General features: G+C 65.4%; 58 protein-coding genes and 3 pseudogenes (1 of these 61 cut by a window edge). 33 read left to right on the top strand and 28 right to left on the bottom strand.

All coding sequences use genetic code 11. The annotated features are described in order from the left end of the window. Nucleotides 1–1212 carry the 5' portion of a S9 family peptidase gene (locus tag F813_RS0111955; RefSeq protein ID WP_017926752.1) on the bottom strand. The gene continues 921 nt to the left of window position 1, outside the view, so only the first 1212 of its 2133 coding nucleotides appear in the window; the start codon lies at nt 1210–1212; its stop codon lies off the left edge, out of view. Between the two features lie 88 nt (nt 1213–1300). After that, nucleotides 1301–1708, bottom strand: a complete 408-nt coding sequence (locus F813_RS0111950) for a rhodanese-like domain-containing protein (protein WP_012983023.1) — start codon at nt 1706–1708, stop codon at nt 1301–1303. A 237-nt stretch (nt 1709–1945) separates the two neighbouring features. Here F813_RS0111950 and F813_RS0111945 point away from each other — a divergent pair, with 237 nt between their 5' ends. From F813_RS0111945 to F813_RS0111930, 4 genes are all read left to right on the top strand, one after another. Next, nucleotides 1946–2359 (top strand): GreA/GreB family elongation factor, encoded by a 414-nt coding sequence (locus F813_RS0111945; protein ID WP_017926751.1) that lies wholly within the window; start codon nt 1946–1948, stop codon nt 2357–2359. A 159-nt stretch (nt 2360–2518) separates the two neighbouring features. Next, complete coding sequence (locus F813_RS0111940) at nt 2519–2797, top strand: hypothetical protein (RefSeq protein WP_017926750.1); 279 nt, start codon at nt 2519–2521, stop codon at nt 2795–2797. Between the two features lie 74 nt (nt 2798–2871). Beyond that, nucleotides 2872–3174, top strand: a complete 303-nt coding sequence (locus F813_RS0111935) for a DUF3817 domain-containing protein (protein WP_012983026.1) — start codon at nt 2872–2874, stop codon at nt 3172–3174. Nucleotides 3175–3458: 284 nt separating this feature from the next. Continuing rightward, the gene (locus F813_RS0111930) at nt 3459–3806 is read left to right on the top strand and encodes an antibiotic biosynthesis monooxygenase (RefSeq protein ID WP_012983027.1); all 348 of its coding nucleotides are present in this window, start codon (nt 3459–3461) and stop codon (nt 3804–3806) included. Nucleotides 3807–3830: 24 nt separating this feature from the next. Here F813_RS0111930 and F813_RS0111925 read toward each other — a convergent pair whose 3' ends face one another. Continuing rightward, nucleotides 3831–5291 (bottom strand): plastocyanin/azurin family copper-binding protein, encoded by a 1461-nt coding sequence (locus tag F813_RS0111925; protein ID WP_026148275.1) that lies wholly within the window; start codon nt 5289–5291, stop codon nt 3831–3833. A gap of 240 nt (nt 5292–5531) precedes the next feature. Here F813_RS0111925 and mscL point away from each other — a divergent pair, with 240 nt between their 5' ends. Further along, a complete protein-coding gene (mscL, locus tag F813_RS0111920) occupies nt 5532–5933 on the top strand; it encodes a large-conductance mechanosensitive channel protein MscL (protein ID WP_017926748.1) in 402 nt (133 codons plus the stop codon). 31 nt (nt 5934–5964) lie between these two features. On the opposite strand, the gene F813_RS0111915 is transcribed toward mscL, so the two are convergent. After that, nucleotides 5965–7281 carry a rhodanese-like domain-containing protein gene (locus F813_RS0111915; protein ID WP_017926747.1) on the bottom strand — a complete coding sequence of 439 codons (1317 nt, stop codon included), beginning with the start codon at nt 7279–7281 and terminating at the stop codon, nt 5965–5967. Between the two features lie 116 nt (nt 7282–7397). Here F813_RS0111915 and F813_RS0111910 point away from each other — a divergent pair, with 116 nt between their 5' ends. Beyond that, nucleotides 7398–7748 (top strand): hypothetical protein, encoded by a 351-nt coding sequence (locus tag F813_RS0111910; protein ID WP_017926746.1) that lies wholly within the window; start codon nt 7398–7400, stop codon nt 7746–7748. 32 nt (nt 7749–7780) lie between these two features. On the opposite strand, the gene F813_RS0111905 is transcribed toward F813_RS0111910, so the two are convergent. After that, complete coding sequence (locus F813_RS0111905; protein WP_012983032.1) at nt 7781–8353, bottom strand: NUDIX hydrolase; 573 nt, start codon at nt 8351–8353, stop codon at nt 7781–7783. A gap of 1 nt (nt 8354) precedes the next feature. Beyond that, entirely contained in the window at nt 8355–8969 is a 615-nt protein-coding gene (locus F813_RS0111900; RefSeq protein ID WP_012983033.1) for a microcompartments protein, read from the bottom strand. A 293-nt stretch (nt 8970–9262) separates the two neighbouring features. On the opposite strand from F813_RS0111900, the gene F813_RS0111895 reads away from it, so the two are divergent. Then, entirely contained in the window at nt 9263–9892 is a 630-nt protein-coding gene (locus tag F813_RS0111895; RefSeq protein ID WP_017926745.1) for an alternative oxidase, read from the top strand. A 36-nt stretch (nt 9893–9928) separates the two neighbouring features. On the opposite strand, the pseudogene F813_RS0111890 reads toward F813_RS0111895, so the two are convergent. Both F813_RS0111890 and F813_RS0111885 read right to left on the bottom strand, forming a co-directional pair. Beyond that, nucleotides 9929–10189 (bottom strand): annotated as a pseudogene (locus tag F813_RS0111890) (DsrE family protein); the annotation flags it as partial. 3 nt (nt 10190–10192) lie between these two features. Further along, nucleotides 10193–10375 (bottom strand): annotated as a pseudogene (locus tag F813_RS0111885) (TetR/AcrR family transcriptional regulator); the annotation flags it as partial. A gap of 236 nt (nt 10376–10611) precedes the next feature. On the opposite strand from F813_RS0111885, the gene F813_RS0111880 reads away from it, so the two are divergent. The 8 genes and pseudogenes from F813_RS0111880 to F813_RS0111850 all read left to right on the top strand — a co-directional run bounded on the left by F813_RS0111880 (nt 10612) and on the right by F813_RS0111850 (nt 19738). Beyond that, the gene (locus tag F813_RS0111880; protein WP_026148274.1) at nt 10612–12021 is read left to right on the top strand and encodes a GGDEF domain-containing protein; all 1410 of its coding nucleotides are present in this window, start codon (nt 10612–10614) and stop codon (nt 12019–12021) included. A gap of 327 nt (nt 12022–12348) precedes the next feature. Next, nucleotides 12349–12984 (top strand): TMEM165/GDT1 family protein, encoded by a 636-nt coding sequence (locus F813_RS0111875; protein WP_017926742.1) that lies wholly within the window; start codon nt 12349–12351, stop codon nt 12982–12984. A gap of 157 nt (nt 12985–13141) precedes the next feature. Then, nucleotides 13142–13375, top strand: coding sequence for a hypothetical protein (locus F813_RS14460; RefSeq protein WP_196793828.1), 234 nt, complete (start codon nt 13142–13144; stop codon nt 13373–13375). Then, nucleotides 13354–13452, top strand: a pseudogene (locus tag F813_RS14555) (rhodanese-like domain-containing protein); the annotation flags it as partial. The gene F813_RS14460 and the pseudogene F813_RS14555, both read left to right, overlap by 22 nt. Before the next feature lie 53 nt (nt 13453–13505). Next, entirely contained in the window at nt 13506–15527 is a 2022-nt protein-coding gene (locus tag F813_RS0111865; RefSeq protein ID WP_017926740.1) for a site-specific recombinase, read from the top strand. Nucleotides 15528–15534: 7 nt separating this feature from the next. Beyond that, nucleotides 15535–16551 carry an alpha/beta fold hydrolase gene (locus tag F813_RS0111860; protein ID WP_017926739.1) on the top strand — a complete coding sequence of 339 codons (1017 nt, stop codon included), beginning with the start codon at nt 15535–15537 and terminating at the stop codon, nt 16549–16551. Between the two features lie 122 nt (nt 16552–16673). Continuing rightward, nucleotides 16674–19283, top strand: coding sequence for an EAL domain-containing protein (locus F813_RS0111855; protein WP_017926738.1), 2610 nt, complete (start codon nt 16674–16676; stop codon nt 19281–19283). Between the two features lie 77 nt (nt 19284–19360). Then, complete coding sequence (locus tag F813_RS0111850) at nt 19361–19738, top strand: YajD family HNH nuclease (protein ID WP_012983042.1); 378 nt, start codon at nt 19361–19363, stop codon at nt 19736–19738. Between the two features lie 76 nt (nt 19739–19814). Here F813_RS0111850 and F813_RS0111845 read toward each other — a convergent pair whose 3' ends face one another. Continuing rightward, a complete protein-coding gene (locus F813_RS0111845) occupies nt 19815–20396 on the bottom strand; it encodes a GNAT family N-acetyltransferase (RefSeq protein WP_017926737.1) in 582 nt (193 codons plus the stop codon). A gap of 212 nt (nt 20397–20608) precedes the next feature. On the opposite strand from F813_RS0111845, the gene F813_RS0111840 reads away from it, so the two are divergent. Beyond that, a complete protein-coding gene (locus F813_RS0111840) occupies nt 20609–21055 on the top strand; it encodes a host attachment protein (protein WP_017926736.1) in 447 nt (148 codons plus the stop codon). 42 nt (nt 21056–21097) lie between these two features. Here F813_RS0111840 and F813_RS0111835 read toward each other — a convergent pair whose 3' ends face one another. The 3 genes from F813_RS0111835 to F813_RS0111825 form a co-directional block, all read right to left on the bottom strand. Then, complete coding sequence (locus tag F813_RS0111835) at nt 21098–21805, bottom strand: 2-keto-4-pentenoate hydratase (protein ID WP_026148273.1); 708 nt, start codon at nt 21803–21805, stop codon at nt 21098–21100. Nucleotides 21806–22020: 215 nt separating this feature from the next. Continuing rightward, on the bottom strand, nt 22021–22671 hold the full coding sequence (locus F813_RS0111830; RefSeq protein WP_026148272.1) for a histidine phosphatase family protein: 651 nt from the start codon (nt 22669–22671) through the stop codon (nt 22021–22023). A gap of 91 nt (nt 22672–22762) precedes the next feature. Continuing rightward, the gene (locus tag F813_RS0111825) at nt 22763–23356 is read right to left on the bottom strand and encodes a histidine phosphatase family protein (RefSeq protein ID WP_012983047.1); all 594 of its coding nucleotides are present in this window, start codon (nt 23354–23356) and stop codon (nt 22763–22765) included. 143 nt (nt 23357–23499) lie between these two features. On the opposite strand from F813_RS0111825, the gene F813_RS0111820 reads away from it, so the two are divergent. Further along, nucleotides 23500–24345: a proteasome-type protease gene (locus tag F813_RS0111820; RefSeq protein ID WP_012983048.1), complete on the top strand. Its 846-nt coding sequence runs from the start codon at nt 23500–23502 to the stop codon at nt 24343–24345. A gap of 100 nt (nt 24346–24445) precedes the next feature. Here F813_RS0111820 and F813_RS0111815 read toward each other — a convergent pair whose 3' ends face one another. Beyond that, entirely contained in the window at nt 24446–25393 is a 948-nt protein-coding gene (locus F813_RS0111815; protein WP_012983049.1) for an alpha-E domain-containing protein, read from the bottom strand. Between the two features lies 1 nt (nt 25394). Beyond that, complete coding sequence (locus tag F813_RS0111810; protein ID WP_017926733.1) at nt 25395–26843, bottom strand: circularly permuted type 2 ATP-grasp protein; 1449 nt, start codon at nt 26841–26843, stop codon at nt 25395–25397. A 122-nt stretch (nt 26844–26965) separates the two neighbouring features. On the opposite strand from F813_RS0111810, the gene F813_RS0111805 reads away from it, so the two are divergent. Then, nucleotides 26966–27244 (top strand): hypothetical protein, encoded by a 279-nt coding sequence (locus F813_RS0111805; RefSeq protein ID WP_017926732.1) that lies wholly within the window; start codon nt 26966–26968, stop codon nt 27242–27244. Nucleotides 27245–27272: 28 nt separating this feature from the next. Here F813_RS0111805 and F813_RS0111800 read toward each other — a convergent pair whose 3' ends face one another. The 6 genes from F813_RS0111800 to msrP form a co-directional block, all read right to left on the bottom strand. Next, on the bottom strand, nt 27273–27818 hold the full coding sequence (locus F813_RS0111800) for a phosphatidylglycerophosphatase A (RefSeq protein ID WP_026148271.1): 546 nt from the start codon (nt 27816–27818) through the stop codon (nt 27273–27275). Between the two features lie 33 nt (nt 27819–27851). Beyond that, a complete protein-coding gene (thiL, locus tag F813_RS0111795) occupies nt 27852–28829 on the bottom strand; it encodes a thiamine-phosphate kinase (protein WP_017926730.1) in 978 nt (325 codons plus the stop codon). A gap of 22 nt (nt 28830–28851) precedes the next feature. Then, on the bottom strand, nt 28852–29415 hold the full coding sequence (gene nusB / locus F813_RS0111790) for a transcription antitermination factor NusB (RefSeq protein WP_081601315.1): 564 nt from the start codon (nt 29413–29415) through the stop codon (nt 28852–28854). A 251-nt stretch (nt 29416–29666) separates the two neighbouring features. Next, the gene (gene ribE, locus F813_RS0111785; protein ID WP_017926728.1) at nt 29667–30152 is read right to left on the bottom strand and encodes a 6,7-dimethyl-8-ribityllumazine synthase; all 486 of its coding nucleotides are present in this window, start codon (nt 30150–30152) and stop codon (nt 29667–29669) included. Between the two features lie 105 nt (nt 30153–30257). Then, on the bottom strand, nt 30258–30851 hold the full coding sequence (locus F813_RS0111780; protein ID WP_017926727.1) for a sulfite oxidase heme-binding subunit YedZ: 594 nt from the start codon (nt 30849–30851) through the stop codon (nt 30258–30260). Between the two features lie 64 nt (nt 30852–30915). Continuing rightward, nucleotides 30916–31890 (bottom strand): protein-methionine-sulfoxide reductase catalytic subunit MsrP, encoded by a 975-nt coding sequence (gene msrP, locus F813_RS0111775; protein ID WP_017926726.1) that lies wholly within the window; start codon nt 31888–31890, stop codon nt 30916–30918. A 278-nt stretch (nt 31891–32168) separates the two neighbouring features. Here msrP and F813_RS0111770 point away from each other — a divergent pair, with 278 nt between their 5' ends. After that, nucleotides 32169–32369 carry a PA3496 family putative envelope integrity protein gene (locus tag F813_RS0111770; protein WP_017926725.1) on the top strand — a complete coding sequence of 67 codons (201 nt, stop codon included), beginning with the start codon at nt 32169–32171 and terminating at the stop codon, nt 32367–32369. 155 nt (nt 32370–32524) lie between these two features. Here the strand turns inward: F813_RS0111770 and F813_RS0111765 are convergent, their stop codons facing one another. The 3 genes from F813_RS0111765 to F813_RS0111755 all read right to left on the bottom strand — a co-directional run bounded on the left by F813_RS0111765 (nt 32525) and on the right by F813_RS0111755 (nt 37037). After that, a complete protein-coding gene (locus tag F813_RS0111765) occupies nt 32525–33667 on the bottom strand; it encodes a lipocalin-like domain-containing protein (RefSeq protein ID WP_017926724.1) in 1143 nt (380 codons plus the stop codon). A 119-nt stretch (nt 33668–33786) separates the two neighbouring features. Then, on the bottom strand, nt 33787–36327 hold the full coding sequence (locus F813_RS0111760; protein ID WP_017926723.1) for an FtsX-like permease family protein: 2541 nt from the start codon (nt 36325–36327) through the stop codon (nt 33787–33789). After that, nucleotides 36324–37037 (bottom strand): ABC transporter ATP-binding protein, encoded by a 714-nt coding sequence (locus F813_RS0111755; protein ID WP_017926722.1) that lies wholly within the window; start codon nt 37035–37037, stop codon nt 36324–36326. Before F813_RS0111755 ends, F813_RS0111760 begins: the two co-directional genes overlap by 4 nt. Before the next feature lie 455 nt (nt 37038–37492). Here F813_RS0111755 and mgtE (F813_RS0111750) point away from each other — a divergent pair, with 455 nt between their 5' ends. From mgtE (F813_RS0111750) to F813_RS0111705, 12 genes are all read left to right on the top strand, one after another. After that, on the top strand, nt 37493–38851 hold the full coding sequence (mgtE, locus tag F813_RS0111750) for a magnesium transporter (protein WP_017926721.1): 1359 nt from the start codon (nt 37493–37495) through the stop codon (nt 38849–38851). Between the two features lie 10 nt (nt 38852–38861). Next, complete coding sequence (gene mgtE / locus F813_RS0111745; protein WP_017926720.1) at nt 38862–40220, top strand: magnesium transporter; 1359 nt, start codon at nt 38862–38864, stop codon at nt 40218–40220. A gap of 341 nt (nt 40221–40561) precedes the next feature. Beyond that, nucleotides 40562–40810 (top strand): type II toxin-antitoxin system Phd/YefM family antitoxin, encoded by a 249-nt coding sequence (locus tag F813_RS0111740; RefSeq protein WP_017926719.1) that lies wholly within the window; start codon nt 40562–40564, stop codon nt 40808–40810. Beyond that, nucleotides 40803–41225 carry a putative toxin-antitoxin system toxin component, PIN family gene (locus F813_RS0111735; protein WP_017926718.1) on the top strand — a complete coding sequence of 141 codons (423 nt, stop codon included), beginning with the start codon at nt 40803–40805 and terminating at the stop codon, nt 41223–41225. The genes F813_RS0111740 and F813_RS0111735 overlap by 8 nt, the downstream gene beginning before the upstream one ends. A 385-nt stretch (nt 41226–41610) precedes the next feature. Beyond that, the gene (locus F813_RS0111730; protein ID WP_017926717.1) at nt 41611–42078 is read left to right on the top strand and encodes a pilin; all 468 of its coding nucleotides are present in this window, start codon (nt 41611–41613) and stop codon (nt 42076–42078) included. A gap of 623 nt (nt 42079–42701) precedes the next feature. Next, on the top strand, nt 42702–43835 hold the full coding sequence (locus tag F813_RS0111725; RefSeq protein ID WP_012983070.1) for a transposase: 1134 nt from the start codon (nt 42702–42704) through the stop codon (nt 43833–43835). A gap of 670 nt (nt 43836–44505) precedes the next feature. Next, complete coding sequence (locus tag F813_RS0111720; RefSeq protein WP_012983071.1) at nt 44506–44784, top strand: BrnT family toxin; 279 nt, start codon at nt 44506–44508, stop codon at nt 44782–44784. Continuing rightward, nucleotides 44759–45064: a BrnA antitoxin family protein gene (locus F813_RS14180; protein ID WP_012983072.1), complete on the top strand. Its 306-nt coding sequence runs from the start codon at nt 44759–44761 to the stop codon at nt 45062–45064. The genes F813_RS0111720 and F813_RS14180 overlap by 26 nt, the downstream gene beginning before the upstream one ends. A 150-nt stretch (nt 45065–45214) precedes the next feature. After that, nucleotides 45215–45451 (top strand): transposase, encoded by a 237-nt coding sequence (locus F813_RS14315; RefSeq protein ID WP_155995132.1) that lies wholly within the window; start codon nt 45215–45217, stop codon nt 45449–45451. 78 nt (nt 45452–45529) lie between these two features. Further along, on the top strand, nt 45530–45772 hold the full coding sequence (locus F813_RS0111715; RefSeq protein WP_012983068.1) for a type II toxin-antitoxin system Phd/YefM family antitoxin: 243 nt from the start codon (nt 45530–45532) through the stop codon (nt 45770–45772). Beyond that, nucleotides 45772–46194 carry a type II toxin-antitoxin system VapC family toxin gene (locus F813_RS0111710; RefSeq protein WP_017926716.1) on the top strand — a complete coding sequence of 141 codons (423 nt, stop codon included), beginning with the start codon at nt 45772–45774 and terminating at the stop codon, nt 46192–46194. The genes F813_RS0111715 and F813_RS0111710 overlap by 1 nt, the downstream gene beginning before the upstream one ends. Before the next feature lie 752 nt (nt 46195–46946). After that, the gene (locus F813_RS0111705; protein ID WP_012983075.1) at nt 46947–47789 is read left to right on the top strand and encodes an ion transporter; all 843 of its coding nucleotides are present in this window, start codon (nt 46947–46949) and stop codon (nt 47787–47789) included. 325 nt (nt 47790–48114) lie between these two features. Here F813_RS0111705 and F813_RS0111700 read toward each other — a convergent pair whose 3' ends face one another. Next, nucleotides 48115–49803, bottom strand: coding sequence for a 2-isopropylmalate synthase (locus tag F813_RS0111700; protein ID WP_017926715.1), 1689 nt, complete (start codon nt 49801–49803; stop codon nt 48115–48117). Between the two features lie 162 nt (nt 49804–49965). Here F813_RS0111700 and F813_RS0111695 point away from each other — a divergent pair, with 162 nt between their 5' ends. Next, nucleotides 49966–50457, top strand: a complete 492-nt coding sequence (locus F813_RS0111695; RefSeq protein WP_017926714.1) for an Lrp/AsnC family transcriptional regulator — start codon at nt 49966–49968, stop codon at nt 50455–50457. Between the two features lie 46 nt (nt 50458–50503). Here F813_RS0111695 and znuB read toward each other — a convergent pair whose 3' ends face one another. Then, nucleotides 50504–51325, bottom strand: coding sequence for a zinc ABC transporter permease subunit ZnuB (znuB, locus tag F813_RS0111690; protein WP_017926713.1), 822 nt, complete (start codon nt 51323–51325; stop codon nt 50504–50506). After that, nucleotides 51322–52152 (bottom strand): zinc ABC transporter ATP-binding protein ZnuC, encoded by an 831-nt coding sequence (gene znuC / locus F813_RS0111685; protein WP_017926712.1) that lies wholly within the window; start codon nt 52150–52152, stop codon nt 51322–51324. The genes znuB and znuC overlap by 4 nt, the downstream gene beginning before the upstream one ends. Nucleotides 52153–52229: 77 nt before the next feature. Between znuC and znuA the strand changes: the two genes are divergently transcribed. Next, a complete protein-coding gene (gene znuA, locus F813_RS0111680; RefSeq protein WP_017926711.1) occupies nt 52230–53291 on the top strand; it encodes a zinc ABC transporter substrate-binding protein ZnuA in 1062 nt (353 codons plus the stop codon). A 60-nt stretch (nt 53292–53351) separates the two neighbouring features. Here znuA and F813_RS0111675 read toward each other — a convergent pair whose 3' ends face one another. After that, entirely contained in the window at nt 53352–55733 is a 2382-nt protein-coding gene (locus F813_RS0111675) for a PAS domain S-box protein (RefSeq protein ID WP_017926710.1), read from the bottom strand. A 169-nt stretch (nt 55734–55902) separates the two neighbouring features. Beyond that, the coding region (locus F813_RS0111670; protein ID WP_017926709.1) for an ISL3 family transposase at nt 55903–56257 on the bottom strand (355 nt) is incomplete at its 5' end.

Genomic DNA, 56257 nt, shown 5'->3' with positions numbered 1-56257 from the left:
GTACAGTCGTTCGATCTCGCGCGTCTCGACGTTCGCGAGATACACGCTGCCCGGGTCGGTGTCCCGGATGACCCCGACCGTCCACAGGGACTCGTCGCGGGTGCGCGAGGTGATCTCCAGCTCACCCTCGCCCAGCTCGTCGCGCAGCCAGTCCAGGTGCGACTCGAAGTCCTCGTCATGCGCGTAGATGCGCTGGCGATCCCCGGTGTACACCGTGGCCAGCAGGCGATGGTCCTGATCCGAGAACTTCGCGCCGCCAAGGTCGACTTCGCCTTCCGGATCGCGATGCACCCGCTCTTCCTCGCCAGTGGCCGGGTCGAACAGGACCAATTCGATCAGGTCACGCTCGTCCCCCGCGTTGGTGCGCATATAGAGCCGCTCGCCGTCGGGATGGAAATTCGCGATGGAGCAGGTCTCGCCGAACGCGCAGGTATAGATCGACTCGAATTCGTCCTGCGACTGCACGCGCAGGATCTCGGTGCCCGCGTCGTCCGTCGTGCGCACGGCCTTGCGCAGCTCGCCTTCGTGGAAGCCCCAGCCCTCGATCTCGGCAGTGTTCTTCGCCACGCGGGTCTTCTCGCCGGTCTCCAGCGCTACGCGATAGACATCGTGCAGGCGCGGGTCGCGTTCGTTCAGCCCGACGAAGATGTACTCCGGGGTCGAGCGCGGGACATGCTGCACCCGCGCCTGCACGCCATCACCCCCGGCGAGGTGGCGCGACTCGGGAATCCCGTCCTGCCCGACGGCGTCCTCCAGCGCGATCACGCGCAGCTCAAGATTCTCGTCGCCATCGCGATCGCGCACGAAGATCAGGTGCCGTCCGTCGCGGGACCAGAAAAAGCCCATGATCGAACGCGGCTCCTCGGTCAGCGGACGGGCCGACTCCAGGGGATCGCCCCGCTTCATCAGATGCAGGTTCATGGCGCCCTCGTGGGCGCTCACCAGTGCCACGTAGTCGCCATCCGGCGAGATACGCCCGGCGGCATGCTGCGGATCGCGGAAGAACTGCTCCAGCTCAAGCAGCGGCGGCGCTTCGCCCTGTGCCCAGGGGCCTTCGCTACCGTCCACGAATTCGGCCTCGACCTCGGTCTCGGCAGCGCCGATGGTCGGCACGGCGAACAACGCCAACGACACGCTCAGCGCGATGGCCGCGGGCGACCTGCGCCGCTTCGTGATCCCGTGATTCGCCAAACGCTCACCCGTGGACTGCATACCTTGTCTCCCGTTACGTGCTGCACCAGCGACAGCCACGCCTCCCCGCGGGTTCCCGACAAGGCCGGGAATACCAGCCAGCAAATGGCTAGTCCTTCCAGCCGCGGAAGCCCTCGCGTACCGACAGGCAACGGGCGTAGCCCAGCTCCCGCAACAGCTCGGCGGCGCGCAGGCTGCGACGACCGCTGTTGCACAGGCACAGCAGGATCTGGTCCTGCGTCACGTGGTAGCGATTGATCAGCGAGAGGAAGTGCTGAAAGTCGCGATCATCCGGCTCGTCCGCGTCCAGCAGCTCCTGCTCCTCCTCCGAGATCGCCCGTCCCAGCAGCTGCTTCAGCCGGAACAGCGGCACCGACACCGCGCCTTCCACCTCCCCCTCCAGCTCCAGCTCGAAGGGCTGGCGGATATCCAGCAGCACGGCCAGGCCGATATCCACCAGTTCGCGCGCGGCGTTGACGCTGATTTCCAGCTGCGGGTCGTTCGTCTCGTTCGCCATGAAGGCTCCTTTGCAATTGCGGGATCGGAAAGATCGGGATTAGGCACACTAGAAATGCCACGATTCACACGGATTTGCCTTTTTTTGGGTGCCTGGGTAGCATCCTAATTTCTTTAATTCTAACAGACAGTTATCAATCGATGGAGCATACGACGATGGGAACCCTCACCTAGGCCGGGCGCCGAATTCCGCGCCCGGCCCATGCCTTCTTCTAACACCTCAACAGGAGATGCGACCGTGGCGCGCAAGAGCTCGTCTTACCTACGTCAAGCCTACGATTCCCAAGTCAACCGCTGGGTCCGCCAGGACTACTGGGGCGCGATTGGTACACCAGTCGACCTTGCCTCGCTACTCGAGAAGATCGAGAGCGAGCCCCCCCATTCGGACACTACTCCCCGATGCGGACAAGTTATCCAGACAGGCTGCTGCGTCCGCCTGCTGGACTTGCAAACCGAGGAGACCTATCTGGTCGAGCTTTGCGAGCCGGAGCACGCCCAGCCCGAGCGCGGGAAGATATCGATCTTGTCCCCTCTGGGCTCGCGTCTGCTGGGGCTGCGCAAGAACTCGCTGGCCGAGATCACGCTGCTCCGTAGCCGACTGCGATTCCTGGTAATCGAAATACTGGCACCGGGGCACGATCCAGACCAATGATCCACACAGGCCTGCCGGAGGTTCACGCCCCGGCAGGCACATCATCCGGCCGGAATACCGTATCCGTGTGCTGCCTCTTCATCTTCGTCAGAGGCTATGGGCACAATCATTCTGTTGCGGTGCCGCCACCATTTCTCGCACCCAACTCCAGGAGAATGCATGAGGCTCTGGTCGAAGTGGAAAAAAGGCGGTGCGTTGCTGGCCGACGTGCTCAAGCGCAACGGGATCGACCCTACGGCGGCCGCGGCCCAGGAGGTGTTCAGCCAGATCCTGAACGAGGCGGAGGCGGCGGCCGATACACGCCTGAAGGATGAGCAGGCCGACGGGAACCTCTCGCCCGACGAGCGCAACACGCGCTGGGAGGCGCTGTTCTTCGAAGAGATTCGCGCCCGGGCCAAGGACTACGCCCAATCTGCGCGCAACCAGCGCAAGGATTAAGCCCGGCCATTTCGTGGCCCCCGTCGCACTTCGTGCTACCCTCCGCCGCGTTTCCCGTTCCACCGGTCCCGTCCATGAAATTTTTCCGCCTGATCAGCGTTCTCGAGGGTTTGTCGCTCGTCACCCTGCTGTTTATCGCAATGCCGCTGCGCACGTATGCGGATATGCCGCTGGCCGTCACCTATGCCGGCTGGGTGCACGGCATCCTGTTCATCCTCTACGGTGCGACTTCGCTGGTCGCCAGCCACCTGAACGGCTGGTCGGTGTGGAAATGGCTGCTGGTTCTGTTCCTCGGCGTGGTCCCGTTCGGCTTCCTCTACGTGGACCGCATGATCCGCCGCGAGACCACCCCCGCCGGCGAGGCCGAGACGGCCTGACCCCACCCATCGTCAGCCGGGGCCCGACAACGGGCACGGCGGGCGCCAAGCCTTGTCATCCCGGCCCAGGCGAAGCGTCGAGCCGGGATCTCCCGCGCCGGCAGTCCCCGTCGACCGAGCCCAACCCGCGCGCGGAGATCCCGGATAACCGCTCGCGGCTTCCGGGATGACACAGTCGGGTGCGCGATGCCGGGTGAGCCTGGAATCACGGAGCGTCGCACTTCCGCACAATGGGCTTTGGCGTGGTTTAATCGGCGCTCCACCCCGCCGATAGCGAAGCCGCCATGATTGCCGTGATCTTTGAAGTGGAACCGCATGCCGAACGCAGGCAGGACTACCTGGATGCGGCCGCGAGCCTGCGCGAACACCTGAAGGACGTCGACGGGTTCATCTCCATTGAACGTTTCGAGAGTCTCAGCCAGCCGGGCAAGGTCTTGTCACTGTCCTTCTGGCGGGACGAGACCGCCGTGCAGGAATGGCGCAATCTGGAGGCGCACCGGCAGGTGCAGGCGGCCGGGCGCGGGGGCATCTTTGTCGACTACCGCCTGCGCGTGGCCGAGGTCGTGCGCGATTACGGTATGCATGACCGCGACCAGGCCCCGCCCGACTCGCGCACGGCCCACGGGGCCTGAATCCACCAACCGCCCCGGCGCGTATCAGTCCGTGTCGCGCACGATGATGCGGCCCTGCATGTAGGGGTGCGGGGCGCAGATGTAGTCGTAGGTTCCCGGCTCGGTCAGGGTCACGCTGTCGCTCTCGGCGTGTGCCAGCAACGCAGTGGCGAACGACTGCGGACCGCTCAGGGCCACCGCGTTGTGGGCACCGGATGTCTCGCCGTGCCCGTAGGTGAAGACGTCCTCGTTGACCCAGGTGATCTTCGTGCCCGGCGCCACCTCGACGATCTTCGGGTAGAAGGCATTGCCCTTCATCTCGATCACGACTTCCTCGACGTCGGACCCGAACCGAACCGGCCGATCCGCCCGCGCGGGAACCGGGTTGGCATCGGCGTCGGGGATGCCGAATGGTGAAAGGATCCGCCGCGCTTCACCCATCCGCTCTTCCCGCTCCGCCGGCTCGTAGGACGGGCCCTCGGCCAGGATCTCGGAAGGCGTATCGGCGTCCGCACGGGCATCCAGCAGCCCGATGGCACCGCGACTGGTACCCCCCACGCCATGATCCAGCATGGTGTAGACGCCCTCCTCCGGGGGTATCCGGAATTCGATCACCCAGGAGTCCGAGGGGCCCGCGGTGACCGTCTGCCCGCCGGGCCACATGGCCGCGGGATGCCCCTGCCAGTACACGTAGTCCCAGACGATGCCGACGATATGGAAGGTCGAGAGCAGGTTGGGCCCCACGTTCAGGAAATACATGCGCACGTAGTCGCCCGGGCGCACCGGGATCGGGTTTTCCACGTAGCGAAACAGCTCGCCATTGAAGGCGGTGTAGCTGGGATCACCTTCCACCGCTTCCTTGCCGCTGGCGTACAGCTCGTGCTGCAGCATGTAGAGCTTCAGATCCGGCTCCTGCCCCAGGTCCGCTTCCAGTTGGTAGGGCTCCTCGCGCGGCTCGACCACCATCATCCCGTACTGGCCGAACATCACGTGCATGGGGATGGCATGGCCACCCGGAGCGCAGTGATACATGAAGACCCCCGGCGGCGTCGCGCGGAAGGTGATCGACTTGGTCTGCCCCGGCATGATGGAACCGACGTGCTTGGAGGTCTGGGTATAGCCGGCATGGAAGGACGCCCCGTGCATCACCGCCCCGCTATTGGTGATCTCCATGCGCACGATGTCGCCCTCGGTGACACGCAGGGTGGGCCCCGGCAGCTTGCCGTCGATCAGGAAGCCGTCGTAGACGACGCCCTGCCCGATCGGCACCTGACCCTCGTTGAGGTCGATCCTGAACACATGATCCGGCTCGATATCCTGCGAGACGTACCCGGTCGGCCGCGTCTCCAGCCCCTCGTCGCGTTCGATGATCTCGATGAAGTCGCTGTCACCGAACCGCTCGCTGAAATCCGGCCCCGGTGAAGCCTGCGCCGCAGAGGCCACCCACCAGAACAGTCCGATCACGCACCAGGCCACGAGGTGCATACCCCGATCGTGGCGACCCATGGCCGAAGATGCTGCTGGTTTTGTGTGCTTCATTGCGTTCTCCCCCGGACCGGGTACACGGCACCCGGCCAAATCTGTATACCCCATATACCTAATTTCTAGACGCACGGATCGAAGTTGTGCAAGTCACGCGCTCATGGGGCTGCCTGAAAATGCCTTGAACTCCCCATCGCCACCAATGGAAACGGCGTCGGCAGTGGCCTATAGGAACTTCTTTGGCAGCCGGAAAGGAGAGCGGGCATGGGCATCATTGAGGAGTTCAAGCAGTTTGTGGCGCGCGGTAACGTCATCGACATGGCGGTCGGCGTCATCGTGGGGTTGGCGTTCGGGCAGATCGTGTCGTCCCTGGTGTCGGACGTGCTGATGCCACCCATCGGTCTGCTGATCGGCGGGGTGGACTTCTCGGAGCTGATGATCGTGCTGCGTGAAGCGGAGAACGGCGTGGCCGCGGTGACGATCAACTACGGCACCTTCATCAAGCGCGTAGTGGACTTCCTGATCATCGCGGTGGTGGTGTTTGCCGCGATCAAGACGATCAGCCGGCTGCAGCGGACGAAGGAAACCCCGCCCGCGGAACCGCCCGCCCCCAGCAACGAGGAAAAGCTGCTCGCCGAGATCCGCGATCTGCTGAAGTCGAAGTAGCGGCGAGGGAAGCCCCCGCCGCCACTTGGCGTCAAAAGTCCTCGAACTCCATAGTGCGGAAGACGCGGCCGGCATTTTGCCGGTGCAGCTCGTCGTAGGTGTCGAGGTGGCGGTAGGCCGACTGGTCGATGTTGTAGGCGTCGTTCAGCGTGCCGCCGGTATCGATGATCTCCTGCACCTCCTCGCGCAGGAAGACGAGGTAGTCCCGGGTGTACTTGCGCAGCTGCTCGAAGTCGGTCACCGGACCACCGTGGCCGGGGATGATGTAATCGGCCTCGATCGCCTCCAGCTTGTCCCAGGTCTCGATCCAGCCGGCGGTGTCGGTGTACTCGAAGATCGGCAGCATGCGCTCGTGGAAGGCGAGATCGCCGGTGATTAGCGTCTGGCGATCCGGGGCCCACAGGGCGATATCCCCCGGGGCATGTGCGGGGCCGAGGTAGAGCACCTCGATGATCTCACTGCCCATGTCCAGCTCGACCCGATCCTCGAAAATCTTGTCCGGCGTGCCCAGTTCGGTGAGAAACGCCTTGTCGCGCGTGCGGTTCGGTGCGCCCTCCAGGCTGCGCTGGCCGTTCTGCTCGATCTCGCGCGCGGCATCCTCGTGCGCGATCACGGTGGCGCCCTGCTCCTGCCAGTAGGTCATGCCGAGCATCGCATGCCCCTGGGCGTTCTCCAGCACCACATACTTCACCGGCTGATCGGTGCGCTTCTTGATCTCCTGGTGCAGGGACTGCGCCAGCAGGTAGTTGTCACCCGCGTTCATCACGACCACGCCATCGTCGGTGATGATGAACGACAGGTTGTTGTTGTGGCCGGAATTCTCGTAGGTCGACGGCTGGGTCGCACCGATCGCGGACCAGACGCCATCGGTCACCTCCTGCGGCATGTCGTAGAGGAAGGAATCCAGCGCCTTGTCGAGCACGTACAGCGGCAATTCGGCCTCCTTCCACTCGGGGAAGCCGCCAGCGTAATTGTGCACGTTGGTATAGCCCATGCGCTGGAGCGTCTGCGCTGCGAGTGCGGAGCGGCGGTTCTCGTCGCTGTAGACGACGATCGGCGCGTCCTTGTCCGATACGTCACCCGGGATGCGAAACTCCAGCTCGCCCCGCGGGATATTGAGTGTCAGGTGCGAACGGATCTGCCCGCCGCCCAGCTCGATCTCCTGGTGCGAGCGTACGTCGATCAGGACATGGTCCGGCTCGTTCGCGATCAGCTCGCGCAGGGCCTCCTGGTCGATATCGGTAACCTCGGCCCGAGCATCCTCGACCAGGGAATCCGCGGTGATCTCGTCCCCCTGCGCGACGGTTGCCGCCGCGAACAGGGCCAAAGCCAGCCATGATGTACGCATCGGGGTGTCCTGTTGTTGCCGGATGTGATTCCCTGAACATAGACAGCCACGGCGCGAGCGTCCATAAAGCGCCCGGCAACGGAACGCCCAGCCCAAGGGGTACAGGAGAAACCACCATGACAGACGCCGCCGAGCTGGCGCGACTCAAGGAACGGATCGATCAACTGGCCGGGATGGCCGCCGATGAACATGCCGCGGCAGCGCGCACGCTCGCCGACGAGCTGAAGGGGGAACTGGCGGTACTGTCCGATGGCGGAAAGCCCGCCCCGGGTACCAGCCAGGCGGACCATTCAGGCGAGTTGCGGGTACCCCGGGAGACGAATCTGAGATGCCCGCGCTGCACGCTGCATTCGTTCAACTTTCAGTCCGGCTCGATGCGCGCACGCGATGACGGGGCGGGCTACGAGGCACGCTTTCACTGCATGAGCTGCGGATTCGAGGACTACGCGCCGGTCAAGCCCCGCTGAGGGAAACACTGAGCGGGCTCGCTGCCGCGTGATCAGCGTGGATGCGTGTGCAGCCAGGTGCGCATGCGGCGGGTCTTCTCGACCATGCGCCAGAGGGAACGGCTGTTGTTGTAGCGCGAGACGTGCTGCAGCGGGACCCACAGGATGTCGTGCGACTCGTGGCTGCCGGGCACCGGCAGGCGGTCGTCGATCTCCAGCAGAAAGCGCACGTCGATGTGTTCGTGCATCGGAAAGTGCGGGCTCGCCGGGATGGTGTGGATGTCGAGATCAAAGACGTCCTCGGCCACCAGGTGAATATGCTCCCGTGCCAGGCCCGTTTCCTCGTGGATCTCGCGCAAGGCGACCTGCAGGATGTCCGACTGGCCGTCGGCATGCCCGCCCGGCTGGAACCAACGGTGGTGCTTGCCATGCAGCAGGAGCAGCGCGCGTTCGCGATCCGGGCTGACCACCCAGGCGGAACCAGTCACGTGTGCCGGCAGGAGATCGCAGTGGAAGCAGTCCGGATGGGCCTGCACGAAGTCCAGCGCACGGCGCACAAAGCCGGCTTCCTCGATGAACGGGGTCTGGTGGCGGGCGAGCAGCTCGAGCAGTTGCGCGCGGTGCATCTTATGTACCGGCGGGGTTGTGCAGGGCGTGAATCGCCGCCCGTGCCGCCTCGTCGATGTCCGCCTCGGAGCCGGCCAGCGTCAGGCGGCCGAACGCACCCACCGCGCGCACGTCGATCAGCGAGACATGGGAGGCCTTCAGTGCCTGATTGGCCGCATAGATGATGTAGCCGGCCGGCTCCGCCTCGAGGATGAACATGCTCTGGTCGGGCAGGATCATGTTGCCGCGCCGGTTCTGGCGGTTGATCAGCACGGTGTGATCCGGCGTCATGCCGCGGATCGTCTCCTGCCACGGGATACGGCAGGGCTGGCGTTCGGACTGATCCGCGCCCAGGCGCTGCAACAGCACACGGCCGGCCTCCTGCACATCGCTCTGGTCGCGATGGTGGATCACCATGGAACCGAATTCGCGTTCCACGACCTGCTGCGCGAGGTGCACACGGGTGGCCTTCAGCGCGACGTCCGTCAGCCGGTGCACGGCCATGCCCGGCGACACCTCCACCCACAGGCACGCGTCCCCCGGCACGGGCAGAAAGCCCTGGGAGACCGTGGCCATGTATTCCGCCAGCTGAGGCTGGAGGGAATCCATGTAGACGTAGGTGCGCAGCTTGATCATCGATTCGCTCTGGGCCGGGGCAACACCCCGTTAGCCCCCGCGCGGCGCGGCCCGGGCCCGCGCGGGAATCCGCACACACGAATTTGAGCCGCCAGAAAACCGCCGGCTTGTTCGCGCACACGGGAGAATAAAGGGGCGTATTGTGAACGCAGCGGCCCCGAAGCTCAACGCCAGACACTCCTGCGCTGCGCGAAACCGCGCATTTTTGTGACACGGCGGAACGACAGTGCGGGTGGCTGGCTCTACTCTCGAGACAAGACATTCATGTTCTTGCGCCCTGCCCGGGAGCCTGTATGAGCATCAACCAGGAAACGGACCTGAGTCGCCATCACGAGCCGCGCGATTTCTCCGACCGTGTCGCACGCGCCTTCACATCCATGATGCGCCTGTTCGCCGACACCTTCTTTGCCCGCCGCTACGGCCACCGCGCCGTGGTGCTGGAGACGGTGGCCGGGGTCCCCGGCATGGTCGGGGCTACCTTGCAGCACCTGCGCTCGCTGCGCCGGATGGAGGACGACCACGGCTGGATCCGCACGCTGATGGACGAGGCCGAAAACGAGCGCATGCACCTGCTCACCTTCATCGAGATCGCCTCGCCCAACTGGCTGGAGCGGCTCCTGATCATCCTGGCGCAGGGCTTCTTCTACACGCTGTATTTCCTGATCTACGTGGTCTCCCCGCGCACCGCGCACCGGATCGTCGGCTACTTCGAGGAGGAGGCCGTCATCAGCTATACCGATTACCTGGAGGAAGTCGAGACCGGTGCGATCGAGAACATCCCGGCACCGGATCGCGCCATCCAGTACTGGGACCTGCCGGAGGACGCACGCCTGTCCGATGTCATTCGCGCCGTACGCGAAGACGAGGCCGGCCATCGCGACGTCAACCACGGCTTCGCCGACCTGCTCAACAAGAAAACTTGAGGCAGGCCTGCCGAGAGATACACACAAAAAAGGCGGTCACATCCCTGTGACGATCGCAACAAGGGACCGTGCGGGAAATCCCGGCGGTGCTCCGTAAACGGGTACCACCGCGTAGCCCTCGGCCTGATGGCCGGTCAGCGCGACGGACGCACTGCGTACCGGCTCGATGCCGGGCAGCACTTCGGCGTGATCGACCCCGAACAGGCGCGCGGCCACAGAGCAGGACTCCATCCGAACGCCCTTGTCCTTCAGCGCGGCGATGAGCTCCTCGATCGTGTCCCGGTGGTCGAACTCCGTTCAGCCCTGATCGACACCCTCCAGTGCCCGCGCATCGTTCGGCATCACATGGGCGGCCAGCGACTCATTGTTACGGAAGTGGTGGCAGATCGAGCCACTCGAGACACCGGGCTCACGCCGAATATCGTGGATCGAGATGTTGAAGTACCCAGCCGTGCTGCACAGTTCCAGCACCGTCTCCAGCACACGCTGGCGCCTCGCCGATTTCCTGTGCTGATACGGTCATCGCGCAACCGAACACGACCGTTCGTGCTCGATTGGGACCGATACACGGCGCTTGCCCCCCCTCGCATCGGGCGAAACAGGCCGGCTTCTGCCAACATGGGGGCCGAGGGGGAGAGGCCAGGGGGGCTTGCATGACCGATCCAGACGATCCGCGCGCCCAGGCCATGACGCCCGGGTCCGGCCAGCGCTACTGGCTGGTGTGGCTGGCAATCGGGCTTGTAGCGACATTCGCTTATATGCTGATGCCCTACGGCGCCACCACTGCGGCCCTGTACGTTGTGGCGAGTCTCGGCGCCGCCGCCGTCGTCGCCGCGGCACTGTTTCGCGGGTGCTCCCCGTGGTGTCGATCGGCCTGGGTCCTGATCGCGATCGCCCTGCTCCTCGGGGGTACCGGGCACCTGATCTGGTATGTCCTGGATCTGCAGGGCCTTGAGCCGTTTCCGGCGGCGCCGGATTTCCTGTACCTGGCGGTCTATCCGCTGTTCATCGTCGCCCTGTGGCGACTGGGCGGCCCCACGGACCGGCACGATGGTGCCCTGGGCGATGCCCTGATCGTCGGCATCTCTGCGGCGGTGCTCGCCTGGGCGCTGCTGATCCAGCCCTACCTGTACGACCCGGAGCTGACCTACCTGCAGCTGCTGGTGTCGGCCGGCTACCCGGTGTTCGACCTGATGCTGCTGCCACTGGCGCTGCGCCTGGTGTTTCGCTACAACACCCGAATTGATGGCCAGCTGCTCCTGCTGCTCGGCGTGCTGGCCTATCTGGCGGCCGATCTCCTCTACGCCCACGGGAACTCCACCGGCTGGTATCAGCCCGGCGGACTCACCGATGCCGGCTGGCTGATCGCCTATACCCTGTTCGCCACGGCCGCGTGGCACCCCTCGTCCCAGGTCAACCCGGACGACCGAACCGGCAGCCATGAGCTCTCCCGCCGCAGGCTCTACATCCTCGGGTCCGCGGCGGTACTGGTGCCGGCGATCATCCTGTTCACCGCCGGGGTGGATACGGACACGGTGCGCGTCGCCGCCGGCGCCTCCATCCTGATCTTCCTGCTGGTTCTGTACCGCATGAGCGGATTGATCCGAGAGACCCAACGCCAGGCCCAGGCGCTGGAGCAACTCTCCCGCACCGACCCGCTAACCGGGGCGGCGAACCGGCGGCACCTGGAGACCGTTCTCGAGGACGAACTGGCGCGTGTCCGGCGTCTCGACACACCGCTCGCCCTCGCCTTTATCGATCTGGATTACTTCAAGCAGTACAACGACCTCCACGGCCACGCGCAGGGGGATCGCCTGCTGCGCGACCTGGTCACAGCCTGGCATCAGGAACTGCGCCCCAGCGACACGGTCGCGCGCTACGGGGGCGAGGAATTTGTGGTGGTGCTCCCCCACACCGGCCCGGATCAGGCGGGCACCGTCATCGAGCGCCTCCGGCAGCGCACCCCGAACCAGCAGACCTGCTCCGCTGGCATCGCCTGTGCCGAGCCGATGGAAACCGCGGAAAGCCTGCTCCGGCGCGCCGACCAGGCCTTGTACCGGGCCAAGGACGAGGGCCGCAACCAGTCGCGGTTCGCCACAACCGATGAGGCTGCGCTGGCGCCATCCTGAACGTTGCCAGCCCCATTAACCCGGCAAGGGCAATGGCCGCCGCGGACACGATGGACAGGCTCCAGACGCGTTGGTTATAGTTCGTGCACCCTCAGGGGAGTAGTCGCTCCGGCACCGCCGGAGGCATGCGTCAACATCCTTGGCCCGAGGGAAACACGGATCCGTGTTTCCCTCGGGCCATGGCGTGTGCAGCCCGTCCGAAGGCGGCCTGACGAGACCTGTGGCATCGAAATCCGCCTCGTGTGATCGCGAGGGCAGCCCGTGGGCGGGCGGCGGATGACGATGTCACCGGCTCTGCGTTACGCCGCCCGCCCCGGAACTGCATTCATGGAACTCTTCCTGCTGTCCATTGTGGCCGTAGCCATCGCGGAGATCGGCGACCGTTCGATGTTCCTGGCGGCCGTGTTCGGCATGCGCTGCCGCAGTGCCTGGGCCGTTTTCTGGGGGATGGCCACGGGCCTCTTCCTGAACCAGTTGTTGTCCGCGGTCGTCGGGATCTGGCTGTTCGCGGTCATCGCCACTGACTGGCACCTGTGGGTGGTCGGGGCGGCCTTCCTGATCATGGCGATCTGGGTCCTGTTCCCGGAAGACGACGAAGACGAGAAGGCACCGCAGGCACGCAGCGCCTTCCTCGCCGCCACGGTGGCTTTCTTCCTGTTCGAGATGCTGGACAAGACCCAGCTGGCGGTCGTCACCCTGGCCGGGGCCTCCGGCGCCCTGCTGCCCGTCGTCCTGGGCGCCACAGTCGGCATCCTGCTGATCACCACCCCGGCCTTGATCCTGGGTAAGCGTTTTGCCGCGCGTATCCCGGCCGCGCCGATGCGCTGGATCGCCTCCGGCATGTTTCTGCTGATCGGCCTGTGGACCTGGTCCGAGGCCGGCAACTGGATCCCCGATCTTGGCCTGCCAGATCTCTCGGGCTTCCTGATGCAGGCGGTCGAAAACCACCAGCAGGGGCAATAACACCAAGCCACCGGGCGCGATGAAGGTCAGCGCCAAAACCCACACGGGCGGGCCTTTTCAGGCATGATGTCCGATCGAGCCCTCCGGGACGCGCCGGCACCTGCTCTGTTCAATATATCGCGCGCGTTGACCCGCATTGCCGCGACGGGAGGTGCGCGTGCGCCGAGATCGGTCCTTGCTACACGGGATTTGTTCGTTTCTCGCATTCGGGCTGCTCGCCATGCCCTTGCCGCTGTCGGCCGAGCTCGAAGTCAAGATCACCACCGGGCTGGAACAGTTCGATGTCCTCCACCATGGCGAGATCGTGACCGTCCGCCGCGAACAGGACACGTTCAACACCTTCGACCTCGACTACCAGATGACATCGCGGGCCTGCCCGCGCACAAGCTGAAGTGGTATCGCGGCGGCATGCAGCTGTGGCACGTATTCGGCCTGACCACGGTTCCGGGCGAACCGGGGGGCCGCTGACCGGGCACCGGCTGTCCGTATAATGGGGGCCTTCCGATTGCGCAGGGAGCGTTATGCAGACCCCGGACGATGCCGCCCAGTTGCTGGACACCCTGCAGGATGACAACCAGTGCGATCTCGCCGAGACCCTGCGTCGTATCGTGGACTGGCTACGCCCGGACAACCCCCGCAATGTGGCGCCGGTCATTGCCCGAATCGAGAGCCTTACGCTGGCCCTGCAGGCACAGCCCGAGGTACGCGAACGCCTGCGCGAGCGTCTGGAGGCCGGCCTGGAGGACGCCCGCCACCTGACGCTGTACACCGGCGTGGGTCTGTTCTCCCGCAAGGGCTTTTTCCGCGAGGCGGCGGAGCTGCTGTACGAGCGCATCAACCCGCGCCCGATGGAGCGCGCGGACCTTCGGGACGTGCTCTACCACGTCTTCCACGACCCCGATGACGCGATCTGGGTATCGGCCCTGCCGGACGATGCCTGGTCCCGGCTGCTGGGGGCGCTGGGCTGCCTGTCCGGCGAACACCCCGGCGTGCTGGACCGCGCCCGCAGCGAGACGCTCTACGCCCTGGAGATGCTCTCGATCTGGATCGCGGCCGAGGAACTGGAACCGGAGCTGCTGCGCCTGGACCCGTCGATTGCCGAGCGCAACTCGGCCTTCGTCGCGCAGGAGCGCGAGATCTCCGCCTACGTGCGCGACTACCGCGCCTGGCTGCAGGACCCCGGCCACGAACGCATGGACGACGCCCATGCCCGGGTGCTGCTGGAGCAGTGCGGGGATCAGATCCTGCGCCTGCGTCGGCGCGCGATCACGCATGGCAGCAGCCTGTCGCTAACCCACCTGCTGGAGCGCCTGGACCAGACGCTGTCGCGCATTCACAAGCTGCTGGACCTGCTCGAGCCGCGCGAGGAGGCACATACGCGCGCCACCGCGGTGGGCGTGTTCCGCGAGCTGGTCACAGCCAGTGCCCGCCGCCACGGGTTGCGCGCGCTGTGGCAGGACAACATCCGCCTGGTCTCGCGCAGCATCACCCAGCATGTCTCCGATACCGGCGAGCACTACATCACCCGCGATCGTGGCGAATATCTGACGATGCTGCGCTCGGGGGCCGGGGCGGGCCTGATTATCGCCTTCATGGCCCTGATCAAGATCCAGGTGGAATCCCTGGGCCTGTCCGAGGGCTGGAACGCCTTGTGGGTCAGCCTGAATTATGGCCTGGGCTTCGTGCTGATCCACATCCTGCACTTCACCGTCGCGACCAAACAGCCAGCGATGACCGCCGCGCGGCTGGCGGCCGCGATCGAGGAGAACGAACGCGGCACGGCCGACGCCTCGAAGCTTGCGGACCTGCTGGTACGGGTGGGCCGCTCCCAGTTCGCGGCCGTGCTGGGCAATGTCGGCGTGGCACTCCCAACGGCGCTGCTGATCGGGGTCCTCACGGCCTGGGGCTTCGGCACACCGGTCCTGTCGAGCACCGAGGCGGATTACCTGCTGGACGGCCTGCGCCCGATCATGGGCCTGGCACTGTTCTTCGCGGCCATCGCCGGGGTGTGGCTGTTCGTCTCCGGTCTGATCGCCGGGTTCTTCGACAACCGCTGCGCCTATCTCGACCTGCCCGGGCGCCTGCGCGAGCACCCACTGCTGCAGCGCCTGCTGCCGGCTTCCACGCGTCACCGCCTCGCCGACTGGGTCGGATACAACTACGGCGCGGTGCTGGGCAATTTCCTGTTCGGTATGCTGCTGGGCATGACCGGCTTTGTCGGCTACCTGCTGAACCTGCCGCTGGACATCCAGCACGTGGCCTTCGCCTCGGCGAACCTCGGCTACGTGACCGCCAGCGAATCCATCGGCGTGTTCACCTTCCTGTTGTTCCTGGTGTTCGTGCTGCTGATCGGCGCGGTCAATCTGTGGGTCAGCTTTGGCCTGGCCCTGTACGTTGCCCTGCGCGCCCGCGGCGTGCGCATCGGGGCCTTCGACCGCGTCCTGAAGGCCTACGGCCGGCACCTGCGCCAGCACCCGACACAATTCCTGCTCCCGCCACGAAATGGCGAAACCCAGGAAGGTGACGGGGCGCCCCCCAGGTGACCCCGGCATGATGCGCGCCTGGTGGGTCGTCCTCGCCGGCCTCTGGCTGGCCGCCTGCGCCGGCAGTCCGCCTCAGCCGGCTGCGGATGACGCCCCCGATGAACGCCCGGACGCCGAGGTCCTCGAAGCGGCGGACGGGACCCGCCTCCCGCTGCACCGCTGGGGCCCGGAAGAGCCCCGCCGGGTTGCGCTGGCCCTGCACGGTTTCAACGACCATGGCGGCAGCATGGCGGCGCTGGGCGAGGCCCTGGCCGAGCACGAGATCGCCGTCTACGCCTATGACCAGCGCGGCTTCGGCGCCAACCGCGATGTCGGCCACTGGGCGGGCTACCAGACGATGGCCGAGGACGCCCGCACCGGGCTGCGCATCCTCGCCGAACGCTATCCCGACAACCCGCCCTACCTGATCGGCAAGAGCATGGGCGGGGCAGTGGCCCTGCTGGCCACCAGCGGCGAAGAACTGCCGGCGATGCGCGGGACAGCCCTGATCGGTCCGGCCGTCTGGAGCCGTGACCAGATGCCCTGGTACCAGCGCTTCGGCCTCTGGGTTGGTGCCCGCATTGCCCCCGGCATGCGCCTGACCGGCGAGATGGCAGCGGAATTCGATATCCGGCCCACCGATGACCCGGCGGTCCTGGAACAGATGCGCGATGACCCACTGGTCCTGCGCGATGCCCGCATCGACGCCCTCGACGGACTGACCACGCTGATGGGTCGCGCGCTGAGCGCCGGAGACGCCCTCCCCGCCCCAAGCCTGCTGCTCTACGGTGCGAAGGACGACCTCGTGCCACCCGGGCCCACGGCGGTGCTGGCCGAACGCCTGGCCGCAACCGGCGACCCCGGCCACCGCATGGTGCTCTATCCCGAGGGCTACCACATGCTCACACGCTACACCCGTTCCGTGGACACCTTTGGCGATCTCGTCGCCTGGATGCTGGACCCCGAGGCCACCCTGCCCTCCGGCCACGAACGCGCCCCCGAGACCATGGTGCAGAACCTGCAAGATCTCGACGCGCAACGCTAATCCGAAACCAGCGCCTGGCTGCACAGGACCGGCGACCCAACCGGCATTTGATCCAGATCAAGACCCCGAGGTATGAGGTCTCTAATACTCAGAGACCTTTTGTCTGGACCCGCGAGGTCTCCATGTCCGCCGAACGTCCCGCATCCCCGCGCCGGGCCCTGCGACTGCGGCTGTTCATCGTCGCCGCGATCATGGGCGTGGCCCTGCTCGTGTTCCTGACGGTCCATATCACCTCCACGCTGATCTACGAACGCACGATGACACGCCAGGCGGAACAGACCGCCAGCGGCATCGCCCACCAGACCTTCGCCTCGATGTTTCAGATCATGCGCGAGGGCTGGACCCGCGAGCAGCTGGAGGCGTTTTCGGCCGGGATCGAGGAATCGCTGGCGGATACGCCGCTGCGGCTGGACTTCTATCGCGGCGAGAAGGTGGCGGCCCTGTATGGCGAAGTGGACCAGCCCACCTGGCACGAACGGATCGAGCATGCATTCGAGACGGGGGCCATTGAGAGTCGCCAGGACAACGGCGAGCTGCGCTACACCTTCCCCTTGCGCGCCCGCAACGAGTGCCTCGCCTGCCATGGCAATGCCTCCACCGGCGATGTGCTCGGAGTGATGGAGGTGCGCCAGGACCTGGGTACGGCCATCAGCGAGGCGCGCAACCAGCACGTCTGGACCTTCCTGGGGACCGGGCTGGGCACGCTGCTGCTGGGTTCCCTGATCGCCGCCTGGGCGACGGCGCCCATCACCCGTTCGGTGCGCCGCTTCCAGGATCAGGTGACCCAAGTCAACGCGATCAAGGACCTCAACCACGTCGAGACGCAGGCAATCGACACCGGCTTTGTGGAGCTCAACCAGGTCGTCGATCAGGTCGACGACCTGGTCCGCAAGCTGCGCGCGGTCGCGGTGGACAAGGACATCCTCGAGTTCGAGCTGAAGCTGCTCGACAAATTCATCATCACCTCGGACGTGGTGCGGGACTGGCGCGAATACATCGGGGTCTTGCTGACCGAGATCAACACGATCATCGATGCCTACACCCTGTTCACCCTGTTCACCCTGTTCAAGGCCAACGACGACGTCTACGAACTGGAGATCTTCTGGCGCGCAGAACCCAAAGAGGCCACACGACGCACCGTGGAACGGCTGGCCACGCATCGCATCCGGGCATCCGAGGAGTTCGTGCGGGACGCGAACATCAGCGTGCGGCACAACGTCGCCGATGCCTCCAGTCATCTGCCGGAACTCTCGCCCCGCCAGATCGAACTGGCGACCAAGTCGCTGGTGCTGGACACCCCACGCATTGGCGGTGTGGTCGGGATCGGCGTGCAGTCCGAGCTGGTGCGCGACCCGGTCCGGCACGTGGTGATCGAGAGCATCTTGTCGACGCTGCTGAACCTCGTCGGCTCGGTGAAGGCGATCTACAAGTACACCCAGGACCTCGAGTACTACGCGACCCGCGACCCCCTGACCAACCTGTACAACCAGCGGGTGTTCTGGGAACTGTTCAACTACGAGATCAAGCGTGCCGAGGGGCATGGCTATCCCTTCGCGGTCATGGTCGTGGACCTGGACAACTTCAAGACCATCAACGACCGCTACGGCCATGCCTTTGGTGACCGCTTCCTGCAGGCCTATTCCGAGACGATCCAGGGCGCGATCCGCAACGAGGATATCCTGGCCCGGTACGGGGGCGACGAGTTCGCGCTGATCCTGCCCGAGACCGACCAGCAGTCCGCCTGGCAGCTGGCCGCGCACATGGCCGAGGCCACCGATGGCCTGTCGCTCCCGGCCCCGGACGGCTCGCGGGTCAAGGCCACCACCTGCATCGGCATCGCCGCCTACCCAAGACACGGCAAGGACACGCGCGACCTGTTCCTGGTGGCCGACAACATGATGTACAAGGCCAAGCGCGAGGGGAAAAACGCGGTCTGCGTGCCGAGCGACGAGGAAGTGGCCGCGGTGTTCCGCGAGGCGGGCGAGACCGGGATCATGATCATGGAGGCGCTGGAAGACCGCCGCATCGTGCCCTACTTCCAGCCGATCATGGACACCACCACCGGCGAGGCCCATATCCACGAGCTGCTCATGCGCATCCGCGTGGGCGGCGAACTGATCCCGGCGGGCCAGTTCGTCGAGGTCGCCGAGACCATGGGGGTGATGCACCAGCTCGACTATGTACTGATCGAGCAGGCCTTCATCGAGGTCAGCCGCTCCGGCTACTCGGGGCTGTTGTTCATCAACCTCTCGCCGCGCGCGCTGATCATTGGCGAGTTCATCGGCAAGGTCCGCCAGCTCGCGCGCGACCACGGCATCGAACCGGCCAAGGTGGTGTTCGAGATCACCGAGCGTGACACGGTGAAAAACATGGCCGTGCTGGAGCAGTTCGTGCTCGACCTGAAACAGCAGGGTTTCCAGTTCGCGGTCGACGACTTCGGCTCGGGCTTTTCCTCGTTCCACTACCTCAAGCGCTTCCCCATCGACTTCGTGAAGATCGAGGGCGATTTCGTGCGTAATATGGTCCACGACGCACGCGACCAGGCGTTTGTGCGCTCCATCGCCGCGCTGGCGCGCGACCTGAACGTACGCACCATCGCCGAATTCGTGGAAGACGCCGAGATCCTGGAAGCAGTCAGGTCCATCGGCATCCACTACGCCCAGGGCTTTCACGTGGGCCACCCCGGCCCAGGGCCGCTGCCCGGCCCCGGGGACGGCAAGACCCGCCACTGAGCGGCCTCGCCTGACGGGCCACGCTGTTTTATCGTGGGGACAGCCACCCGTACTTCCAGAGAGTGGCCGGAGGCACGATGGGACAAAAGGGCAAGGGGTCTTCCGAACGACTGGACGCGCTGGTCGCACAAAGTCATCGCTCGCGCGCGGAACGCGAGCAGGGCTATCGCGAACAGGCGCTCAAGATGTACCCGTGGGTCTGCGGGCGCTGCGGGCGGGAGTTCACGCGCGCCAACCTGCAGGAGCTGACGGTCCACCACCGCGACCACAACCACGACAACAACCCGCCCGATGGCAGCAACTGGGAGCTGCTGTGCCTGTACTGCCACGACAACGAACACCAGCGCTATACCGACGCGACCCCCGGGAGCGGCAAGAACACCGACACCACGGCGACCCACAACCCCTTCGCTGGGCTCGCCGACCTGCTGAACCGGGACGACGACTCGAAGTAAGGCCTGTACGGCAGTCACCGCGCCTTGTTCGCACGCAAAAGCGACTCGAGGGACGCGCAATTCAATCAGCGTCTCCCTAGAGTGACCGCCACCAGAACTGGAGCGGCTTCCAGGTCTCCTCGTCCTCGCCCAGATCCGGCCAGTGGTAATGGCATACGAGCCCTTCGGCGGGTTCGTAGCCACGCTTGCGCCAGAAGCCGTCCAGCGGGCGATAGCCCACCGGGCGTGCCGGATGATCGTCCGGGCGGATGACGGCGCAGAAGGTCGCCTGCGTATAGCCCGACTCGCGCGCCGCGGCCTCGCGGGCATCGAAGAAGTAGTGCCCGGCACCCCGGCCCCGATACGGTCGCCGCAGGACCGACTCCGCGAGATAGAAATAGCGCTCGGGATCCAGTCCGTTCTGGACAAAAGGGGCCTGAAAATCGGCGTCGGCCGCCGCCAGCGGCAGCGAGGTCGACGCGCCCACCAGTTCGTCGCCCTCCCAGGCGAGCACCACCGCGCTTTGCGGGCAGCGGACATAGTCGGCCAGGTAGTCCCGCTCGTACTCGACGGAACCTTCGTACAGGTAGGGCCACTCGCGAAAGACCTCGATACGCAGCCGCGCGATGGCCTCCAGATGCGGCTCAAGGCCCGTGCCACGTTCCATCGTGAAGTCCACTCCCGCCTCCTTTATTCATACGTCCTGTGACACAGATCAAAGGGGCCGACTCGATGCCCCTGGAACCAGGAAACTCAGCCACAACGATCTACACTCAGGAAGAAAGGATGCAACATCCCGCGCGGACCCGATCGCAATACCGGGCCCGCTCGTGGATTGCGTGTCCATTTCGCCCTTCGGGGCATTCACGTCTGTCCAACAGGAGGCACTGTATGGATACCGTATGGATCGTTGTGGCCGATGCTGCCCGCGCGCGCATCCTCAGTTGTGAAGGTCGAGCCTGTCAGGGTCTGCACGAGATCGAAACCCTGGCGCACTCCGAGTCCCGCGTACATGCCCAGGAACTGGTCACCGACCGGCCCGGCCGCAGCTGGAGCAGTTCGGGTGATGGCCGCCATGCCATGCAGGAGACAACCGATCCGAGCGTCAACGAACGCAACCGCTTTGCCCGCGAAGTGGCCGAACGCCTGAAATCGGGCTATCACGGCGGCAGCTACCAGCGGCTGGTGATCCTCGCCGCACCCCAGTTCCTGGGGGCCCTGCGCGAACTGCTGGACCCGCAGGTCGCGCAGATCGTCACTGCCCAGATCGCCAAGAACGTTTCCAAGATCCAGGACCCGGCCGCCCTGCGCAGCCACCTGCCGGACTTTCTCTACTAGCCCGTCCAGCCTCGACAAGGGCCCGCCCAGCGCGGGCCCTTGTCACTCGAACCGCACCTCGACTTCCGGGACCTGGTCCGGAACCAGGCCCTCGTAACGCACCCGAAAGGCGTCGTGTTCATCCACCGCAAACAAGGGCCCGAAGCTCCCCAGACTCAGCAGTTCGCCAGCCTCGAGGGTCTCGCCGCGGGCCGCCAGTTCATCCACCAGCCAGAGTACGGCGTCCAGTGGGTGTCCGAGGATGGCGCTACCCGGATACTCGCCCAGTACCTCGCCCCCCTCGCTCTCGATGACCACCGTCATCGCGGCCAGCGTCTCACCCATCTCCTGGGTCACGGGCACCGGCTCGCCAAGGACACCTCCCCGCGCGCCCACGTTGATCGCGGTAATGCTCCAGGCATCCAGGGTCGCGGGGTCCGCGACCATCAGATCCACGAGCTCAATGAATGGCAGCACCCAGTCGATAGCCGCGAGCACCTCGGCATGGTCCGATGCCTGCATGATGGCCGGGTCCGCCACGCGAACGGCCAGATCGGCCTCGACCATAGGGCGCGCGCCGAAATCCCGCGCGACCGGGAGCTCTGACGGCCAGATCATCCCGGCCAGCAGGGCACCGGCCACCGGGGCATCGGCGCCGAAGCGCTCCTGAACGGTCTCGGAGGTCAGCCCGACCTTCCACCCCACATGCGGCCCCACCACCACATCCAGCTCCGCCACCATGACGCGCTGAATGCACAGGGCATCGGCCATGTCCTCCGGCTTGACCCGAGCTACCGGCTCCCGGTCCTGCCAGGCGGCTGCGAGGGTCTCGCCCTCATGGGCACTGCCCTCCGGGCAGGCCGCGAATGCCGGACCCGCGATCCATAGCCCCAGCAACAGTCCTGCGAGTCCCACACCCATGCAAGGACGCATGCGGATTCTCCCCAAAACGGCCATTGTATCCGGGTACCGCCCAGGTGACGTCGCTAGTGCGGATCGGATGCCTCGCGTTCGGGAGTCCCGGGAACGGGTGCGATGCGGTCGGCATCCGGCTCGGGGAAGTCGCTCGGCGCGAGGACCCCGAGTAGTTCGGGTCCGTCATGGGCGGGCACGAAGATCGCCAGTTCGGCCTCCTGGATCTCCAGATCGACTGCCTGGCGCAGGTTCAGGTCGTGGCCCACCACCACGATGTTGGAATAAGGATCCGCCGGCGGCGTATGAAGGTGGCGCACAAGGCCATCGATCAAATGGGCTCGGCGGTCCTCATCCCGCACCCAGGGAAGGTTGAAGAGGTCATAGCGGATCTCGTACTCCTCAAAGGCCAGCGAGGCGGTTTCCCAGTTCCGGCAGAAGGGGCTGGTCAGCACTTGCTCGACCGGGATCTCGAGCGCGCGGAAGCCGTCACCCACCCGCCGCGAGTGATTGCGCCCAAGGGTGCTCAGGTTGCGCTGCCCCGCGCAGTCATCCATGTCGCTGATGTCATAGTCATCGTGCGAGCGATCCGTCTCCGCATGGCGCCAGAAGACAACCAGCCCGCCCCCCTGCAGTCGCTCGATCAATTGCTCCTCACTCATCTCCGCGGCCCCAGGTCCCATGGGGACGAGGCCGAAGAGCAGTGCTCCAAAGAACCCGGACACCCGCCTCGCCATCGCCTCCGCTCCCCATACTTCGTCTACTTGATATTCAATGCGTAGACGAAAAATCGAGGGTGCGCTCGGGCCGACCGGCTCAGAAGTCGCCCGGCGTCAGCACCCCCAACAGCCGCGGGCGTTCCTCCCCGGGCTCGAATACCGCGATCTCGCCCTCGTCGATCTGAACCCGGGCCGCCCGCTGCAGATTGATGTTGTGCCCGACGATCACGACATTCTGCCCAGCCTCCTCGGGGGGTGTGTTGAGGTAGCGTTGCAACGCACGTACGAGCTCGTCCTGACGCTCGCGATCGCGTACCGGCGGCACGTTGAACAGGTCCTCGCGAATCTCGTAGGCGTCCTCGCCAAAGGCGATACGGGCGCTGTCCACGTTGCGACAGAACGCGGAACTGAGGATCGACTCCACGGGAATCGCATGGCGCTCGAAGCCCTCGCCCACCTTGCGCGCCTCTTCCTTGCCCTGATCATTGAGATTGCGCTGAAGCTCGCAGCGGGACATGTCCGACAGGTCGCGGTCACGCTGGCTGCGGTCGGTCGCCGCGTGGCGCCAGTAAATCACCAGCCCGCCCTCCTGCATGCGCTCGATCAGCTCCTCGGGAGCCAACTCCGTACCGGCATGGCCCACCCCCGGCACGAGAAGACTCGCGATCAGAATCATAGCCATGCGCCACATGCGATATGCCCTCATGTTTCTCACCCGCCCTACAAATGATTCCGACCCGTCGGCCCGGCTGAGGTTCGCCCTGCGCGATCGTTGACGCCCCCCCGGCTCGGGCCTAGTATGCCGGTCTCCCCAGCCCGGAATCCCGCCCTCGCATGACCTACTGTGTCGCCATTGATCTGGACGACGGCCTCGTGTTCGCCTCCGACTCGCGCACCAACGCCGGGGTCGACCAGGTCAGCACCTACAGCAAGATGCACACCTTCGAGGTCGAAGGCCAGCGCCTGTTCGTCGTGCTGACCGCCGGGAACCTGGCCACCACGCAGGCGGTGGTAAACCGGCTCAAGCGCGACATGGAAGACAATGCCGAGGAAAGCCTGGCGACGGTGGAACGCATGTCGGATGCCGCCGAGTATCTGGGGCGCCTGAACCGCGAGGAGACCGAAAAGCACTCCGAGGCGCTGTCGCGTTCCGGCATGCAGGCCGATGCGACCCTGATCATCGGCGGCCAGATCGCCGAGGATCCCCCTGGCGTCTACCTGATCTACCCCCAGGGCAACTACATCACGACCTCGCAGCAGACCCGGTTTCTGCAAATCGGCGAGAGCAAGTACGGCAAGCCGATCCTCGATCGCATCATCTCGCACGACACCGGGCTCGGCGACGCGGCCCGCTGTGCGCTGGTGTCGATCGACTCCACCATCCGCTCCAACCTGACCGTCGGCCCGCCGATCGAGGTCCTCGTCTACGAGCGCGGCACCCTCGACTTCGACCACTACCTGTGCCTGGAGGCCGACGACGAGTATCTGCGCTCCCTGACACAGGCCTGGGACGCAAACATCAAGCGCGCCTTTACCGACCTGCCCCGCTTCGACTGGGAAGGCACGCACGGACGCAAGCAGCGCGGGACGCGGGTCAGCCGCGGGTCCGCCAAAACCGGCGGCGGCAAGACCAGCACCACCAAGGCCAGCACCAGCAAGCCCAAAAAGCCCCGCCGCTGAACACGACCTGTTTGTAGGAGCTTGCTTGCAAGCGAACGCCCCGGCCAGCGTTCGGCCCGGGCAGGGGCTTCGCCGGCAAGCCGGCTCCTACAGGGGCGGTTTACGCGGCGTGTGCGGGGGCGGCCAGGAACCAGGTCTCGGCGTTGGCGCCGTGGATGTCCGCGATATCCTGCTGCAGCCGGTCGACGAAATCGTGCAGACCGTCCTCGGCCAGCAGCTCGTCCACGCTGGCATTCATCGCGTGGCGCCGGGCCTGGATCACCAGCCGCAGCGGGACTTCGTTGTTCGGCAGGCTTTCCAGCGCATCCTGCACCTGCGTCAGGGCGTGCGTAACCGAACGCGGAAAGGCATTGTCCTGCAACAGGAAGCGCACCACATCCACGCCATTGATGCGCCTTTTTACGTGCTGGCGATACATCTGAAAGCCGCTCTCCGAACGCAGAATACTGGTCCACAGCAGGCCTTCGTACGGCTCCGGGTCCTCTCCGTCCTTCTTCAGCAGCTTAAGCGCCCCGACATCGATCTGTCGGGTCGACATGTCCGCGCGCTCCAGATTGCGCCCCAGGCGGATAAAGTCGTACGCGGCATCATGGCTCATCGTGCCCGCCAGCAGCCCGGTCAGGGTCTGACAGCGCTGGACGATGCTCGACAGAAACTCGAAGCGTCCACGCTTGCCAATGCCCTGGTCGATTTCGTCACGCGCGAACAGATAGAGCTCGTTCATCACCTCCCAGGCCTCGGATGGCACCAGGTCCCGGGTGGTGCGCACGTTCTCGCGCGCCGAACGCAGGGAATTGAGCACCGAGCTGGGGTTGTCGGCGTCGGCCAGCAGGAACTTCACGCAATTGCGCTCGTCATCGCGCTGGTAGTGATTGTCGAACAGCTCGTCGTTCCCGGTTACCTCGACCAGACCCTTCCAGGAGAGCTGGACCGATTTCGGCATGTCCAGCGCCAGCAGATGGAAGGCGGTGACCATACGCGCGGTGTTCTCCGCCCGTTCCACATAGCGCGCCATCCAGTACACGCGTTCCGCGACTCTCGAGAGCATCTTAGTTCTCCTCGTCCACGATCCAGGTGTCCTTGCTGCCCCCGCCCTGCGAGGAATTCACCACCAGCGAACCCTTGCGCATCGCCACGCGAGTCAGACCGCCGGCCGTGACGTCCGTGCGCACGCCCTGCAGGATGAACGGACGCAGATCCAGGTGGCGCGGCTCGATGTCGTCGCCACATAACGTCGGGGCCACCGACAGGGCCAGGGTGGGCTGCGCGATGTAATTGCGCGGGTCCTTCTGGATCAACTGGGCAAACTCCGCGCGCTGCTTCTTGGTGGCGTGCGGCCCGACCAGCATGCCGTAGCCCCCGGACTCGTTGGCCGGTTTCACCACCAGTTCGTCCAGGTGATCGAGCACGTACTCGCGGTCCTCTTCGTTCACGCACAGGTAGGTCGGCACATTGGGCAGGATCGGCTCCTCGTCGAGGTAGTAGCGAATCACCTCGGGCACATAGGCATACATCACCTTGTCGTCGGCGACCCCGGCCCCGGGGGCGTTGGCCAGCCCGACATTGCCCTTGCGCCAGGCCCGCATCAGGCCGGGCACGCCCAGCATCGAATCCGGATTGAACTCCTCGGGATCGAGGAATTCGTCGTCGATGCGGCGGTAGATCACGTCGACCCGCTCCAGCCCGTCGATGGTGCGCATGTAGACACAGTCGTCGTCACCGACCACCAGATCCGCCCCTTCGACCAGTTCCGCGCCCATGCGCTGAGCCAGGAACGAGTGTTCGAAATAGGCCGAGTTATAGATGCCGGGGGTCAGCACCGCGATTTCCGGGTAGTCCTGCGGACGCGGCGAGATCGAGGCCAGCATGTCGAACAAGTGGGTCGGGTATTCGTCCACCGGCAGAATGCTGGAGCTCTCGAACAGTTCCGGGAATACACGCTTGGTGACCTGTCGATTTTCCAGCATGTAGGAGACCCCCGAGGGCACGCGCAGGTTGTCCTCCAGCACGTAGAAGTCGCCCTTGCCATCGCGCACCAGATCGGTGCCGCAGATATGAGCCCAGACACCGTGTGGCGGCGTGATCCCGACGCACTGCTGGCGGAAGTTTTTCGACTGCTTCAGTACGTAGCGCGGGATGATCTTGTCCTTGAAGATCCGCTGCTCGTTGTAAATGTCGTTGATGAACATGTTCAGCGCGGTCAGGCGCTGTTCAAGGCCCTTTGACACCCGCTCCCACTCGGCTTTGGTAATAACCCTCGGGATGATGTCGAACGGCCAGGCGCGGTCGATGTTTTCGCCTTCGGTATAGACCGTGAAGCTGATGCCCATTTCCAGGATCGCGCTGTCGGCCGCAGTCTTGCGGCTCTGGATCTCGGCGTCGTCCAGACTACTCAGGTAATCGGTGAGGGGTTTGGCCGGTTTGCGTGGTTTACCGGGCTTCGCGATCAGTTCGTCATAGAAAGGCTTGGGGTCGTACTGCTTCCAGTCAAACGCCATACGTCGGGTCCTCTGACGCGAGTAAAGGTTTGCTCTACAGTAGCGCCTTTTCCGGCACCCCGGACGAGCGCACACCTTGAGGGTTGTACGGTTTTCGTCCCCCTGATGCGTCAGAGGTTCCCATGAGTGACACCCTTGAACAGCGCCTGATCGCGCTCTACGAGCATCCGAAGATCCAGGGATGCAACTGGCAGCCACGGCTTTTCTGGTATCCGGCTGCCGATGGCGGAGCCTATGGGGGGCTGCGTGTGGATGGTCGCGAACTGGAAGTGTTTCTTGCCACGATCCTGGGCGAGGAATCGACCGAACGCGCCGATCTGGACACGGAACAGGACGGCCGCGGGACCTTCATCGCGGCCAATGCGCGGCGCCACGAACTGCCTCTCTTTACCCGGCGTTAGGGCCGATGGGATTCCAACGAAAAGGGGGCTACTGCACAAAGAATTGCTGGAACAGCGCCGCGAGAATCACCAGCGCAAACCCGGCATAAAGCCCCGCGACCACGTCATCCATCATGATCCCGTGCCCGTCCTTCCACTTGGCGTCGAAGTAGTTGGCCGGCCACGGCTTGAGGATGTCGAACAGCCGGAACAGCAGGAACCCGATCACGATCCAGACGAGCCCCGCGGGTGCGAACGCCAGGGTAATCAGCATCCCCGCCCATTCATCCCAGACGATCCCGGGATGGTCATGCACGCCCAGCCGGCGGGCGCTCTCCCCACAGATGTGGAACCCGGCCATCACCACGAGCACCGTCACCGCCAGATAGGCCCATTCCGGGAAGTTCATGATCGCGAAGTAGAGCACCAGTGCACCGAGCGATCCGGTGGTCCCCGGTGCCCAGCGCGACAGGCCACTCCCGAACCCGAAGGCCAGCAGGTGGATCGGGTCGGTGAATACCGTCTTCGCCGACGGCATTTTCGGCTTTGAGCTTTGGGCGGGCGCCGCACCGGCGCCGGTCTTCTTTCTGGCCATGACGTCCCTTGGCTTTGTTCTTGAGTGGCCGGACTAACCGGCGAAATGATCGTGCCCCGTGCGCGCGACGTCCAGTCGCGCGCCATTGGCGTCCACCACCTCGACCCCGCTGCCGGCGGTGAACTCGCCGATCACCGTCAGCGAAGTGCGCACGCTCAGGCTCAACAGTTCCAGCGGTTCATTGGGCGGCAGGGCGAACAGCAGTTCATAGTCCTCGCCACCGGAGAGGGCCCATTGCCGGGCCCTGTCTTCCGGCTCGCCTTCCAGCAATGGATCGAGGGGCACCCGCGGCCAGTCTACCCGTGCCCCGCAGCCGGATGCCGCGCACAGGTGGCCGAGATCCGCCAGCAACCCGTCGGAGATGTCGATCGCGGCCCGAGCACGGTTGCGCAGCCCGCGCCCCACCGCCAGGCGAGCGCTCGGCCAGAACAGGCGGGCGCAACCCGGGGCCTGCGCGTTCGCGGGGCGCTGCCCCTCCTCACGGCGGCGGCACTCAAGTGCCAGACCTGCAGCCGCACCGCCCAGCGCACCGCTCACCACCAGCCGATCACCGGGGCGGGCCCCGGTCCGGCACAGGGCCTGCCCGGTCGGGACCTGCCCCAGCACCGTCACGCTGATCGCACCAGGGCCACGGGTCGTATCGCCGCCCACCAGTGGCACCGAAGCCTGTTCGGACAGGGCCAGAAAACCACGGCTGAACGCCGCCAGCCAGTCATGGTCGACGTTGGGCACGGTCAGGGAAAGCACGACACCCAGGGGGTCGGCCCCCATCGCGGCCAGATCACTGAGGTTGGCGGCCAGGGCCTTGTGACCCAGGCTGTCGGGCGGATGATCGGGATAGTAGTGTGTCCCTTCGACCAGCGTATCCACACTGACGACCAGCTCATGGCCGGCCTGCACCCCGAGCAGCGCGGCATCATCGCCTATGCCCAGGTGCACGTCCGGACTGCTTTTTGCCGGCGCGGCGAAGTAGCGCTGGATCAGGTCGAATTCAGAGTCGGGACCGGACATGGTGAGCGGCGGTCCGTACTGCCTAACGCGAGGCCGAACGTTCGGGGCCACGCAGATCGGCGGACAGCCGATCCAGCACCCCGTTGATGTAGCGGTGCGACTGCTCGGCGCCGAAACGCTTGGCCAGATCCACCGCCTCGTTGATCACCACGCGATAGGGCACGTCGATGCGTTCGGCGAGCTCCCACTGGCCGAGCCACAGCAGGGCCCGTTCGACCGGATCCAGCTGATCCAGCGGGCGGCCCAAGTACGGCTCCATGCGGGCGTCCAGCGCCTCGCGGCTGCGGGTCACGCCAATCAGGATTTCGCGAAAATACTCGGCATCGGCCTTGGCGTGTTCCTCGTCGTCGCGAAACTCGGCCAGGATGTCCTTGGGCTCGGCGGCGGTCATCTGCCAGGAATACAGCGCCTGCATGGCACGACGCCGCGCAACCGAACGCGCGTGGCGGGCACGCTGCTCGGGCGTACTGTGCGGGCGTTTGCCCCGCCCGCCCTGGCGCGGCTTCTTATCCGCGGGCTGCGATGGGTTATGTGATTCACTCACGGCGTGTACGGCACCCACTCGCTTAGGGAAACACTGATCCATGGACACGCTCGCGCTCGAGTCGCTTTTGCGTGCGAACAAGGCGCGGTGACTGCCGTGCAGTTGTTCTGCACAAGGGAGCCGCAAGGCAGTTCCCACGCAAAAGCGGCCGAGCCCCTTCGGGGTTGGCACCCCAGGTTCCCCGATCTTGCGTTGCGCCGCTTGCGGGTAGAACCACTACCCGCTGCACGACGCGCCTTATCTCGGAAAACCTGGGGTGTCAACGCGAGTGTGTACATGGATCAGTGTTTCCCTTAGGAGTCGGCGCGCAGCTTGCGCATCAGGCTGACCATCTCGATCGCGCCCATTGCGGCATCCGCGCCCTTGTTGCCGGCCTTGGTGCCGGCGCGTTCGATTGCCTGTTCGATGGAGTCGGTCGTCAGCACGCCAAAGCTGATCGGCAGGTCCTCGGCCATCTGCACCTGGGCCAGGCCCTTCGCGGCCTCGCCCGCGACATAGTCGAAATGCGGGGTCGAGCCCCGGATCACGCAGCCCAGTGCGATCACCGCGTCATAACGGCCGGAACGCGCCATCGCCTGCGCCGCCAGCGGCAGCTCGTAGGCGCCGGGCACGCGCGCGATGGTCAGGTTCTTCTCCACCACGCCGTGGCGCTTCAGGGTGTCGACCGCGCCTTCCAGCAGACGCTCGACGATCAGGCTGTTGAAGCGCGCCAGCAGCAGGCCGTAGCGATGGTCGGCGGCATCCGTGAACTCGCCTTCCAGGGTCTCGATCTCGTGCATGATGTGGTTCCGGTCGGGATGGGACGGACACGCGGCCCGCAAATCCTGCGTATTGTAGCATCGCGGCGCACCAGATGGCCCCGCAACCGACTTAAGGACAGCGATTCAGGAGACGGTAGCCGCCCTGCGGGCCCGAACCCTTCGCGCCGAGATCCAGGAATAGACCGCCCGCCAGCCGAGCAGGAAGGCCAGGATCGCGGCGTACAGCGCGACTTCGCCATAGTCGGCCCGCGCCAGCCAGAGAAAATGCAGGATCGCCAGCACCCCGGCCACGTACACCCCGCGGTGCAGCCAGACCCACTTCTTGCGGAGCCGGCGCTGCGCGCCATCGGTGGAGGTGACCGCCAGGGCGAGCAGGATCACCCACGCGGCAAAGCCGACCATGACGAACGGGCGCTCGGTCAGGTCGTAGAGCACCAGCTCCCAGTCGAAGAACAGATCCAGCCCGAGCCAGATCAGGGCATGCGCGGTGACATAGCCAAACGCCACCAGCCCCAGCATCCGGCGCAGCCGCGTGATCCAGGCAAGCCCCGTCATCTGCCGGAGCGGGGTCACAGCCAGCGCGATCAGCAGCGCGATCATCGCGTGCGTGCCGGACAGCTCCAGCAGCTTCTCGATGGGGTTCGCCCCCAGCCCGCCAAACCATCCAAGCCCACGCAGCGCAATCCAGACCGCGGGCACGAGCGACAGCAGCAGCACGCCCGTCCAGATGCCTCGCGGGGGCTGCCCTCTGCGGCGCTGGGTCGTCGCCACGCCGGCCTCGTCAGAAGTACTTGGTCAGGTCCATCCCCTCGTACAGCGAGGCGACTTCATCCCCGTACCCGTTGAACATCTCGGTGCGCCGACGACGGAACTCGCCGATGCGCCGCTCGGTGCGCTGCGACCAGCGCGGGTGGTCCACGTCCGGGTTCACGTTGCTGTAGAAGCCGTATTCATCGGGCTGCGCCTGATTCCACAGCGTCGGCGGCTCGTCCTCGACGAAGCGGATGTGCTGGATGGACTTGATGCTCTTGAAACCGTACTTCCAGGGCACCACCAGACGGATGGGCGCGCCGTTCTGGTTTGGCAGTACTTCGTCATACAGTCCTACGGAGAGGATGGTCAGCGGGTGCATCGCCTCGTCCATGCGCAGGCCCTCGGTATAGGGCCACTGCAGCCCGCCGGAGCTGGCCGGCCGGCGACGCTGGCCGCGCAGATTGTCCGGGTCATAGATGCTCTCGAAGGCGACATAACGGGCATCGCCGCGCGGCTCCGCCTTCTCGATGATGCGGTTCAGCTCGAAGCCTATCCACGGGATCACCATCGACCAGCCCTCGACACAGCGCATGCGGTAGATGCGCTCCTCCAGCGACCAGGGGCTGATAAAGTCCTCCACCGCATACTCGCCCGGGTTGTCACACAGTCCATCCACCTTGATGGTCCACGGGTCCGTCTTCAGCTGGTCCGCGTAGGTCTTGGGATCGCCCTTGCCCGGGCCCATCTCGAAGAAGTTGTTGTAGCTGGTGACTTCGTCATACGGCGTCTTCGACTCGTCGGTCGAATAGTCGCTGGGCTCGAATTCCAGCTCGTATCCCCGCAGCGCCGCCGACGCCGGGACCGTCATACCCAGCCCGCCCAGGGCCAGACCGGCTCCCAGACCCACCCCGGCGCGGAGAAACTCGCGGCGGCGCTGGTAAATCGCTTTCGGAGTGATTTCACTGCGGGCGGGCTCGGAACGACGCCGCGTACGAATCAGCATGAACAACCTCGCCTGTCGACCAATCGGGACCAACCGGACCGCCCGTCCATCCTGTGCCAGGCAGACCCGAAGCCGCTTCTGTTGGGTGGACCCGAACGCCGCTCCCAAGTTCGATATCCCTCCCACTTTTGCCCCCGGACTTTCGCCGTTCGCCAACGATAAGAAAACCGCTATGAGGCATAAGAATTTTCTGCTTGCGCCCGGCCGCCGCCGCTATATAAGGCTTTTCTGATGCCGCAGTCCCGGGGTGGCCCGGCCGGCATACCTGGAGACCCTGAATGGACCCCCATCTCGATTCCGGTTATGACATGACCGAAGACCTCACCGGCCTGTTCGAGAACCCGCTCGTCAACGACCGCGGCCCGAACAAACACGCCGCCCGTCGCGCACTCGAACGCCTGATGGAAGAACGCGCCCTGCGCGCCCACCTGCAAGACGACTTCGACCTCGACCACGCCAGCGACCCACTGGACTGGTAACCAAAAGAAGGGTGGCCCATATGGGCCACCCGGCGTTTTTCAACGATGCGATTCGCTTTGCTCATCGCATCCTGCGGCTACCCCCTCCCCCTCGCAGGATGCGTTGAGCCCCGCGAAACGCATCAATGCAGGACGCCGCGCCCAAGCCACCCCGCCTACTCGTCGTCGTAGCCGGTGAGCTCCACGAATCCCCGACCCATCGGCTCGCCATCCGCATCCAGGATGTCCACCGCGCCCTCCCAGTAGCGGATCACGGTGTCCATCTCCTGTTCGTCGCGGATGGCGCGCACGGTAAAGTCGCGCGGGGCCGCGCCGTCCGGCGGCTCGATGCGCATGGCCCATTCCACCGGGTAGCGATTGCCGGAGGGCTGCGTGGCCCAGCGCCGGGGCTCCAGTTGGACCTGGTCGGGTTCCAGCAGCCGGTCGTCGGCATCCGCCGACATCCAGCGACCCTTGGAGAGCGGGTGCGGCTCCCCGTCCTCCTGGCGCAGCTGGTAGTACATCACGTCCAGCCCGTCGTCGAACTGCAGCGCGAACCAGTCCCACCCCACCTGATCCTCGGCCAGCGCACTGGTGCTCCACTCGCGGTCCATCCAGGCCTGCCCGGTCACCGCCAGGTTCCCGCGCCCGCCGCGCTCCACCTCCCCGCGCACCGCGATGCGGGGCATGGAGTAGTAATAGGAGGCATTGCCCGGCTCCGGGCCCTTCTGGCTGAGCCCCGCCTCGCCCTGAAGAACCGGGCCGCGCAGCGGCTCCAGCTCCAGCTGCAGGCGGTAGTCGTCCACGCTGAAGGCCAGCGTCCAGCGCTCCTGATCGAGGTCCGCGAGCTGCCAGTCCTCCGCCCACACGCGCCCGACCGGTTGCGTTGCCCCGGCCAGCCCGGCCCCGTCGCGCACGAAGCGCTCCTCGGAGGCGTGATACCCGGCCTCCTGGTCCACCACGGCCGTATGTGCCATCCAGATGTCCGGACTGGCCCAGGCCGAGTCGTGCCAGCGGGCGTCCCCCGCCAACTCCGGCGCCAGTCCGACGCGAAAGAAGGTGATGTGAAAGCCCAGCCGCTCGCCCTCCGGCCCGTCGAGATTGCCGGTCACATACCACCATTCGTTGCGAAACCCCGGGTGCGGCCCGTGATCGCGCGGAAACTCGAACACCCGCGGCGTATCGGCACGCCGAAACCCGGTGGTCTCCTCACCCCCCAGGGCCTCGCCCACGCGCAGCCCAGTGACCCCCGTATCGTCGGTCTCCGGAGGCTCCGCGCCCCCGCACGCCGCCAACACCCCCACCAACATCAACACCATAACCACCCGCAAGCGCACCCCCCGTAGGAGCCTGCTCGCAGGCGAAGCCCCCGACCGCGCCTGATCCTGACCCAAAACATTCGCCTGCAAGCAGACTCCTACCGGACTAAACCACCGCATCAGGGCACCTCCCTTAACGCGGGCACCAGCCGCATGCGCGCCATGCGCCATGCCGGAATCAGCGCCGCCAGCAGCGCCGCCCCCACGCCCAGGGCGACGGTCTCGGCGATCTCGCGGCCCGGCCAGCGCAGGTCCATGCCCCAGCCGAAGGCCTCGCGGTTGATCACCTCGATCAGCAACCAGCCCATGCCCAACCCCAGCGGGATGGCGGCCAGCGCGGCAAAGCCCCCCAGCACCGCACCCTGAAACACCACCAGCCCGCGCACCCCACCGGGCAGCAGGCCAAGGCTGCGCAGCGTGGCGAATTCGCGCGCGCGTTCCATCTGCAGCGCCATCAATGCCCCGAGGATCGCGATGAACGCCACCAGCAGCGTAATCACCCGTAGCAGATGCGTGATGGCAAACGTCCGGTCGAAGATCGCCATGGACTCCTGCTCGATATCACCGGGACGCGTGACCATGGCCGCCGTCTCGCGCTCGGCCAGCCAGGCCTCCAGGCGCTCGGTCGTCTGGTCTGCGTCCGCGCCATCGGGCAGACGCAGACCAAACGAGCCCACCTCATCGACTCCAGCCGTCCCCGCGTAAAACCGTTCACCGAGCATCAGCACGGTCCCCTCCGGGCTGCCGTAGTCGCGGTACACACCCGCGACCTCGAACGTCCGCCGTCCGTCCTCGACACGAATCTCCAGCCGATCGCCCACCGCGACATCGTGGTGCGCAGCAAAAGGTTCGGTGACCAGCACCGAATCGGTTTCGCGCAGACGCCGGTCGAGTTCGGCGCCTGCACCTTCGGATCGCAGTAGCGGCAGGTAGTCCAGCCAGACCGGGTGCGGCTCGACCACGTAGAGATCGATCATCCCGACATGGCTCGGCGTGTCCTGGCTGGAGCCGGTACTGACGGACTCCGCCCCGGAGATCCGACGCAGCTCGGCGCCCCAGTCCGCCGGCAACCGGGCGCCACTGCGCGCGGCGGCGGGCGCGACCGGCACCACGTACAGATCCGAGGTCAGTGCCTGCCCCAGCCACTGCTCCACACTGTCGCGAAAGCTCCCGACCATCACCGACACGCTGATCGCGGCGGCGAGGGCCAGCGTCAGCGCGGAGGTGGCCGGGGCACTGCGCGACAGGCTGCGCTCCAGGCTGCGCACGCCGATACGCGGCAGCGTGCGTCCCCGCCCCAAGTGCGCCATGCCGCGCAGAACCCCGGCCAGCACCAGCGGCAGCAACAGTACAAAGCCGGTAATCAGCAGGAACAGCGCAACGAAGCTGCCCACCAGCCCCCCGGTCCCGAGCAGCAGCATCACGGCACCCGCCGCCAGCAATACGACCGCCGCTACGGCCAGCACCCGCAGGCCCCGACGCGCCCGGCGCTCCAGCCGCCCGCGTCCAAGACTGCCGGGGCTGGCCGCACGCGCCGCCTCCCAGGCCGGGGCTAGCGCGGCCAGCAGTGACAGACCCACCCCCAGCGCGATCACCGCCAGTAGCGCCAGGGGTCGCGGCGTCACCTCGGTCACCGCCACCACGAAGAAATGATCCGTCACCGTCTGCGCGACCTGGCCCACCAGCACCTGCGCAAGGCCGATTCCGACCAGCACACCCAGCAACGTGCCGATCGCACCGACCAGCAGGGCCTCCAGCATCACCACGCCGAACAGTGCCCGCCGACGGGCCCCCACCAGGCGCAGGCTCGCCAGCACCTCCCCCCGGCGCAGCACCGCGAAGGTCTGGGTGTTGTAGATCAGGAAGGCCGCAATCAGCAGCGCCAGCAGGCTCATCGCCGTGAGATTGATGCGAAAGGCCTGTGCCAGCTCGCGCGAGGCCTGGTCGCGCGCGGCTACCGGGACCAGTTCCAGGCCCTCCGGCAACCGCTCCGCGAAGGCGTCCATGTCGGCATCATCGAGGCGCACGTCGATGCGATCGAGCCGCCCCGGCCGGCCCAGTAGCGTCTGCGCGGTGGCGATGTCCGTGACCCACAGCGAGCCACCCTCGTCGTCCGGTTCGGACGCCGGCTCATCGCGTTCCGCCGCTCGGTCGAGCAACGTGACCTCGAAGCGTCCGGCCGCAGTCTCGAGCGCCAGCCGGTCCTCGTGCGCCAACCCGGCATTGGCCCACCAGCCGCTCGGCGGCAGGATCGTGCCCGGCTCGGTGACCAGCCGCTGCACCGGGGCATCCCCGATATCCGAGGCCGCCCCGCGGAACGGACCCTCGGCCAGCGGATCGACCCCCAGCACATAGATCGTGCGCCCGTCCGGCAGCCGCGCGGGCCCCTCCACGATCGGTGCGGTATCGCGCCAGCCGGCCAGTCGCAGATCACGGTAATGCGCCTCGTCGAAGCCCCGGGCCGGCCCCAGGATCTGGTGGGTCGCCGTACCCGCCACCTCGTCCATGGAACGATCAAACGCACGCTGCGCCGACTGGTTGGCCAGATCCACCGCCAGCACCACGGCCACGGCGATCACCACCCCCACCAGCGTCAGCAGCCGCTGCAACGGGCGCCGTCGCCAGTCCCGCAGCCAGGCCTTTACCAGCAGTGAGCTCACGTCGCCGAGGCTTCCGCGGCGAGATCCTGCAGGTGACCGTCCTGCATACGCAGCACCCGGTCCAGGCGCCCGGCCAGGTCACCGCTATGCGTCACCAGCAACAAGGCACAGCCGGTCGCGCGCACCTGTTCCAGCAGCAGGGCAAACACCGCCTCGCCGGTGCGGGAGTCGAGATTGCCGGTCGGCTCGTCGGCCAGGATCAGCGCCGGCCGGTGCACCAGCGCCCGGGCGATCGCCACCCGCTGCTGCTCGCCCCCGGAGAGCTGCTCCGGCTCGCGCCCGCCCTTGCCCCCCAGGCCTACGTCCGTCAGCTGGGCCGTCGCCCGTTCACGGCGCTGCGCGGCATCAAGGTCGGTCGCCAGCTCCAGCGGCAGCATTACGTTCTCCAGCGCCGTGAGTGTCGGGATCAGATGAAACGACTGAAAAACGATGCCGACCTGCGCACGTCGCAGCCGCGTGCGCGCCGCCTCGTCCAGCCCCGCCAGCGCCTGACCGGCCAGTTCCACCGTGCCGGTGTCGGCCGGCTCCAGCCCGGCGGCCAGATGCAGCAGCGTGGATTTGCCGGAGCCGCTCTCGCCGACGATCGCCACACGCTCGCCGGGTGCCAGATCCAGATCCACCCCATGCAGCACCTCCCCTTCCCCGGGATAGGCAAAGCCCACATCGGTCAGCGACAGCACCGCGCCTTCTTCCGAGCCTTGTTGCTTCATCGCACCCACCTTCGCAATACACGACATCTTCGCCTGCGAGCAGGCTCTTACGGGGAGCTTCCCCTGCCCTGTAGTAGCCTGCTCGCAGGCGAACAGCCCTCATCGAACGCCCCGCATCCTGCGCCCCCCTGCAGACCATGAAGAGTAGATGAATGTTTCAAAACAGCCCCCAAGCGGTTGATTGCGGCCCGACATCCGTTAGAATAAGCCTCATCTCCACACACGGGAACGCGCCTTGAAACGTCGATCACGCAGTCGATCTATCCGCGCCTAGCGGCAAGTGCCCGTTCCTCAACCGGTCGCTTCCCGTCAGGCCTCTTTAGATCAAAGAGCCGGGAGCGGCCGGGCCTCGCCCGACCCGACCCTGGACCACACACCGCATCCGTGCGGCGCCGCGCGGTCCTGTGCCCACACACAGACCCCGCGCAGTGCCCCGATGCCGCCGGGAGAAGGGCATGGAGCTTCACCTCGAACAGTCCATCATCGAGCTGAAGGAGCTGTTGCGGCTGGACGACCGCGACGGCCTGCGCGAACTGCTCGACTACATGCGCGTGCAGGATATTGCCCATGCGCTGATGGAGCTGGGCGACGAAGACCTGTGCGCCGTGTTCGGACTGCTGCCCCCGGGGCGCAAGGCAGACGTGTTTGCCTACCTCGATATCGCGCATCAGATTCGGCTGCTGGAGGCCTCGCCCAAGGACGACGCCCGCTTCATCCTTTCGGAGATGGAGGCGGACGACCTCACCGCCCTGCTGCAGACCCTGGACCCCGAGACCCTGCGCGGCTATCTGCGGCTGCTGCCCTTTCGCGCGATCCGCCGCGCGCTCAAGCAGCTCAACTACCCGGAAGACTCCGCCGGCCGCGTGATGTCACCGGATGTGGTCGCGGTGGACCCGGACTGGACACTCAAGCGTGCGCTGGCGTTCATCCGCCGCAATGCGGACGAACACTCGAACAACGTAATCTTCGTGGTCGATCAGGACCGCGTGCTGCTCGCCGCCGTCCCGATCCGCCACTTCCTGCGCGCCTCCGCCGAGAGCCCCGTGCGCGAACTGCTGGGGGAAAGCGACCCCATCACCATCGAGGTATCGGAGAGCGCGGTCGAGGCCGCACGCAAGATCCAGCACTACGACCTCGAAACCCTCCCGGTGGTCGGCGAGACCGGCGAGCTGCTGGGCGTGATTACGGTCGACGACGTGATGGACCTGATCGAGGCCGAGTCCACCGAGGACTTCCACAAGCTGGGTTCGGTGGGCAACCTGCCGCTGTCACCGCAGGAGGCGAGCCCGTTCCTGCTGTACCGCAAGCGGGTCGGCTGGCTGCTGGGCCTGGTCGCGTTCAACACCATTGGCGCACTGATGATCTCGCAGTACGAAGAGGTCATCGAGGCGGTCGTCGTCCTGGTCTTCTTCCTGCCGCTGCTGATCGCCTCCGGGGGGAATGCCGGCGCGCAGAGCTCCACGCTGATGGTCCGCGCGATGGCCACCGGCGAGGTTACCGCGCGCGACTGGTTCAAGCTGTGGGCCAAGGAGACGGGCGTATCGGTCACGCTGGGGGTCAGCATGGGCATCGCTGTGTCACTAGTGGGCCTGTGGCGGGGTGGGCCCGAGATCGCCCTGCTGGTGGCACTGGCGATGACCATCATCGTTACCGTGGCCAGCATCCTCGGCATGTTGCTGCCGGTGGTCCTGAACAAGCTCCGCCTCGATCCGGCGACGGCCAGCGTGCCGCTGGTGACCTCGCTGGCCGACATCGGCGGCATCCTGATCTACTTCTCGCTGGCCGTGGCGCTGCTCGGCCTGGCCACGCCGTAGGGAAACACCGATGAGCCCGAGCGAAGTCGACATCGAAACCCTGCCTGAGGCCGTCCAGGCAGCCCTGGAACAGGAAACGGACGCGGCCCTTCAGGCCCTGTGCGCCGAGCATGCCGCGCCCGACCTTTCGGATGCCCTGGAGGCCCTGCCGTCGGAGCAGATGGAGGCGTTCTTCCGCCGCCTGGACGTCGCCTGCACCGCGGATATCTACGCCCACCTCGAGCCGGATCACCAGACACGCGTGCTGCACGCACTGGACGAGGACCAGGCAAGCCGGCTGATGTCCGCCCTGTCCTATGACGACGCCGCCTCGGTCATCGAAGGGCTTGAGGACGACCACGCCGAATCCCTGCTGGAGGCGCTGCCGGACGACGACCAGGAGGCCCTGGAGACCCTGCTCGGCTACCCGGAGGAAAGCGCCGGGCGCCTGATGACGCCCGAATACGCCACCGTGCAGCCGGACTGGTCCGTGGCCGAGGCCATGGACCACCTGCGCGAGCACCACGAGCTGGCCGAGAACGTCAACACCATCTTCGTGGTCACGCCCAATGGCGAACTGCTCGGCTGGGTACGGCTGAAGGAGCTGCTGCTGTCGCGCCCCACCACCAGCGTGCGCGAGCGCATGCACACCGACGTGGTCAGCATCGCCGCCGAGGAAGACCGCGAGGAGGCGGCCCACCGCATCAGCCACTACGACCTGGACGTGCTGCCCGTGGTCGACGACCAGGGCCAGATGCTCGGCATCATCACCGTCGACGACGTGATGGACGTACTGCGCGCGGAGACCACCGAGGACTTCCATCGCATGGCGGCGGTCGGCGACATCATGCTCTCGCTGCGCGATGCCAGCCTCGGCCTGCTCTATCGCAAGCGCATCGGCTGGCTGGTGATCCTGGTCGCCGTCAACATCTTCTCCGGCCTGGCCATCGCCCACTTCGAGGCCGCGATCGAGACCGTCGTCGCACTGATCTTCTTCCTGCCCATGGTGATCGCCTCCGGCGGCAACGCCGGCGCGCAGGCGTCAACCCTGGTGGTGCGTTCACTCGCCACCAACGACATCACCCCGCGCGACTGGTGGCGCCTGGGCGGCAAGGAAATCATCGTCTCCAGCGCCCTCGGCATCACCCTGGCCGCCGCCATCTGGGTCTCCGGCAACTGGCTCGGCAACCTCGAGGTCGCCAACGCCATCGCGCTGGGCATGTTCTTCGTCATCATCTTCGGCTCGATGTTCGGCATACTCCTGCCGTTCGCCTTGACGCGCTTCGGCGTCGACCCGGCCGTGGCCAGCGCCCCGCTGATCACCTCCGTCGTCGACGTCGTCGGCATCATGATCTACTTCGCCGTCGCCGTCGCCGTCCTCGGCCTCTGATCCCACCCCCACCCTCCCTGTAGGAGCGTGCTCGCACGCGAAGCCCCTGCCAAAGCCGAATCCAGAAAACGCCGCGAACCTTGCCCCCACATCACCCGGCCAACAGACCCCGTCATCCCGGCCCCAGCGAAGCGAAGAGCCGGGATCTACCCCGATGAACGAAGCAGACCGGAACCTGGAGGGTTACCACGGGGCGCCCGAAACCATGAAGAATTCGGCAACGGACCCAACTCGATGATCAGCGGCCCAATCCACGAACCAACGAACCCGATACCACCGGCGATAGCGCCACCCCTACCTATTTTGTACAATCTGTACCTAATAGACATAAGGAAACCGACATGCGTACCGTCAGTGCAAGCGAAGCCAAGCAGGGCCTGGCAGCCGTCATCGAATCCGCGCGCAAGGAGCCCGTCATCATCCAGCGCCAGAAACGCGATGTGGCCGTGGTCCTTTCGCCCGAAGAATACGAGCGCCTGGTCCACCTGAACGTGAATGAGTTCCGCCGGTTCTGCGACCAGATCGGCGGCAAGGCCGAAGCAGCCGGCCTGACCCAGGAAAAGCTCGACCAACTGCTCGCGGATGACTGAGTCCAAGCGGCAGGGCCGATGGGTACTGGACACCAACCTGCTCGTCAGTCGCCTCCTGGTTCCATCCGGCCCCGCGGCGCGGGCCGTTGACCACGCTCTCGACCGGGGCATCCTCCTGGTCTCGGAGGCCACCCTCGACGAGCTCGTCCAGGTTCTCTCGCGCCCCAAGTTCGATCCCTACATCAGTCAAGCGGAGCGCCAGCAGTTCATCCGCCTGCTGGGTGGCATTGCACGGTTCGTTACGATCACCACCCCGATCACGGCCTGTCGCGATCCGAAAGACGACAAGTTCCTCGAAGTCGCCGTCCACGGCGAGGCCCATGCCATCGTCACCGGAGACGCCGACCTGCTCGACCTCGATCCCTTCCACGGCATCCGCATCCTCCGCCCCGCCGATCTCCTCACCCAGCGCTGAACCGCACCCGCACCAAATCCACTTGTCGGGCAGACCCTTGCCCACCCTGTAGGAGCCGCCTTGGCGGCGAAGCCCCCGCCAGCGCGTAATCCACCCCGTCGCACCCCCGGCCCACCGGCCACCGCGCTGCGAAGAGCCGGGGTCCCCTCCAGTGACAAAACCCCCAAAGAAACTGACCACCCGCGTCACTTGGGGTGACCATTTTTGTCACGTGACACATCTGAACCGCCGTATGTCGTGACCCAAACCCCAAACCGAATGGCCACACAGCGCCGCTTATCCGGATTTGCCCGCTCCTGGCACACCCATTGCTTCTACCCAGACAGCTGCCCACGGGGCGGCCGGGCCCAAGGCCCAGCTTTCATCACACCAAGGGAGTACGAACATGCAGAAGAAAACCGCCCAGCAGGGCTTTACGCTTATCGAGCTGATGATCGTGGTGGCGATCATCGGGATTCTGGCGGCGATTGCGTTGCCGGCTTATCAGGACTACACGGCGCGAGCTCAGGCCGCCGAAGGTCTCTCTGCTACTGCCGGAATGCGTACTGACCTTGCGGAAGCCGTTACGACGGGAGCGCTTGGCAATTTCGACGACGACGATTATGACTTCGACACCGCGCGCTATATCGACTCCGTCTCGGTTGACACCGACAACGACTACATTGAGATAAGCTGGGACTCAGGCAACTCCTCCCTCACTGGCAGTATGCGACTGAACGCCCTCCTCGCAGGTGAAGATGCCAGTGGAGACCCAGCTTCTAGCTTCGCCGATGCCTCCGGGATTAATGGCTGGACCTGCACCAACCATGACGACATGAAGGCCAATCATCTTCCGGGTGGATGCCGAGAGTAGTAGAATGGTGAGGACACCAAAGGGTAAGGACACCCACTTAGCACTGAAGCCCCGGCCATCGTGCCGGGGCTTTCTTTTGGTTCATCGAGCATTACCGGGGAACGCGGCGCGGATTTTGAGGACGGCCCTCCAGCGGCCCTCCAGGACACCGGACAGTCTTGGGACACCCACTTTCCTGCTACCAGTGGGTACGCCGGACAGTCTTGGGACACCCGCAGTCTTGGGACACCCACTTTCCTGCTACCAGTGGGTACGCCACGTCCCCTTCACATAATGATCGGGGGCAAACGTTCGCGGACCACCGAGACTGCCACTGCACAGTGGTGCAGCGCCTCGGGTGGTGGCGAACGGTTGCCAGGGAAGGGAATGAAAAAGGGCCGCCCGCGGATTCCCTTCCTGGACGACCCTTTTGGGGCTTCCCTGCCCCGGGGCACAATCTAGCAGGAGCAGTACGGATTTCCAGTTACACACCGAGAATGCGGGCGAACGGTCGTTTTTGCCGTATAGGCGGTCATTTTCGACGGAAGATCTGCAGGACACCCACTTTGTGAAGAAAAGACCTTGCGATCGCGGCTAATCGCATCTAGCTTCTGAACCATCTGATTCCATGGAAGGAGTCCACGATGACCCAACCCCGCTCGTCCCTCGTGTCTATCAAGGACACGCCCTGGTACCACGTCGTCTCCCGCTGCGTTCGGCGCGCCTTTCTCTGCGGCGAGGATCGCGTATCCGGACACAACTTCGAGCATCGCCGCGAATGGATCGAGACGCGGATCCTGGAGCTGGCGGCGATCTTCACCATTGATGTCGCAGCCTATGCGGTGATGAGCAATCACTATCACGTTGTAGTTCGACTGGACCCCGAGCGGGCGGCCGCGCTGGATACCGAGTCCGTCCTGCGTCGCTGGACGCGCCTGTTCTCTGGCCCCGAGTTGGTTAGACAGTACCTGTCGCCTCGGCGGAAGGCGATGTGCGCCGCACAGGTTCGGCGGGTCGAGGAATACGCCCAAACCTATCGGGCCCGACTGGCCGATCTGTCGTGGTTCATGCGCGTGTTGAACGAGTCCATTGCCCGACAGGCCAACGAGGAGGAAGGCATCAAGGGACGATTCTGGGAGGGCCGCTTCAAGAGTCAGGCGCTGCTGGATGATGCCGCCGTGCTGACGGCCATGAGCTACGCGGACCTGAACCCGATCCGGGCCGGGATGGCCGAGACGCTGGACGAGAGTGACCACACGTCACTGCAACGGCGTCTCCGCCAGGAGGGGACCGAGGCAGACGCACAGACCGGGGCAGTTGCGACTCCAAATGGGCCCCAGCCATGCGGTCCACCAGATGCCTTGCGCCCGGAGAATGAGCTTCGATCGCTTCCCCAGGCGCCCCTGATGCCGTTTGATGCAACCGGGCAGTTCGAACCGGCTATTCCGTTCGCATTCGAGGATTACCTGGAGCTGACCGATACGCTGGGGCGTTGCGTCCACCCCACGAAACGGGGATGGATTCCGGCGCACCGTCCTCGCCTGCTAGACCGCTTGAGCATGGATGCCGAGACTTTTATCCAGCAATCCAGCAGTCTATTGCGCGCGTTCGGATCGGCGATTGGCGCACCAGAGCAGTTGGTGGATTTGGCCGCGCGCAGACAGTGCCGCTACCTGCGCGGGATGTCCATGGCTCGGGCGCTGTTCGCCCGCCCCGCCGCTTTGGCGCCGCACCTCACACTCCAACGCAGGTTTCGGGCCAGGCATTCGGGTTTGTGACTGACTTCGCTTGCCGGGGTCGGGGATACTGCATACCTTAAGCCGCGAGCACCTCCCCCCTGTGTGCTCCGCGCCCCGCATCTCCCCCAGAGGCGGGGCGTTTTTTTGTCACTGGGCATGGCACACACGTGCATTGGTGTTTGTTGCCGCGGGCCCGGTCTTGCGGCTCACCCAGGCCCGCCAGTCCGCAGGCCGTCATGCGCACCTTCCCATATTGCGGGGTACCCACTTCCATCACCGCCGCGACTTGAGCCGCTGGAGGTCGATGGCGAAACCTTGATCCGTCCATCCGGCCGCTCACGCAGCTCGCATTCGGCTCAACGAATGGTACGAGCGCGGTCCGCCTGAGCGATTCGCCAGGCATAAGCCGAAGAACCTGTGGGACACCCACTTTTCTGTGGGATCTGCAAACAGGGGACAGATTTATTTCCCCTCCTCGAACCCCGGCCTCGTGCCGGGTTTTTTTGTTGCCATAAGGCCGATTCGTCGACGCAGCCAGCCACAGGCTGTTCATCCACATCCCGCCCCCACTCCCCAAATCGGCCAGGATCCACCAAGTACCCCACCCAACGCGTCACATGGGCCGCCAGACGACGGCCATTCTCGGGCCCTCCGAGGGGTTCCGACCCTGCCAATTGCGCACGCCAGTTCCTGTGCATACAATAATTCGATGGAGATCGAGTTTGACGCAGACAAGGACGCTGCGAACCTGGCGAAACACGGGGTCTCACTCGGCGATGCCCTATGGCTGGAATGGGATACGCTCCTGGCCATGGAAGACCGACGGAAAAGCTACGGCGAATGCCGAATGCTCGGATACGCGCTGATGGGCGATCGCTTGTATTGCGTCGTCTATACCGATCGATCATCCGTTCGCCGCATTATCAGCCTGCGCAAAGCCAACAACCGGGAGATTGCGCGCTATGTCGAAATCACTAACGCTACGTAACGGTCGGCGCGTCGTATTGAATGAGGCCGACGAGGAAGCAGCAATCCAGGCCGGGATCCATGCGGACCCTGAGACCCACGAGCCCTCCGAGAACGCAGCAAAAGCGCTGCGGCGCGTGGGTCGCCCTCCGCTGGCGGTAACCAAGGAACGGATTACGATTCGGCTATCGCCAGACGTCGTGGAGGCATTTCGGGCAACCGGGAAGGGCTGGCAGACACGAATGGACGCAGCCTTGAAGGACTGGCTCAAGGATCACACCCCGAACTCGAACAGTCGATAGATTTGATCCTCCTGACATACCCTGGGACACCCACTTTCCAGCACCGTCTGTGGGGACGCCTCACCGTCTGTGGGACACCCACTGAGCTGGTCTAATTTCCGTGGACGCCTCGTTCGGTGGGACGACACCCCCTGGACGAGGAGAACAACCATGGCACGCAAGCGCCGACGTTTTTCAAGCGAACACAAGGAGCGCGTAGCCCGGATGGTGGTCGATGACGGTCTGGAGGTCTCGGTCGTATGCCGGGATCAGGATCTAGGTGAGACGGCCGTTCGCCGCTGGGTCGATCAACTCAATGTATTAGACCTGTGGGACCTGTGGGACACCCACTTTCCTCTGACCTGTGGGAAACCTGTTGGACGTCTCGCTCAGGGACACCCACTTTGATGTCACGAGCCAACGCATTTCCGCGACGGCTAGCGCCGAGGTATGATATGACCATCTATATGGTCAGGAGAGTGCGAAATGTCCGAGCCGACGATTAGTCTGGCGAACGCCAAAGCCCACCTGAGCGAACTGGCTGAACGTGCTGCTGCAGGTGAATCCATCCTCATCACCAAGCGAGGCAAGGCGGTCGTGCGCCTTTCCAGCGCCACCGCACCCAGGAAGCCGATCGATGCGAATGCGCTCCGTGCAGTCACGGATACCCAGAGCAACAGTGTCGATGAGAGCTTCATCCGTCGTATCCGCGATGATGCTCGCTACTGATGCGCTATCTGGATACCAGCATTCTGGTGGCGGCCCTCACTCGCGAGCCCCGAACCGAGGATATGCAGAAGTGGCTGGCGGCACAGAGCGCCGATTCGCTATGCATAAGTGACTGGGTGCTTACGGAGTTCTCCGCGGCCTTGTCCATGAAGGTTCGAATGGAGATCCTGACACCCCGGGAACGGGCAACCGTGCTTGGCGCATTCGCGGCATTGCGGGAATCGTCACTCTCGACGCTGCCGGTCTCATCCATCGATTACCACACCGCTGCCCACTTCGCCGACGATCATGCCTCCAGGTTACGCGCTGGCGACGCCCTTCACCTGGCCATTGCGTACAACCACGGCGTGGAACTTTGCTCTCTCGACAAGACGCTCATGGCCGCTGCAGAACCCATGGGCGTGAATGCGACGCTGTTGTAACGGGAACCCGTGCAGCCTTCCATTCCGAAAGTTAAAGGGGACAGATTGATTGTCCTTCCCCGAACCCCGGCCTCGTGCCGGGGTTATTTGTTGCGGGGAGGGGTACAGGACACCCACTTTGTGTGGACACACCCGAGCAGTTGGTGGACCTGGCCGCGCGGCCGCAGCGCCGCTATCCAAGGGGCATGTCCATGGCTCGGTCGCTGTTCGTGCGCCACGCCGCTTGATGCGCGAACGCGCAGATCACGAAACCACGGGACATTGGCCCATTTCGGTGCGATTCGCGTGTTTCTTCGCACCCTGCGGGGGTGCCGGCTGGTCACGGGGGAGAGGCTTGAATACGGGGAGGTACAAAAGAAAGAGCCCCCCCGGCTTCCGTTCCTGGGCGGCTCTAGTGAAGGCGTCCCTGCCTTCGCGGTAAAAAGTAGCACATCGATTACTGATTTCTAGACTCAGTTCGGGTTTTTCGCCAAACGGCGGCATACGGCCACTGAACGGTACTTTCTCCAAGAGAGTAACGATTGTTTTGTTTCGCGATTATGCGTATGCGGCCCGCGATATATCTCATGCCTGTCTCGTCGCAACATCGAGCGTTTTTCGCTCGTTGTCTGGCTGCGGCGTCTCGGGGGAATTGCCGCTGATTCGGCTTTCGCCTACTCTCTTGCGGCTTCCCATAGACGGCGTTGCGGGCCGTGATCCGCGAATCGTTCCGGGATGTTCCATTCGCAATCGACACCAGGCACCCAAGCACCATGAGCGAGCCCACCACGCTGCGCGGCCGTCTCGGCCAGTTCATCGAGGCGCGCCTGACCCAGCGCGCGATCATCGCGCTGATCCTGCTGAATGCCCTGACCCTGGGGCTGGAGACGTCCGACACGGTCATGGCCTGGATGGGCCCCGTGATCCTCGCGGCAGACACGATCATCCTGTCGATCTTTACGGCCGAGGTGTTGGCGAAGCTGTTTGTCTATCGCCTGAGTTTCTGGCGCAACCCCTGGAATGTGTTCGACTTCTTCGTGGTGGGGATCGCACTGATCCCGGCCTCCGGACCGTTCTCGGTGCTGCGCGTGCTGCGTCTGTTGCGCCTGGTATCGATGGTGCCGAAGCTGCGCTTTATCGTGGAGGCCCTGTTGCGGGCCATCCCCGGGATTATCTCCATCCTGGGGTTGCTGGTGCTGATCTTCTATGTATTCGCGATCATCGCCACAGGCCTTTTCAGCGAGTCCTTCCCTCAGAAGTTCGGGACACTCGGCGCCACGATGTACAGCCTGTTCCAGGTCATGACGCTGGAGGGCTGGTCCGAAGATATCGCCCGCCCGGTGATGGAGGTCTACCCCTGGGCCTGGGCCTTCTTCGTGCCGTTCATCCTGATCGCCACGTTTACCGTGCTGAACCTGTTCATCGCGATCATCGTGGACGCGATGCAGCGCATGCATGATCGCGCGATCGAGATCGAGCAGCAGATGATCCACGACAGCGTGCACGAGGAGAACAAGGCGCTGCACTCGGAGATCCACGAGCTGCAGCAGGAAACGGTCAAGCTCCAGGAACGCCTCATCCGCATGCAGAGCATGCTGGAGAAACGGGTGAAGTAACAGGCTCCGGGACGGAGGCCAGGCTGAGGCTCTCCGACGCGGGCCGGGGCTTCGCCTGCAAGCAGGCTCCTACACACCGATAGCCGCCCGGCATTACCCGTAGGCCCGTGGGACGCAATGAGCACAGCGACTTGCATCAGCGCCGGGGGATCCCCCGACGGCCGGTGCGTTTCGCAGGACTCAACGCACCCTACCTGGCTGCCTAGTTCCGTAGGATGCAATGAGCGCAGCGAATTGCATCAATGCCGCGTCGCTGCCTGCGACCGGTGCGTTTCGCGCGGCTCAACGCACCCTGCGCGCCTTCGAGCGCGCAGGGGCCGCTGAATCAGGCGTTGGCGGCGACCTGCTCGGTGGCGGCGGGTTGGCCCAGGCGGCGGCCGGTGGCGTTGAGCACGGCCTGCAGCGTGGCGGCGGTCGTGTCCTCGCCCAGGGCGACGCCGACGGAACGCTCGCCGTCGACCTGTACGTCCACCGCGGCCATGGCGCGCGCCTCGGTGCCCGCCTCCATCGCATGTTCGTCAAAGTGGTTCACCTTGACCTCGACCCCCCGGTCGGCCTTCATCGCGGCGGTCAGGGCCTCGACGGCACCATGGCCCTCGCCCTGCAAGCGCGACTCGCGCCCCGGCGGGCCCATGGTCGCGTCCAGCCGCACGACCGGGCCGTCCTTCTCGATCTCGTAGCGCACCAGATCCCAGCCAGCGACCGGCGTCAGGTAGTGCTGCTCGAACAGCTGGTGGATGCGCTGCGAGGAGACCTCGACCTGCGAGCTCTCGGCATCCCTCTGCACGATGCGGGCGAACTCGATCGCCAGCCAGCGCGGCAGCTCGATGCCGTAGTCGCGCTCCAGCACATGGGACACCCCGCCCTTGCCGGACTGGCTGTTGATGCGCACGACCTCTTCGTAGCGCCGGCCCAGATCGCTCGGGTCGATCGGCAGATAGGGCACATTCCAGTGGCCGCCCTGCTCCTTGTAGTGCGCCAGGCCCTTGCGGATTGCATCCTGGTGGCTGCCGGAGAACGCGGTGTAGACCAGCTCGCCGGCCCACGGGTGGCGCGGGTGGATGGGCATGTCGGTGCACTCCTTGTACACGTCCATCAGCCGTTCCATGTCGGACAGGTCGATGGTCGGGTCGATCCCCTGCGAGTACAGGTTCATGCCGACGGTGACCAGGTCCATGTTGCCGGTGCGCTCGCCGTTGCCGAACAGCGTGCCCTCCAGACGGTCGGCCCCGGCCAGCAGCCCCAGCTCGGCCGCCGCCACGCCCGTGCCCCGGTCGTTGTGCGTATGCAGCGACACGCAGAAATGCTCGCGGTACTGCACATGGTCGCAGAACCACTCGACCTGGTCGGCGAACACGTTCGGCGTGGCCGACTCGACCGTGGCCGGCAGGTTGATCACCACCTTCTGGCCCTGGTCCGGGCGCCAGATTGCGTTCACCGCATCCACGACCTCGACTGCGTAGTCCAGCTCGGTGGTGGAGAAGCTCTCCGGCGAGTACTGGAAGATCCAGTCGGTCTTCGGGTACTTCGCCGCGTAGTCGCGCACCCAGCGCGCGCCGTTCTCGGCGATGCCGCGGATGCCGTCGCGGTCCATGCGGAAGACCTGCTCGCGCTGCGCCGGGTTGGTGGAGTTGTACACGTGCACCACCGCGCGCGGGGCGCCTTCCAGCGCCGCGAAGGTCTTCTGGATCAGGTCCTCGCGCGCCTGGGTCAGCACCTGGATATACACGCCCTCGGGGATACGGTCCTCCTCGATCAGACGGCGGGTGAAGTCGTAGTCGATCTGCGAGGCGGAGGGAAAACCGATCTCGATCTCGGTCAGGCCGATGTCCACCAGCACCTCGAAGAAGCGCATCTTCTGCTCCACGCTCATCGGGTGCACCAGTGCCTGGTTGCCGTCACGCAGATCCACCGCGCAGAAGCGCGGGGCCACTGTGGTGCGCCGAGCCGGCCAGCGGCGATCCGCCTTGTCGATCGGCGGGAACGGGGCATATTTGCTGTGATCGAAGGCCATCCTGATTCTCTCCTGGGGCCGCGGTATTCATTCGCGGCGATTCGTCCACTTGCACATTATCCTAACGAATTTATGCGGACAGAACCTTGCTTTTTTCGTTTAGCTCCGGCCTTTGGGGGCACTTTATTGCTTTGAATAGCCTATATAGCGCAATATTTCACCATGGAACCACAACCCCACAAGCTCGACCGCTTTGACCGTCACATCCTGGAGATCCTGCAGGAAGACGCCAGCCTGTCGAACCAGGCGCTCGCCGATCGCGTGGGGCTGAGCCCCTCGCCCTGCCTGCGGCGGGTCCGGGCACTGGAACAGGCCGGTATCCTGATCCGGCGTGTGGCTCTGCTCGACCGGCGCGCCCTGGGCCTGGAACTGACCGCGCTGATCCACATCGGCATGGACCGCCACACCCCGGAGCGCTTCGCCCGCTTCGAGGAGGCGATCGCCCGCTACCCCGAGGTGCAGCACCTGTATCTGATCACCGGGCAATCCGCGGACTACATGCTGCAGGTGGTGGTGCCGGACATGGACGCCTACCAGGACTTCCTGCTGCGCCGCGTCACGCGGCTGGAGGGAGTGGACTCGGTGCACTCGAGCTTTGTGCTGCGCCGAGTGGTGGACCGCACCTCGCTGCCGCTGGACTACATTCGCGATTGACGACGGGGGATGGCAACAGGCCATCCGCCAGCACGGCTTGCAGCAATCAGCGCCCCCCGGAGTACGGGAGCAGCCGCACCGGCAGCAGGTGGATCAGGATAAACCCGAGCATGGCGGCCACGACGATGGTCGGGCCGGTCGGGGTATCGTAGACAAACGAGCCCCAGATCCCCGCGAGCACCGCCAGCATTCCGATTACGCCTGCCAGTAGCGCCATCTGTTCGGGCGTCGCGGCGAAGCGCCGGGCACTGGCGGCCGGGATGATCATCAACGCCGTGATCAGCAATACACCCACCACCTGCATCGCCGCCGCGATCACCAGCGCGATCAGCAGCATCAGTCCCAGGCGCACGGCCAGCACCGGTACGCCCTCGACCCGCGCCAGCTCCTCGTGCACGGTCAGCGCCAGCAGCGGCCGCCAGAGCAGCACCAGCAGCAACAGTGCAATGCCGCCGCCGATGGCGATCGCCAGCAGGTCGTTTGTCCCCACGGCCAGGATGTCGCCGAACAGGTAGGCCATCAGGTCCACCCGCAGGCCCTCGATGAAGGTGACCGCCACGATCCCCAGCGACAGCGCGCTGTGCGCCAGAATCCCCAGCAGCGTATCCGAGGCCAGTTCCTGACGCCGCTGGAGGATCACCAGCAGCACCGCGATGGCCACGCAGACCAGCGTCACCATCAGGTTGAGGTTGGCCCCCAGCAGGAACCCGAGCGCCACACCCAGCAGGGCGGAGTGCGAGATCGTATCGCCGAAATAGGCCATGCGCCGCCAGACCACGAAGGCACCCAGCGGCCCGGCCACGGCCGCCACCATCAGCCCCGCGAGCACCGCGCGGAACAGGAAGTCGTCCAGCCAGGTTTCAATCATCGTTTCGGCGTTCCCGGTCCGTGATGGTGGGCGTGTCCACAGCCGTGCGAGCCACCCGTTCCGTCATGGTCCAGATCGTGCACCTCGCCGTGCAGATCGTGGACGTGGTTGTGGTCATGCGTGTAGATACCGATCCCCTGCACATCGGCGGTGGGGAACAGCCGCTGGTACTCCGGGTGACGCGAGACTTCCTCGGGCCGGCCGGTACAGCAGACATGCTGGTTCAGACAGATCACGGCGTCGGCGCCCGCCATCACCAGATGAAGATCGTGCGACACCATCAGCACCCCGCAGCCCGTCTCGCACCGGATGTCGTCGATCAGGCGAAACACCTCGCCCTGCCCGACGACATCCACCCCCTGCGCGGGCTCGTCCAGCACCAACAGGTTCGGCCGATTGAGCAGGGCGCGCGCCAGCAGCACCCGCTGCATCTCGCCCCCGGACAGGGACTGTACCGGCTTGTCCAGCAGATGCGGCACCCCTACCCGCTCCAGATGTGCCAGCAGTTCCGTTCGAGGCGCGCGCTGGCGCAGCGTCAGGAACCGCCGCACTGACAGCGGCAGCACCGGCTCGATCTGAATGCGTTGAGGCATGTACCCGATGCGCAGTCCACGGCGGCGTTTCACGCGGCCCCGCGTTGGCTGCCACAAGCCCAGCAACACGCGCAGCAGGGACGTCTTTCCGGCGCCATTGGGGCCGATGACCACGGCCACCTCGGCCGGCGGGATCTGCACCGAAACGCGGTCGAGGATCAGCTTGCCCCCGCGCTCCAGCGAGATATCTCGGGCATCCAGCAACGGGCTGTGGTCATGGTCGGGGTCGCGCATGGCGGAAGGGCTTCCCTTGTTCGTTTTGATATACTATAACGTTTATCCAGTCCGTTCCGTTACCCGGGAGATCCACCATGCCCCTGTGCATCCGTCGCCCCCGTGGGCTTGCCTTGCTGGTTGGCCTGCTGGCCCTGCTGACCCTTGCTCTCCCGAGCACCGCCGCCGCGGACAAGCCGCGCATCGTCGCAACCATTCTACCGATTCACAGCATCGTCGCCGCCCTGGGCGAGGACGTCTACGAGGTCGAGCTGCTGGTCCCCGCGAACGCGTCTCCCCATGGCTATTCCATGCGCCCGTCTGAAGCCCGGCGTCTGCAGAACGCGGACATGGTCGTCTGGGTCGGACCGGATCTCGAGACGTTCCTGGAACGCCCGCTACGCCGTGCCGGGAACCGCGAGATCATCAGCCTGATGGACGACCTCGACCTGGACCTGAAGCCCACGCGCGAAGGGGGCGTCTGGGAGCATCGCCATGACCACGGGGACGATGATCACGGTCACGGCGACGACGACCATGGGCACTCCGAAGACGTTCATGGCCACAACGACCACGACCATGACCACGGCCACCACGACGAGGCCCACGGGCACGACCATGATCACCAGCACGGTGACTACGATGCCCATATCTGGCTCTCGCCCGCGTTGGTGCGCGCGATCACCGAACAGCTCGCCGACAAGCTGATGGAATGGGATCCGGAGCGCGCCGACACCGTCGAGGCCAACCGCGAGGCCCTGCTCGAACGGATCGACAACCTGGACGGACGCCTGGCGGAACAGCTCGAGCCGGTGCGCGACCAGGCCTTTATCGTCTTCCACGACGCCTACCAGTATTTCGAGCAGCACTACGGCCTGAATGCCGCCGGTTCGATCAGCATCGACCCCTCGCGCAGCCCGGGACCACGCCGCATCAGCGAACTGCGCGAGCGAGTCGCCGATGGCGACGTGGTCTGCCTGTTCACCGAGCCGCAGTTTCGCCCGGCACTGGCCGAAACCGTGGCCGAGGGCACCGATACCCGGCTTGGGATTCTGGATCCGGTCGGCGCCGAACTGGAACCCGGCCCGGATGCCTGGTTCGAGCTGATGCAGAACATGGCCGACGGCTTCAGCGACTGCCTGGGCGCGGAACGGGAATAGTGCGGGGAAACCGTTGTCCGGAGTGCGACGGTGTCGGTGTGACCACCGACGTGGGTTGCCCTATGCGTGCGCGTGGGCCAGGACGACCTTGTTGCGGCCGCCCCTCTTCGCCGCGTACATGGCATCGTCGGCACGCTTGAGCCAGTCCTTGACGGGCTCGCCGGCCCGACAAGGCGCGACCCCGAGGCTGATCGTGAGGCGCCCGACACGCGGGAACGGTGTGGTCGCAACCTGTTCGCGCAGCTGTTCGGCGACAAGCTCGGCACGGAGGGCATCGGCCCCCGGCAACAGGACGACGAACTCCTCTCCACCCCAGCGGCCAAGGACGTCGGTCTCGCGCAGGCGCGAGCCGAGCACCTGCACCAGACGGCGCAGGACATCGTCGCCCACCTCGTGGCCGAAGGTGTCATTGATGCGCTTGAAGTGATCGATGTCCAGCAGGAGTAACGAACAGGGGTGCTCGTAGCGCTGAACGCGGCGGGCCTCCCGCTCCAGGAGTGTCTCGAAATAGCCGCGGTTGGCGGCGTCGGTGAGCGGGTCGTAGAAGGCCTGGTGTTCCAGCGCGGCCTCGAGTTCCTTCTGTCGCGTGATGTCGTGGAACATCGCGATGTAGTACTCGATCTCGCCCCGCCCATCCCGGATCGCGGTAACAACCTCGTGCAGCGGAAAGATCTCGCCATTCTTGCGGCGGTTCCAGATCTCCCCCTCCCAGTGTCCGTCCTCGCGTACCGTGCGAAACATCGCTTCGTAGAAGCCGCGGTCCTGGCACCCGGAGTTCAGGATGCGCGGATTCGCACCCACCGCCTCCTGCTCGGTGTAGCCGGTCAACTGCGTGAAGGTCGCGTTCACCCGCTGGATGGTGCCCGCAACATCGGTGATGAAGATCGCCTGACTGGCCTCGAAGGTGGCGGCCAGCAGCCGCTGCTCCTGTTCCAGGTGGTACTGCTCGGTAATGTCCTGCACCGTGCCGACCATGCGCTCGGGCGTGCCCGAGGGGCCGAACTCGACGGAACCGCGCTCGCGCACCACGCGCTCGACCCCGTCCGGACGCACGATGCGGTGGGTCACGTCGAAGGGCTCCACACCCGCCAGGGCGCGATCCACTGCCGCCTGGACACGTTCGCGATCCTCCGGATGAACGGCCTGCATGAAGGCTCCGTGCGTGCCATGCCAGCGGCCCCGCTGCATCCCGAAGATACGATAGACCTCGTCGGACCAGCGAATCTCGTTGTGCTGGAAGTCGGAGACCCAGTTGCCCACATGCGCGATGCGCTGGGCCAGTGCCAGCTCGCGTTCGCTGCGGTGCAGGGCCTGCTCGGCGCGCACCCGCTCGGTGATGTCCAGGATCACCCCGTGCCACAGCACACTGCCGCACTCCAGGGACTCCGGGCTGGCGTGGCCCTCCAGCCAGATCTCGCCACGCTGGGGATGCAGCACACGATACCGCTGAAGCCAGGGTTCGAGGGACCGCATCGAGGCCTCGATGCTGGCGCGAATGCGGTCGATATCCTCCGGATGGATCACCCGAAAAACGGCCTCGGCATCGCGCATCGCCTCCTCGGGGGCAATGCCGAAGATCTCGGTCATGCCCTCGCTGGCGTAGGGGTAGCAGGCGCGTCCGTCGGGATGCTGGCGGTACTGATAGATCACGCCGGGCAGGTTGTGGGCGATCTTTTCCAGATGGCGCTCGGTCTCGACGCGCGCACCGACATCCTGAAAAGCCCCGACCAGTTCGACGACCTTGCCCGCCTCGTCCCGCAGGGCGGTGATCTGGTCCTCCAGCCACTGCCAGTGACCATTGGGCATCTGCTGGCGATAGTTCAGGCGGCAGAACCCGTGCGCCCCATCGGCCATCCAGCGCCGGACCTGGCTGACACAGCGCCGGTAGTCCTCCCGCGCGAGGTGGCGAGGCAGCCAGTCGGGACTGGAGCTGATCTGCTCCGGGCTCCAGCCGGTCACGGCAACGGCGTTACGGCTGAGCCAGGTCATGGTGCCCAGATCGTCAGGATCCATGGTGTAGATCACCGCCGGGCTGGCCCGCAGCAGGCTGTCCATGCGCCGCTCGGTCTGCTTTCGCGCCTCAATGTCGGCAAAGGCTGCCAGCAGGGCCTCGGGACCGTCGGAGGTCGCGGGGATACGGCTAATGCTGATCTCGATCCAGCGGGTGAGACCCGTGGCGTCCACCAGGCGAACCTCTACCCGACAGTAGGGACAACCACCATCGAGCAGTTCATGGCGCCGCGCCTCGCAGGACTCGACATCCTCCGGAAACAGGCGTTCGTGCAACCATCCCCCCGCCAGGTCCTCGGGGTCGCAGGCCAGCATCTCCCCGAGGCGCGGATTGGCGCGCAGGATGCGCCCCTCCGTGTCCATCTCGGCCAGCCCCACCGGCGCGTGCTCGAACAGCGCGGCATACCCGTGGACCGCACAAATCTCCGTCATTCCCTGTCCTTGCCCGTCTTGAGAAGACCTGCCTGGCCTCCCCTCCCCCGGCGGGAGAACCCACGGACGTGGTAATGGATTCCGATAATGGGTCCAAACCCTACCACATGGATCGGGTTTTTTTTGCATCATCTGAAAAAGTCGAGAGCCCAGGGCGCAGAAAAAAGGTTCATCGAGCATTACCGGGGAATGCGGCGCGGATTTTGAGGAAGAAGTAGTCCTGGTCGCGGTAGCCGTAGGCGCGGCGCTTGATGACCTTGATGGTGTTGTTGATGCCTTCGACGACGCTGGTGTTCAGCCGATGCCGGCAGCGCGAGACGATGCCGGGGAGATAGGGCTCCAGCAACCGCGCGAAGCGCTGCAGGGCATGGATGCCGCTCTCCTGTGCCTGTTGTACCCAGTGTCGCCAGGCCTGCCAGGTCTGTTCCGGACGGCGCTGGAACCAGAGCCGCTTGAGCTCGTCGCGTAACAGATAGACTGTCAGCAATGCCTGGTTGGCTTGCAGCAACTCGTCCAGGTGGACC

Origin of the sequence: Thioalkalivibrio sp. HL-Eb18 (assembly GCF_000364985.1) — a bacterium.
GTDB lineage: Bacteria > Pseudomonadota > Gammaproteobacteria > Ectothiorhodospirales > Ectothiorhodospiraceae > Thioalkalivibrio.
This window is presented reverse-complemented; position numbering and strand designations above follow the sequence as displayed.

Coding starts and splice junctions, on each gene's coding strand:
- nusB (WP_081601315.1), bottom strand. CDS start 29,415: ATGGATCAGTGTTTCCCTAAGCGAGTGGGTGCCGTACACGCCGTGAGT.
- F813_RS0111895 (WP_017926745.1), top strand. CDS start 9,263: ATGAGCATCAACCAGGAAACGGACCTGAGTCGCCATCACGAGCCGCGC.
- mscL (WP_017926748.1), top strand. CDS start 5,532: ATGGGCATCATTGAGGAGTTCAAGCAGTTTGTGGCGCGCGGTAACGTC.
- F813_RS0111940 (WP_017926750.1), top strand. CDS start 2,519: ATGAGGCTCTGGTCGAAGTGGAAAAAAGGCGGTGCGTTGCTGGCCGAC.
- F813_RS0111810 (WP_017926733.1), bottom strand. CDS start 26,843: ATGGCGTTTGACTGGAAGCAGTACGACCCCAAGCCTTTCTATGACGAA.
- F813_RS0111715 (WP_012983068.1), top strand. CDS start 45,530: ATGTCCGAGCCGACGATTAGTCTGGCGAACGCCAAAGCCCACCTGAGC.
- F813_RS0111950 (WP_012983023.1), bottom strand. CDS start 1,708: ATGGCGAACGAGACGAACGACCCGCAGCTGGAAATCAGCGTCAACGCC.
- F813_RS0111850 (WP_012983042.1), top strand. CDS start 19,361: ATGGGACAAAAGGGCAAGGGGTCTTCCGAACGACTGGACGCGCTGGTC.
- znuA (WP_017926711.1), top strand. CDS start 52,230: ATGCCCCTGTGCATCCGTCGCCCCCGTGGGCTTGCCTTGCTGGTTGGC.
- F813_RS0111700 (WP_017926715.1), bottom strand. CDS start 49,803: ATGGCCTTCGATCACAGCAAATATGCCCCGTTCCCGCCGATCGACAAG.
- znuC (WP_017926712.1), bottom strand. CDS start 52,152: ATGCGCGACCCCGACCATGACCACAGCCCGTTGCTGGATGCCCGAGAT.
- F813_RS0111915 (WP_017926747.1), bottom strand. CDS start 7,281: ATGCGTACATCATGGCTGGCTTTGGCCCTGTTCGCGGCGGCAACCGTC.
- F813_RS0111825 (WP_012983047.1), bottom strand. CDS start 23,356: ATGTGGCGCATGGCTATGATTCTGATCGCGAGTCTTCTCGTGCCGGGG.
- F813_RS0111765 (WP_017926724.1), bottom strand. CDS start 33,667: ATGGTGTTGATGTTGGTGGGGGTGTTGGCGGCGTGCGGGGGCGCGGAG.
- F813_RS0111730 (WP_017926717.1), top strand. CDS start 41,611: ATGCAGAAGAAAACCGCCCAGCAGGGCTTTACGCTTATCGAGCTGATG.
- F813_RS0111925 (WP_026148275.1), bottom strand. CDS start 5,291: ATGGGTCGCCACGATCGGGGTATGCACCTCGTGGCCTGGTGCGTGATC.
- F813_RS0111740 (WP_017926719.1), top strand. CDS start 40,562: ATGCGTACCGTCAGTGCAAGCGAAGCCAAGCAGGGCCTGGCAGCCGTC.
- F813_RS0111735 (WP_017926718.1), top strand. CDS start 40,803: ATGACTGAGTCCAAGCGGCAGGGCCGATGGGTACTGGACACCAACCTG.
- F813_RS0111720 (WP_012983071.1), top strand. CDS start 44,506: ATGGAGATCGAGTTTGACGCAGACAAGGACGCTGCGAACCTGGCGAAA.
- F813_RS0111910 (WP_017926746.1), top strand. CDS start 7,398: ATGACAGACGCCGCCGAGCTGGCGCGACTCAAGGAACGGATCGATCAA.
- F813_RS14180 (WP_012983072.1), top strand. CDS start 44,759: ATGTCGAAATCACTAACGCTACGTAACGGTCGGCGCGTCGTATTGAAT.
- znuB (WP_017926713.1), bottom strand. CDS start 51,325: ATGATTGAAACCTGGCTGGACGACTTCCTGTTCCGCGCGGTGCTCGCG.
- F813_RS0111900 (WP_012983033.1), bottom strand. CDS start 8,969: ATGATCAAGCTGCGCACCTACGTCTACATGGATTCCCTCCAGCCTCAG.
- F813_RS0111815 (WP_012983049.1), bottom strand. CDS start 25,393: ATGCTCTCGAGAGTCGCGGAACGCGTGTACTGGATGGCGCGCTATGTG.
- F813_RS0111800 (WP_026148271.1), bottom strand. CDS start 27,818: ATGGCCAGAAAGAAGACCGGCGCCGGTGCGGCGCCCGCCCAAAGCTCA.
- F813_RS0111755 (WP_017926722.1), bottom strand. CDS start 37,037: ATGAAGCAACAAGGCTCGGAAGAAGGCGCGGTGCTGTCGCTGACCGAT.
- F813_RS0111930 (WP_012983027.1), top strand. CDS start 3,459: ATGATTGCCGTGATCTTTGAAGTGGAACCGCATGCCGAACGCAGGCAG.
- mgtE (WP_017926720.1), top strand. CDS start 38,862: ATGAGCCCGAGCGAAGTCGACATCGAAACCCTGCCTGAGGCCGTCCAG.
- F813_RS0111725 (WP_012983070.1), top strand. CDS start 42,702: ATGACCCAACCCCGCTCGTCCCTCGTGTCTATCAAGGACACGCCCTGG.
- F813_RS0111860 (WP_017926739.1), top strand. CDS start 15,535: ATGATGCGCGCCTGGTGGGTCGTCCTCGCCGGCCTCTGGCTGGCCGCC.
- F813_RS0111695 (WP_017926714.1), top strand. CDS start 49,966: ATGGAACCACAACCCCACAAGCTCGACCGCTTTGACCGTCACATCCTG.
- F813_RS0111840 (WP_017926736.1), top strand. CDS start 20,609: ATGGATACCGTATGGATCGTTGTGGCCGATGCTGCCCGCGCGCGCATC.
- F813_RS0111855 (WP_017926738.1), top strand. CDS start 16,674: ATGTCCGCCGAACGTCCCGCATCCCCGCGCCGGGCCCTGCGACTGCGG.
- F813_RS0111935 (WP_012983026.1), top strand. CDS start 2,872: ATGAAATTTTTCCGCCTGATCAGCGTTCTCGAGGGTTTGTCGCTCGTC.
- ribE (WP_017926728.1), bottom strand. CDS start 30,152: ATGCACGAGATCGAGACCCTGGAAGGCGAGTTCACGGATGCCGCCGAC.
- thiL (WP_017926730.1), bottom strand. CDS start 28,829: ATGTCCGGTCCCGACTCTGAATTCGACCTGATCCAGCGCTACTTCGCC.
- F813_RS14315 (WP_155995132.1), top strand. CDS start 45,215: ATGGCACGCAAGCGCCGACGTTTTTCAAGCGAACACAAGGAGCGCGTA.
- F813_RS0111820 (WP_012983048.1), top strand. CDS start 23,500: ATGACCTACTGTGTCGCCATTGATCTGGACGACGGCCTCGTGTTCGCC.
- F813_RS0111710 (WP_017926716.1), top strand. CDS start 45,772: ATGCGCTATCTGGATACCAGCATTCTGGTGGCGGCCCTCACTCGCGAG.
- F813_RS0111675 (WP_017926710.1), bottom strand. CDS start 55,733: ATGACGGAGATTTGTGCGGTCCACGGGTATGCCGCGCTGTTCGAGCAC.
- mgtE (WP_017926721.1), top strand. CDS start 37,493: ATGGAGCTTCACCTCGAACAGTCCATCATCGAGCTGAAGGAGCTGTTG.
- F813_RS0111705 (WP_012983075.1), top strand. CDS start 46,947: ATGAGCGAGCCCACCACGCTGCGCGGCCGTCTCGGCCAGTTCATCGAG.
- msrP (WP_017926726.1), bottom strand. CDS start 31,890: ATGCTGATTCGTACGCGGCGTCGTTCCGAGCCCGCCCGCAGTGAAATC.
- F813_RS0111805 (WP_017926732.1), top strand. CDS start 26,966: ATGAGTGACACCCTTGAACAGCGCCTGATCGCGCTCTACGAGCATCCG.
- F813_RS0111865 (WP_017926740.1), top strand. CDS start 13,506: ATGCAGACCCCGGACGATGCCGCCCAGTTGCTGGACACCCTGCAGGAT.
- F813_RS0111905 (WP_012983032.1), bottom strand. CDS start 8,353: ATGCACCGCGCGCAACTGCTCGAGCTGCTCGCCCGCCACCAGACCCCG.
- F813_RS0111835 (WP_026148273.1), bottom strand. CDS start 21,805: ATGGCCGATGCCCTGTGCATTCAGCGCGTCATGGTGGCGGAGCTGGAT.
- F813_RS0111770 (WP_017926725.1), top strand. CDS start 32,169: ATGGACCCCCATCTCGATTCCGGTTATGACATGACCGAAGACCTCACC.
- F813_RS0111875 (WP_017926742.1), top strand. CDS start 12,349: ATGGAACTCTTCCTGCTGTCCATTGTGGCCGTAGCCATCGCGGAGATC.